Origin of the sequence: Stenotrophomonas sp. G4 (genome assembly GCF_003428825.1) — a bacterium.
Classification (GTDB): Bacteria; Pseudomonadota; Gammaproteobacteria; order Xanthomonadales; family Xanthomonadaceae; genus Stenotrophomonas; species Stenotrophomonas indicatrix.
In genome coordinates, this window is sequence record NZ_CP031741.1 from 704,160 (window position 1) to 761,830 (window position 57,671).

Annotated in this window: 45 protein-coding genes, 1 other RNA gene, 1 pseudogene and 1 riboswitch (2 of these 48 cut by a window edge); of the genes and pseudogenes, 32 read left to right on the forward strand and 15 right to left on the reverse strand. The window is 67.2% G+C overall.

The features are described from left to right. The 4 genes in view from bcsA to bcsZ are tightly spaced (at most 3 nt apart) and all read left to right on the forward strand, a layout consistent with a single transcriptional unit that may run on beyond the window. Positions 1–1,970 carry the 3' portion of a UDP-forming cellulose synthase catalytic subunit gene (gene bcsA, locus D0Y85_RS03115; RefSeq protein WP_117309511.1) on the forward strand. Its footprint begins 655 nt before the window's first position, so 1,970 of the gene's 2,625 nt are visible here — the last part of the coding sequence; the start codon falls outside the window, past its left edge; it ends in the stop codon at positions 1,968–1,970. Further along, positions 1,967–4,339: a cellulose biosynthesis cyclic di-GMP-binding regulatory protein BcsB gene (gene bcsB, locus D0Y85_RS03120; RefSeq protein ID WP_117309512.1), complete on the forward strand. Its 2,373-nt coding sequence runs from the start codon at positions 1,967–1,969 to the stop codon at positions 4,337–4,339. The genes bcsA and bcsB overlap by 4 nt, the downstream gene beginning before the upstream one ends. A gap of 3 nt (positions 4,340–4,342) precedes the next feature. After that, positions 4,343–7,918 carry a cellulose synthase complex outer membrane protein BcsC gene (gene bcsC / locus D0Y85_RS03125; RefSeq protein WP_117311836.1) on the forward strand — a complete coding sequence of 1,192 codons (3,576 nt, stop codon included), beginning with the start codon at positions 4,343–4,345 and terminating at the stop codon, positions 7,916–7,918. After that, positions 7,902–9,035, forward strand: coding sequence for a cellulose synthase complex periplasmic endoglucanase BcsZ (gene bcsZ / locus D0Y85_RS03130; RefSeq protein WP_117309513.1), 1,134 nt, complete (start codon positions 7,902–7,904; stop codon positions 9,033–9,035). The genes bcsC and bcsZ overlap by 17 nt, the downstream gene beginning before the upstream one ends. 42 nt (positions 9,036–9,077) lie before the next feature. On the opposite strand, the gene D0Y85_RS03135 is transcribed toward bcsZ, so the two are convergent. From D0Y85_RS03135 to ettA, 3 genes are all read right to left on the reverse strand, one after another. Beyond that, positions 9,078–10,394, reverse strand: a complete 1,317-nt coding sequence (locus tag D0Y85_RS03135; RefSeq protein ID WP_025876668.1) for an NCS2 family permease — start codon at positions 10,392–10,394, stop codon at positions 9,078–9,080. 63 nt (positions 10,395–10,457) lie between these two features. Further along, a complete protein-coding gene (locus D0Y85_RS03140; protein ID WP_117309514.1) occupies positions 10,458–11,147 on the reverse strand; it encodes an outer membrane beta-barrel protein in 690 nt (229 codons plus the stop codon). A 245-nt stretch (positions 11,148–11,392) separates the two neighbouring features. After that, complete coding sequence (ettA, locus tag D0Y85_RS03145) at positions 11,393–13,057, reverse strand: energy-dependent translational throttle protein EttA (protein ID WP_117309515.1); 1,665 nt, start codon at positions 13,055–13,057, stop codon at positions 11,393–11,395. A gap of 253 nt (positions 13,058–13,310) precedes the next feature. Here ettA and D0Y85_RS03150 point away from each other — a divergent pair, with 253 nt between their 5' ends. The 6 genes from D0Y85_RS03150 to ribD all read left to right on the forward strand — a co-directional run bounded on the left by D0Y85_RS03150 (position 13,311) and on the right by ribD (position 18,001). Further along, positions 13,311–13,787, forward strand: coding sequence for an RcnB family protein (locus D0Y85_RS03150; RefSeq protein WP_049469467.1), 477 nt, complete (start codon positions 13,311–13,313; stop codon positions 13,785–13,787). A gap of 183 nt (positions 13,788–13,970) precedes the next feature. Beyond that, positions 13,971–15,224 carry a serine hydroxymethyltransferase gene (gene glyA, locus D0Y85_RS03155; RefSeq protein ID WP_025876660.1) on the forward strand — a complete coding sequence of 418 codons (1,254 nt, stop codon included), beginning with the start codon at positions 13,971–13,973 and terminating at the stop codon, positions 15,222–15,224. Positions 15,225–15,291: 67 nt separating this feature from the next. Beyond that, positions 15,292–15,711: a hypothetical protein gene (locus tag D0Y85_RS03160; protein WP_117309516.1), complete on the forward strand. Its 420-nt coding sequence runs from the start codon at positions 15,292–15,294 to the stop codon at positions 15,709–15,711. A 30-nt stretch (positions 15,712–15,741) separates the two neighbouring features. Then, positions 15,742–16,185, forward strand: a complete 444-nt coding sequence (locus tag D0Y85_RS03165; RefSeq protein ID WP_117309517.1) for a hypothetical protein — start codon at positions 15,742–15,744, stop codon at positions 16,183–16,185. A gap of 94 nt (positions 16,186–16,279) precedes the next feature. Then, positions 16,280–16,801, forward strand: a complete 522-nt coding sequence (nrdR, locus tag D0Y85_RS03170) for a transcriptional regulator NrdR (protein ID WP_025876654.1) — start codon at positions 16,280–16,282, stop codon at positions 16,799–16,801. Positions 16,802–16,915: 114 nt separating this feature from the next. Beyond that, the gene (gene ribD, locus D0Y85_RS03175; RefSeq protein WP_117309518.1) at positions 16,916–18,001 is read left to right on the forward strand and encodes a bifunctional diaminohydroxyphosphoribosylaminopyrimidine deaminase/5-amino-6-(5-phosphoribosylamino)uracil reductase RibD; all 1,086 of its coding nucleotides are present in this window, start codon (positions 16,916–16,918) and stop codon (positions 17,999–18,001) included. A 64-nt stretch (positions 18,002–18,065) separates the two neighbouring features. Here ribD and D0Y85_RS03180 read toward each other — a convergent pair whose 3' ends face one another. The 3 genes from D0Y85_RS03180 to D0Y85_RS03190 all read right to left on the reverse strand — a co-directional run bounded on the left by D0Y85_RS03180 (position 18,066) and on the right by D0Y85_RS03190 (position 20,339). Beyond that, positions 18,066–18,698, reverse strand: coding sequence for a hypothetical protein (locus D0Y85_RS03180; protein ID WP_117309519.1), 633 nt, complete (start codon positions 18,696–18,698; stop codon positions 18,066–18,068). Then, positions 18,685–19,566, reverse strand: a complete 882-nt coding sequence (locus D0Y85_RS03185) for a hypothetical protein (RefSeq protein WP_117309520.1) — start codon at positions 19,564–19,566, stop codon at positions 18,685–18,687. Before D0Y85_RS03185 ends, D0Y85_RS03180 begins: the two co-directional genes overlap by 14 nt. 149 nt (positions 19,567–19,715) lie before the next feature. Then, a complete protein-coding gene (locus tag D0Y85_RS03190) occupies positions 19,716–20,339 on the reverse strand; it encodes a hypothetical protein (protein WP_117309521.1) in 624 nt (207 codons plus the stop codon). A 236-nt stretch (positions 20,340–20,575) separates the two neighbouring features. After that, a riboswitch (FMN riboswitch) is annotated at positions 20,576–20,722 on the forward strand. A 77-nt stretch (positions 20,723–20,799) separates the two neighbouring features. On the opposite strand from D0Y85_RS03190, the gene D0Y85_RS03195 reads away from it, so the two are divergent. The 5 genes from D0Y85_RS03195 to thiL all read left to right on the forward strand — a co-directional run bounded on the left by D0Y85_RS03195 (position 20,800) and on the right by thiL (position 24,766). Beyond that, positions 20,800–21,402 (forward strand): riboflavin synthase, encoded by a 603-nt coding sequence (locus tag D0Y85_RS03195; RefSeq protein WP_117309522.1) that lies wholly within the window; start codon positions 20,800–20,802, stop codon positions 21,400–21,402. Next, positions 21,399–22,499: a 3,4-dihydroxy-2-butanone-4-phosphate synthase gene (gene ribB / locus D0Y85_RS03200; protein ID WP_025876641.1), complete on the forward strand. Its 1,101-nt coding sequence runs from the start codon at positions 21,399–21,401 to the stop codon at positions 22,497–22,499. The genes D0Y85_RS03195 and ribB overlap by 4 nt, the downstream gene beginning before the upstream one ends. A gap of 240 nt (positions 22,500–22,739) precedes the next feature. Next, positions 22,740–23,207, forward strand: a complete 468-nt coding sequence (gene ribH, locus D0Y85_RS03205) for a 6,7-dimethyl-8-ribityllumazine synthase (protein WP_025876639.1) — start codon at positions 22,740–22,742, stop codon at positions 23,205–23,207. Next, positions 23,204–23,683 carry a transcription antitermination factor NusB gene (nusB, locus tag D0Y85_RS03210; protein WP_093818893.1) on the forward strand — a complete coding sequence of 160 codons (480 nt, stop codon included), beginning with the start codon at positions 23,204–23,206 and terminating at the stop codon, positions 23,681–23,683. The genes ribH and nusB overlap by 4 nt, the downstream gene beginning before the upstream one ends. 120 nt (positions 23,684–23,803) lie before the next feature. Next, positions 23,804–24,766 (forward strand): thiamine-phosphate kinase, encoded by a 963-nt coding sequence (gene thiL, locus D0Y85_RS03215; protein ID WP_051562411.1) that lies wholly within the window; start codon positions 23,804–23,806, stop codon positions 24,764–24,766. Positions 24,767–24,923: 157 nt separating this feature from the next. On the opposite strand, the gene D0Y85_RS03220 is transcribed toward thiL, so the two are convergent. The 4 genes from D0Y85_RS03220 to D0Y85_RS03230 form a co-directional block, all read right to left on the reverse strand. Then, on the reverse strand, positions 24,924–25,334 hold the full coding sequence (locus tag D0Y85_RS03220; protein ID WP_032978965.1) for a hypothetical protein: 411 nt from the start codon (positions 25,332–25,334) through the stop codon (positions 24,924–24,926). A gap of 458 nt (positions 25,335–25,792) precedes the next feature. After that, the gene (locus D0Y85_RS03225) at positions 25,793–27,601 is read right to left on the reverse strand and encodes an autotransporter outer membrane beta-barrel domain-containing protein (RefSeq protein ID WP_240329328.1); all 1,809 of its coding nucleotides are present in this window, start codon (positions 27,599–27,601) and stop codon (positions 25,793–25,795) included. A gap of 901 nt (positions 27,602–28,502) precedes the next feature. Next, on the reverse strand, positions 28,503–29,195 hold the full coding sequence (locus D0Y85_RS20835; protein ID WP_240329331.1) for an autotransporter outer membrane beta-barrel domain-containing protein: 693 nt from the start codon (positions 29,193–29,195) through the stop codon (positions 28,503–28,505). Further along, on the reverse strand, positions 29,162–30,832 hold the full coding sequence (locus D0Y85_RS03230) for an autotransporter outer membrane beta-barrel domain-containing protein (RefSeq protein ID WP_240329334.1): 1,671 nt from the start codon (positions 30,830–30,832) through the stop codon (positions 29,162–29,164). Before D0Y85_RS03230 ends, D0Y85_RS20835 begins: the two co-directional genes overlap by 34 nt. A gap of 418 nt (positions 30,833–31,250) precedes the next feature. Here D0Y85_RS03230 and D0Y85_RS03235 point away from each other — a divergent pair, with 418 nt between their 5' ends. Further along, positions 31,251–34,475: an autotransporter outer membrane beta-barrel domain-containing protein gene (locus D0Y85_RS03235; RefSeq protein ID WP_117309524.1), complete on the forward strand. Its 3,225-nt coding sequence runs from the start codon at positions 31,251–31,253 to the stop codon at positions 34,473–34,475. A 154-nt stretch (positions 34,476–34,629) separates the two neighbouring features. Next, positions 34,630–36,669, forward strand: coding sequence for an acyltransferase family protein (locus D0Y85_RS03240; protein WP_117309525.1), 2,040 nt, complete (start codon positions 34,630–34,632; stop codon positions 36,667–36,669). 4 nt (positions 36,670–36,673) lie between these two features. Here the strand turns inward: D0Y85_RS03240 and D0Y85_RS03245 are convergent, their stop codons facing one another. From D0Y85_RS03245 to D0Y85_RS03260, 4 genes are all read right to left on the reverse strand, one after another. Continuing rightward, positions 36,674–38,059 carry an FAD-linked oxidase C-terminal domain-containing protein gene (locus tag D0Y85_RS03245; protein ID WP_117309526.1) on the reverse strand — a complete coding sequence of 462 codons (1,386 nt, stop codon included), beginning with the start codon at positions 38,057–38,059 and terminating at the stop codon, positions 36,674–36,676. Further along, a complete protein-coding gene (locus D0Y85_RS03250) occupies positions 38,056–38,736 on the reverse strand; it encodes a metal-dependent hydrolase (protein WP_117309527.1) in 681 nt (226 codons plus the stop codon). The genes D0Y85_RS03245 and D0Y85_RS03250 overlap by 4 nt, the downstream gene beginning before the upstream one ends. Positions 38,737–38,846: 110 nt before the next feature. Further along, entirely contained in the window at positions 38,847–39,215 is a 369-nt protein-coding gene (locus D0Y85_RS03255; RefSeq protein ID WP_205420727.1) for a YraN family protein, read from the reverse strand. After that, a complete protein-coding gene (locus D0Y85_RS03260; RefSeq protein ID WP_117309529.1) occupies positions 39,205–40,926 on the reverse strand; it encodes a penicillin-binding protein activator in 1,722 nt (573 codons plus the stop codon). Before D0Y85_RS03260 ends, D0Y85_RS03255 begins: the two co-directional genes overlap by 11 nt. Positions 40,927–41,007: 81 nt before the next feature. Between D0Y85_RS03260 and rsmI the strand changes: the two genes are divergently transcribed. Then, entirely contained in the window at positions 41,008–41,826 is an 819-nt protein-coding gene (gene rsmI / locus D0Y85_RS03265) for a 16S rRNA (cytidine(1402)-2'-O)-methyltransferase (protein ID WP_117309530.1), read from the forward strand. Between the two features lie 189 nt (positions 41,827–42,015). Next, positions 42,016–42,367: RNase P RNA component class A (rnpB, locus tag D0Y85_RS03270), an RNA gene on the forward strand. 158 nt (positions 42,368–42,525) lie between these two features. Here the strand turns inward: rnpB and D0Y85_RS03280 are convergent. Next, positions 42,526–43,278, reverse strand: a complete 753-nt coding sequence (locus D0Y85_RS03280) for an NRDE family protein (RefSeq protein WP_117309532.1) — start codon at positions 43,276–43,278, stop codon at positions 42,526–42,528. A 369-nt stretch (positions 43,279–43,647) separates the two neighbouring features. Between D0Y85_RS03280 and D0Y85_RS03285 the strand changes: the two genes are divergently transcribed. The 13 genes and pseudogenes from D0Y85_RS03285 to ftsA all read left to right on the forward strand — a co-directional run. Further along, positions 43,648–44,049 carry a division/cell wall cluster transcriptional repressor MraZ gene (locus tag D0Y85_RS03285; protein ID WP_189914854.1) on the forward strand — a complete coding sequence of 134 codons (402 nt, stop codon included), beginning with the start codon at positions 43,648–43,650 and terminating at the stop codon, positions 44,047–44,049. A gap of 14 nt (positions 44,050–44,063) precedes the next feature. Beyond that, positions 44,064–45,032, forward strand: a complete 969-nt coding sequence (gene rsmH, locus D0Y85_RS03290; RefSeq protein WP_117309533.1) for a 16S rRNA (cytosine(1402)-N(4))-methyltransferase RsmH — start codon at positions 44,064–44,066, stop codon at positions 45,030–45,032. After that, complete coding sequence (gene ftsL, locus D0Y85_RS03295) at positions 45,029–45,292, forward strand: cell division protein FtsL (RefSeq protein WP_025876599.1); 264 nt, start codon at positions 45,029–45,031, stop codon at positions 45,290–45,292. Before rsmH ends, ftsL begins: the two co-directional genes overlap by 4 nt. Next, positions 45,289–47,133, forward strand: a complete 1,845-nt coding sequence (locus tag D0Y85_RS03300) for a penicillin-binding protein 2 (RefSeq protein ID WP_117309534.1) — start codon at positions 45,289–45,291, stop codon at positions 47,131–47,133. The genes ftsL and D0Y85_RS03300 overlap by 4 nt, the downstream gene beginning before the upstream one ends. Next, entirely contained in the window at positions 47,130–48,686 is a 1,557-nt protein-coding gene (locus tag D0Y85_RS03305) for a UDP-N-acetylmuramoyl-L-alanyl-D-glutamate--2,6-diaminopimelate ligase (protein WP_240329336.1), read from the forward strand. The genes D0Y85_RS03300 and D0Y85_RS03305 overlap by 4 nt, the downstream gene beginning before the upstream one ends. Beyond that, on the forward strand, positions 48,683–50,077 hold the full coding sequence (gene murF / locus D0Y85_RS03310) for a UDP-N-acetylmuramoyl-tripeptide--D-alanyl-D-alanine ligase (RefSeq protein ID WP_117309535.1): 1,395 nt from the start codon (positions 48,683–48,685) through the stop codon (positions 50,075–50,077). Before D0Y85_RS03305 ends, murF begins: the two co-directional genes overlap by 4 nt. Further along, positions 50,067–51,152 carry a phospho-N-acetylmuramoyl-pentapeptide-transferase gene (gene mraY / locus D0Y85_RS03315; RefSeq protein ID WP_025876592.1) on the forward strand — a complete coding sequence of 362 codons (1,086 nt, stop codon included), beginning with the start codon at positions 50,067–50,069 and terminating at the stop codon, positions 51,150–51,152. The genes murF and mraY overlap by 11 nt, the downstream gene beginning before the upstream one ends. After that, positions 51,152–52,471, forward strand: coding sequence for a putative lipid II flippase FtsW (gene ftsW, locus D0Y85_RS03320; RefSeq protein ID WP_117309536.1), 1,320 nt, complete (start codon positions 51,152–51,154; stop codon positions 52,469–52,471). The genes mraY and ftsW overlap by 1 nt, the downstream gene beginning before the upstream one ends. Beyond that, positions 52,468–53,556: an undecaprenyldiphospho-muramoylpentapeptide beta-N-acetylglucosaminyltransferase gene (murG, locus tag D0Y85_RS03325; protein WP_117309537.1), complete on the forward strand. Its 1,089-nt coding sequence runs from the start codon at positions 52,468–52,470 to the stop codon at positions 53,554–53,556. The genes ftsW and murG overlap by 4 nt, the downstream gene beginning before the upstream one ends. A 40-nt stretch (positions 53,557–53,596) precedes the next feature. Continuing rightward, entirely contained in the window at positions 53,597–55,033 is a 1,437-nt protein-coding gene (gene murC / locus D0Y85_RS03330; RefSeq protein ID WP_093818913.1) for a UDP-N-acetylmuramate--L-alanine ligase, read from the forward strand. Continuing rightward, positions 55,030–56,034, forward strand: coding sequence for a D-alanine--D-alanine ligase (locus D0Y85_RS03335; protein WP_117309538.1), 1,005 nt, complete (start codon positions 55,030–55,032; stop codon positions 56,032–56,034). Before murC ends, D0Y85_RS03335 begins: the two co-directional genes overlap by 4 nt. Next, positions 56,031–56,708: pseudogene (locus D0Y85_RS03340) on the forward strand (cell division protein FtsQ/DivIB); the annotation flags it as partial. The gene D0Y85_RS03335 and the pseudogene D0Y85_RS03340, both read left to right, overlap by 4 nt. A 68-nt stretch (positions 56,709–56,776) precedes the next feature. Next, on the forward strand, positions 56,777–57,671 hold the 5' portion of the coding sequence (ftsA, locus tag D0Y85_RS03345) for a cell division protein FtsA (protein ID WP_025876580.1). The gene runs 341 nt beyond the window's last position; 895 of the gene's 1,236 nt are visible here — the first part of the coding sequence; its start codon is at positions 56,777–56,779; the stop codon falls past the right edge of the window.

Genomic DNA, 57,671 nt, shown 5'->3' on the forward strand with positions numbered 1-57,671 from the left:
GCTATACGGCCACGTTGAACTGGAACAGCACCTTCGACCTGGTCTGCGGGCTGGTGCTGCTGGCTGCGGAAACCTACTCGTGGCTGGTGCTGATGCTGGGGTATGTGCAGGTGGCCTGGCCGCTGCGCCGTCGCCCGGCGCCGCTGCCCGCCGATGTCCAGCAGTGGCCGACGGTGGATGTGCTCATTCCCACCTACAACGAAGACCTGGCCCTGGTGCGGCACACCGTGTACGCGGCAATGGGCCTGGACTGGCCGGCCGACAAGCTGCGCATCCACATTCTCGACGACGGCAGGCGCGAAGAGTTCCGCGCCTTCGCCGAACGTACCGGAGTGAACTACATCACCCGCACCGACAACCGCCACGCCAAGGCCGGCAATCTCAACCACGCCCTGACCCTGATCGATGGCGAACTGGTGGCGATCTTCGACAGTGATCATCTGCCGGTGCGTTCGTTCCTGCAGGTCTCGTGCGGCTGGTTCCTGCGCGACCCGAAGCTGGCGCTGGTACAGACGCCGCACCACTTCTTCTCGGCCGATCCGTTCGAACGCAACCTACAGGTATTCCGCAGCGACCCCAACGAGGGCGAGTTGTTCTACGGTCTTGTGCAGGATGGCAACGACCTGTGGAACGCGGCCTTCTTCTGTGGTTCCTGCGCGGTGCTGCGCCGCGAGGCGATCGATGCCATTGGCGGCTTTGCCACCGAGACCGTCACCGAAGATGCGCATACTGCGCTGCGCCTGCACCGCAACGGCTGGAACTCGGCGTACCTGCGTATCCCGCAGGCGGCTGGCCTGGCCACCGACAGCCTGGGAGCGCATGTCAACCAGCGCATCCGCTGGGCGCGCGGCATGGTGCAGATCTTCCGCATCGACAATCCGCTGATCGGCAAGGGCCTGAGCCTGTTCCAGCGCTTCTGCTACGCCAATGCGATGCTGCACTTCCTCGCCGGCATTCCACGTCTGGTGTTCCTCACCGCGCCGCTGGCGTTCCTGCTGCTGCACGTCTACATCATCTATGCGCCAGCGCTGGCCATCCTGTTGTTCGTGGTGCCGCACATGGCCCACGCCAGCCTTACCAACGCACGCATCCAGGGCAAGTATCGGCGGCCCTTCTGGGGCGAGGTCTACGAGACCGTGCTGGCCTGGTACATCGCACGGCCGACCACCATCGCGTTGTTCAGCCCGGGGCGCGGCAAGTTCAACGTCACCGACAAGGGCGGCACCCAGGCCGGTGACCGTTTCGACTGGCGTGTGGCACGGCCATACCTGGTGCTGGCACTGCTGAACGTGCTGGGCCTGTGCTTTGCTGTCTGGCGTTTCATGCACGGCCCGGCTGACGAACGCGGCACCGTGGTCGTCAGCTCGCTGTGGGTGCTGTACAACCTGCTGATCATCGGTGGCGCGCTGGCTGTTGCCGCCGAGGTGCAGCAGGTGCGCCGCACCCATCGCGTGACGACGCGCTTGCCGATGGCCCTGCAGGTCCCGGATGGTCGCCGCCTGCGCGGCGTCATGCAGGATTACTCCAACGACGGTGTCGGCATCGAGCTGGGCGACGACCCGCAGCTGCTTGAGGGGCAACCGGTGCAGGTGCTGCTGGGCCGGGGCCGCCGCGAGTTTGCGTTCCCTGCACGGGTGCAGCGCAGCGTCGGCCATCGCCTCGGCCTGCTGTTGACGTTCGACAACGAACGCCAGCGCGTGGAATTTGCCCAGTGCACCTTCGCCCGTGCCGATGCGTGGCTCGACTGGCACGCCGGCTACCAGCCCAAGAGCCTGCCACGCAGCCTGTGGAGCGTGCTGGTGCTGGGTTGGCGCGGTTACCGGCGGATGGGCGACTTCACTCCGTTCGACCTTGACCGTCCCGCGCACTGGAACCGTCGCCTGCTGCGCTGGCTGGCCAGTTTCGCCCCGCAACGTCCGCTTCCATCCCACCCGGCTGACCCAGCCGCTGATCCAGGGCTTCGTCCATGAGCATTCCGTCCTCTCTGCGCTGGCTGCTGCTGCCTCTGCTGGCCTTGCCTGTGGCCTCGGGCAACAGTGCGCCGGCGCCGGCACGCACGCCGACCACCGGTTCCACCCCGGACGCACCGGCTGCCCAGGTCGCCGTACCGACCCCGGTGGCGGCTGCAGCGGTTCCTGCGCAGCGCAGTGAAGCTGCACTGCCGCAGACCTGGACAGGCAGTGCCTGGCCTTGGCAACGCGAAAGTACCTTCGCCCAGTTGGGTCGTCGCCAGGACACGCTGTTGTCGGGCGTGCGCAACGCGACCACCTTCGAATTCCAGGTGCGCCGCGACCGGCTCGCGCGCGAGGCCGAACTGGACCTGAGCTTCACACCGTCGCCGTCGCTGCTGCCGACCCTGTCGCACCTGCGGGTCTATCTCAACGATGCGTTGATGGGCGTGGTGCCGATCAGCAACGACCAGCTTGGCCGCCCGGTGCAGGCCAAGCTGCCGCTGGATGCGCGCCTGATCGCAGACTTCAACCAGGTGCGGCTGGAATTTGTCGGCCATTACACCGACATCTGCGAAGAACCCACCCACAGTTCGCTGTGGGTGAACCTGTCCAGCAACAGCACGCTGCGCCTGGGCGGACAGCTGCTGGCGATGCAGGATGACCTGGCCAACTTCCCGCTGCCGTTCTTCGATCCACGCGACACCGCGCGCCTGGAGCTGCCGGTGGTGTTCGGTGCCGCACCGACGTTGGCCCAGCAACGCGCCGGTGCGGTGATGGCCTCTTACTTCGGCAGCCTGGCCGGCTGGTGGCGGCAGGCGCGCTTCCCGGTCAGCTTCGGCCAACTGCCGGCGCAGGGCCATGCCGTGGTGCTGGCAGTCAATGGCAAGTTCCCGCCGGTGATCGCCAACCATGCACCGGTGAAGGGCCCGGTGGTCGAGCTGATGGCGCTGCCGGAGGATCCGCAGCGCAAGCTGCTGCTGGTGCTGGGCCGCAACGATGACGATCTGCAGAAGGCGGTGGCGGCGATGGCGGCGGGCAACGCGTTGTTCCGTGGCCGCCAGGTCAGCATCGACGAGGTCAAGCCGTTGGCCCCGCGCAAGCCGTACGATGCACCCAACTGGGTGCGCACCGACCGCGCCGTGCGCTTGGCCGAACTGCTCGACTACCCGCAGCAGCTGCATGCAAACGGCGTGTCGCCGCAGCCGATCACGGTCAACCTCAACCTGCCGCCGGATCTTTTCATCTGGCGCAACCAGGGCATTCCGCTGAACCTGCGTTACCGCTACACGCCGCCGTTCGGCAGCGATGAATCACGATTGGGCGTAGCGATCAACGACCAGTTCATTTCCAGCTTCCCGCTGGTACGCCGCAACGGCAAGCAGGGTCTGGAGGAAATCCGCCTGCCGGTGCTGGCCGGCGACGCCGGTGCCGACGACGGCCGCCTGCTGATTCCCTCGCTCAAGCTGGGCGACCGCAACCAGCTGCGCTTTGATTTCAACTTTGCCAGCGTGATGGGCAGTGCCCAGCGCGACCACTGCCAGACCGTGCTGCCGCCGAACCTGCAGGCGGCGATCGAAGAAGATTCGACCATCGACTTCTCCGGTTTCCACCACTACATGGGCCTGCCGGACCTGTCTGCATTCGCGCTCAGCGGTTTCCCCTTCAGCCGCATGGCCGATCTGTCCGAGACGGTGGTGCTGGTGCCGGCAACGGCGAGCGAGTCGCAGGTCAGCCTGCTGTTGAACCTGGTGGGCGGCCTGGGCGTACAGACGGGGTACCCGGCCTATGGCCTGCGCCTGTCCGACGACTGGAAGCAGGCCAGCGCACTGGATGCCGACCTGCTGATGCTCGGTGCAATGCCGGCAGAGCTGCGTGGCAGCGATCAGTTGTCGCTGCTGATCGATGACCAGCGTACGCGCCTGCTCAATGGCCAGTCACCGTCGCCGCAGCTGGCGATGGAGCAGGCCCGTCGCGGCAGCCGTGCCGGTGATCCGGCAGTTACCCAAGTGGCGGTCACCGCCGAAGCGCCCTTCGCGGCGATCATCGGCCTGCAGTCGCCGCATCACGCGCAGCGCAGCATCGTCTCGCTGGCGGCCAGCAATGCCGCCGACTACGGCCTGCTCGACGAAGCCCTCAGCGATACCGGCAAGCGCCAGGCGATCGCCGGTTCGGTGGCGATCCTGCGCAGTTCGGGCATCCACAGCCAGTTCGTCGGCGACCATTACTACGTTGGCGCGCTGCCGTGGTGGCTGCTGCTCTGGTACCACCTGGCCGACCACCCGGCACTGCTGGCGGTGCTGGCCACGGTGGTGGTGCTGATGGTGGCATTCCTGTTCTGGCGTGTGCTGCGCTGGGTGGCAGCCAAGCGGCTGGATCCGGGGCACTGATTGATGGTGCGTATGCCGCCGTCGCTGGTCGCCGCCTCCGGCCTGGTCCTGATCGGGCTGGCGGGCCCGTGCGCGGCGCAGGCGCTGCCAGCCACGCCCGGCGGCACTGTCGCCGAGCAGCGGCAATGGCTGCTGCAGCAGGTGCGCATCGGCGAGGCCAGCGGCCGTCAGGGGCTGATCGAAGATGCCCTGGCCCGGCTGCGCATGCTGGCACCGGACGACCGCAGCACCCTGGTGGCGATCCTGGAGGTGCAGCTGTCGCAGCAGAAGATGGAAGATGCCGATGCGACCCTGCAACGGTTGCGCCAGCTCGGCGCCGGCAGCCGCGAACTGGCCGCCGGTGAGCGCCTGTGGCGCGCCTATCGCGGCGACCTGCAGCAGGAACTGCAGCAGGCACGGCTGTTCGCCGCCGGTGGTCGCAGCGACGAAGCGTTGCTGATCTACCGCCGTCTGTTCAACGACGATCCACCGGGGCTGCAGCTGGGCCTGGAGTACTGGCGCCTGCGCGGCACGCAGGCCAGCGGGCGCGACGCCGCAATCCGCGAACTGACCGCGCTGGACCGCAGTTATCCCGGCAACACCACCCTGTTGCAGACACTGTCGCAGCTGTTGTTCGCAGCCGGGCGTGATGCCGATGCCCTGGCCGCGCTGCAGCGCATGGGGCGCAATCCGGAAGCGCGCGCGCTGGCGGCCGATGCCGAATGGGGCTACCTGCAGGACCAGCCTGCCGACGAGCGCAACGTGCGTCGCCTGCAGGAATTCATCACCCGCAACCCCACCTTCAGCGACATCGCGCTGGTGCGCGAACGCTATGCCGAACAGCGCAAGCGGGTAAGCGATCCCTCCTGGCGCGCCGGCCTGCGTGGCCAGCAGCTGCTCGACGCCGGTCGCAATGCAGAGGCCGAGCGCGCTTTCCTGCAATCGCTGCGCGGCTATCCGCGCGAAGCGGAGTTCCTCGGTGGGCTGGGCATGGCCCTGATGCGGCAGGGGCACCGCGAGCAGGCCATCGCCTATTTCCAGCGTGCCGTGCAGGCCACTCCCGCAGGCGATACCAGCGACAGATGGCGCGACCTGATCACCAGCACCCGCTATTGGCTGCTGCTGGACCAGGCTGATGCCGCGCTGGCCGCTGCCAGGCTCGATGACGCTCAGGCGCTGTATTCGCAGGCGCGCCGGCAGCAGCCGCGCGAGATCAATGCCATCCTCGGCCTGGTCGATGTCGCGGTGGCACGCGGCGACGATGAGGCCGCCGAGCGGCAGCTGCAGACGGCGCAGCGGATCGCCCCGCGCGACGCCAATGTGATCCGCAAACTTGTGCAGCTGTATGGCCGTACCGATCCGCAGCGTCTGGAAACCTTCATCAATACCTTGCCTGCAGCGCAGCGCAGCCTGTACGCCGAAGACCTGCGCCAGCTGCAGATCAACCGCCTGCGCGAGCGTCGCGAGCAGGCGTTGGCTGCTGGCGATTCCGATGTGGCCATCACCCTGGGCCGCGAGCTTCGAGGTGAACTTCCCGGCGATGCCTGGCTGGCCTATGCGCTGGGCAATGAACTGCGGGCGGCCGGCAAGCTGGACGAAGCAGATGCGGTGGTTGCCGATATGGCCGCGCGCAATGCCGGCATCGAAGCGCGTTACGCGCAGGCGCTGTACCTGTCCGGCTCCGATCGCCTGCCACAGGCGCTGGCCGTGCTGGAAGGCGTGCCGCGCGCGCAGTGGGACGATGACATGCGCGCCTTGTCAGAACGCCTGCAGCGCCAGCAGCTGATCGATCATCTGTGGGAACTGCGCGCGCAAGGCCGGGAAGCAGAAGCCATTGCCCTGCTGCAGCAACAGCCGCCCAGCGCGGACAACCAGCTGATCCTGGCCGAGTGGGCGCGCCTGCGCGATGATCATGCACAGGCGCTGCACTACTACCAGCAGGTGCTGGCGGTGCAGCCGGACAATCTCGATGCGCAGCTGGGGCGGCTGCAGGCCTGGATCGGCACCGGCGACCTGGCCAGTGCCCGTCGGCAGATGCACGACGCGCCCCCGGTGGTGGCCGATGATGCGATCGGCCAGCAACGCCAGTTGGCAGCCATCTGGACCGACCTGCATGAAGACGCCAAGGCACTGCAGATCCTGCGCGCGCTGCTTGCCCGCAAGAGCGCACCGGACGCGCAGTCCTGGCGCGATGCGGCGCGCCTTGTGCGGCGCGACGATCCGCAGCAGGCGTTGGACATGTACGCACGGGCGATGGCCGACAATGGCCTGATCGCACCGTCGCAGGCGCAGCCGCGCGACAACCGCGCGTTGACCCTGGCCAGTCGCGAAACCGCCGGCGACGACTGGTTGCGGCGCAGCCTGCGCAGCGACGTGGAAACCCTGTACCAGCAGGAAAACCCGACGCTGACCGTGATGCAGGATTCCGGCCGTCGCAGCGACGGCACACCTGGCATCTCGAAACTGACACGCGATACCCGCATTGCCCATCTCGATGCACCGTTTGCCGGTGGCCTGGGCTGGGCGCGCATCGAGCAGGTGCATTTCGATGCAGGCCGTTTCCAGACCGATGCCGATGGCACCTACAGCGACGATTTCGGCAGCTGCGACCTGGGCCTGCTGCAGGCCGACGGCACGCAGCTGCAGGCGCCGGGCTGCACCCGCTACGTACACCAGCGGCGCAGTTCGGGTGCCGGCTTTGCCGTCGGCTGGCGCACCCTGGATGATCGCTGGAATTTCGATATCGGCCATTCGCCGTCCAACTACGTGGTGGGCAACTGGCTGGGCGGCGTCACTCTCAATGGCGACCTCGGCCGGCTGGGCTGGGGAGCGACCGTATCGCGGCGGCCGATGACCAATTCGCTGCTGTCGCAGGCTGGCGCGATCGATCCACGCAGCGGCATTGCCTGGGGCGGTGTCACCGCCAATGGCGTGACCTTCAGCCTCGGCTACGACGAAGGCGGGCGCAACGGCGTGTGGTCGAACTGGAGCTGGCACCAGCTCATCGGTCACAACGTGGTGGACAACACCCGCGCGCGGGCGATGGTTGGCTGGTACCACAAGCTGATCCAACGCCCGGACATGCGCCTGGATGTGGGAACCACCGCGATGTACTGGCGCTACCAGAAGGACCTGGGCGGCTATTCGCTGGGGCATGGCGGCTACTACAGCCCGCAGCGCTATGCGTCGCTGAGCCTTCCGGTGGGCTTCGCCTGGCGCAACGACGACTGGTCGGTGCGCGTTGATGGTTCGGTCAGCGTCTCCAACGCACGCACCCGCTCGATCAGCCGCTTCCCCGACGAGGCCCTCATCCAGCGCGTGATCGCACAGCTGGAACCGCAGTACGGTCCGCTGCAACTGGACCCGGATGGCCTGTACACCACCGATGGCAGCAGTACTGGTACGGGCTATCGCCTGTACGCGGCGGTAGAGCGGCGCCTGGGTGATCACGTCGTGCTGGGTGCGGCCGGTACCCTGCAGCGCAGCCGCGATTTTTCGCCGAACACGTTCCAGTTGTACCTGCGCTATTCCTTCAAACCGTGGCAGGGCAACCTGCCGTTGCCCGTCTCTCCGCTGGTGCCGTATGGCGAATTCCGCTGACCTGCAACGCCGCCGTCTGCTGCAGGCGACAGTCCTGCTGCCGCTGCTGGGCAGCGCCGGCGTTGGCGCGGGCACCACAGCATCGCGTTGGCCGGCCTGGCAGGTGCTGCAGGACAGCAGCCTGAGCCACGATGGGCGCATGATCGACCGCAGCCAGGAGGATCAGCGCAGCACATCGGAGGGCCAGTCCTATGCACTGTTCTTCGCGCTGGTCGACAACGATCCTGCATTGTTCGACCGCATCCTGGCCTGGACGCAGGACAATCTCGCAGGCGGTGACATGGCCGCGCGCCTGCCAGGCTGGTTGTGGGGGCAGGGCAAGGAAGGCTGGCGCCTGCTGGACGACAATCCTGCATCCGATTCGGACCTGTGGCTCGCCTACGCACTGCTGGAAGCTGCACGCCTGTGGCGCCGCCCCGCGCTGCAGGCCATCGCCGAAGGCATGCTGGCACAGGTGCGCGCGCGCGAAATCGTGCAGATACCCACGCTGGGGCCGATGCTGCTGCCGGGGCCGCAGGGATTCATCGAAGACGGTGCCACCCGGGTCAATCCGAGCTACCTGCCGCTGCCGTTGCTGCGGCGGTTCGCAGCGGTTGATCGAAGCGGCCCCTGGCAGGCGCTGGCCGACAACACCGTGGCCCTGCTGCAGCAGACCAGTCCGCATGGGTTCGCGCCGGACTGGGCCGCGTGGAAGGACGGCAGCTTCATCGTCGATCCGGTGAAAGGGGCTGTGGGTGGCTACGACGCCATCCGCTGTTACACCTGGGCCGGCATGACCGCGCCGCGCGATCCCTTGTTCCGTCGCCAGCTCAGTGCGCTGTCCGGCCCGTTGCAGCGCCTGCGCAGCGGTGCGCCGATGTGGGAAAAAATAGACACGCGCACCGGCAAAGGGCAGGGCGAGGGCAATTATGGGTTCCGTGCCGCACTGCTGCCCTACCTGCTGGCACAGGGGGAAAAATCCCGTGCTGCGGCGTTGCTGGAAAGCCTGCCCAGCGCCGAGCAGCAGCGCGCCGACGAGCCCGCGTACTACTCGCAGATGCTCACCCTGTTTGGTCGCGGCTGGGCCGAAGGCCGCTGGCGTTTCGCTGCCGACGGACGCCTGCAGCCGCGCTGGTGATGCAACGGCCGGGCGATGCCCGGCGGGCCCTTCAACAGGCGATCACTCCAGCGCGTAACGCAGCACGAACAGCACCGCCACCAGCCACACCGCCGGGTGCACCTCGCGCCAGCGGCCGGTGCCGGCCTTCAGCGCGGCATAGGCAATGAAGCCGAACGCCAGGCCGTTGGCGATGGAATAGGTGAACGGCATCGCCAGCGCGCACAGCGCGGCGGGTACGGATTCGGTCAGGTCGCTCCAGTCCACTTCCACCAGTTCGCGCAGCATCAGTCCGGCCACGAACAGCAGCGCCGGCGCGGTGGCATAGCCGGGCACCATCGCCGCCAGCGGCGAGAACAACAGCGCGGCCAGGAACAACGCAGCGACCACCAGTGCGGTCAAACCGGTACGGCCACCCACCTGTACGCCCGAGGCGCTTTCGGCGAAGGCGGTGGTACTGCTGGTGCCCAGCAGCGAGCCGGCCACAATCGCCGTGCTGTCGGCCAGCAGCGCGCGCCCGAACCGCTTCTGCGCACCCGGCAGTTTCAGCAGGCCGGCACGGCCGACCACGCCATACAACGTGCCGGTGGCATCGAACACTTCCACCAGCACGAACACCAGCACCACCTGCAGCAGCACGGCGATCGGCGCGCCGCCGTTGTGGTGCAGCAGGCCAGGCAGGTCCAGCTGCAGGAAGGTCGGCGCCAGGCTCGGCGGCAACGACACCAGCCCGTGGTACTGCAGATCGCCCAACGCCCAGCCGGCTGCGGTCACCGCCAAGATGCCGATCAGGATCGCACCGCGCACACGCCGCGCTTCCAGGATCGCAATCAGCAGGAAGCCGCCCAGTGCCAGCAGCGGCGGCGCAGTATTGAGCGGGCCCAGCGCGACCAGCGTGTCCTCGTTGCCGATGATCACCCCGGATTTCTGCAGCGCGATGATGGCCAGGAACAGGCCGATGCCGGCCACGATCGCCGACCGCAACGACGCCGGGATGCCCGACACCAGCCACGCGCGCACGCCGGTCAGCGACAGCACCAGGAACACCAGGCCGGAAATGAACACCGCCGCCAGCGCCTGCTGCCAGGGCAGGCCGGCCGCGCCGACCACGGTGAAGGCGAAGAACGCATTCAAGCCCATGCCCGGGGCCATGCCCACCGGGAAGTTGGCCGCCAGCGCCATCACCACCGAGCCCAGCGCCGCGGCCAGGCAGGTGGCCACGAACACCGCACCGGCGTCCATGCCGGTGGTGCCCAGGATCTCGGGATTGACGAAGACGATGTAGGACATCGTCAGGAAGGTGGTGACACCGGCCAGCAGTTCGGTGCGCACGGTGGTGCCGTGCTGCTGCAGCTGGAACAGGCGTTCGAACAGGGACATCGCAGATCTCTCGTACCTGCGCGCCCTGCCGCCCGAAGGACCGGCGGGTGCGTCGCCAGGCGGTTAGAAGTGGTAGTTCAACTTCAGCGTAACGCTGCTGTAGTTGGTATGGAAGCTGCGTCGCGCCGCAGCCGGGTAGTTGGGATCTTCCAGGTAAACCGGGCTGGAGCCCAGATGGGTGTAACGGTACTCCGCACCCGCCGAAAGCTGGTCGCTGAAGCGGTACAGCACGCCCGCGCCGACGTTCGCGCCGGTGGATACATGGGACGCGCGGGTTTCGAATTCGGCCACGCGGCAGCCATTGGTGGCCTCCACCAGCGACTTGTCGCAGCCCAGCGAAAACTCCTGGCGGGCCACGCTCACGCCGGCGCTGACGTACGGCAGCCACTGGCCCGCCGCGTAACCCAGCGTCAGGTTGACTGCGCCCGAACGGGTCACCGCATCCTTGCCGTAGTAAGGGCTGTACTGGTGGTTGTCGCGGTCCTTCCACTCCTGGGTGATGTTGCCGAAGGAAAGGGTGCCTTCGATCCCGGCAACTACATTGTTGTCGAACTGCCAGTTGCGGCCGACCTGCAGCCCGCCAGCGAAGCCACGGATGCTTTTTTCAGAGGCATTGGCGTTGCTGCGGTCCTGGCTGTGGCCTTCGCCATGGCTGGCATGGGCACCCAGGTAGATGCCTTCCCAGTTCGCCGGCGCGGCCGCGGCAGTGCCCGACAGCAGCAGCGCTGCCGTGGTGGAGATCAGTGCTTTCATGGTGTTTTCCTACGAGGGGGATGAATCGGGTGCGTAGGAAAACCGAAGCGTTGGGCCGGGAACATACAACGAGTTGCAAAGTACGGAGGATGCCGTGTGCGACAAGGAATCAACACTGCTTTACACGGGCAGCCTTCAGCCGGGTGGCGTTGAAGCGCGTCGCGAAGAGGCCAAAAGCGTCAATAAAAATCGATTGCGGCCCATGAAAGGCGAAAGGCCGCGCGAGCGCGGCCTTTCGTTCTTGCTTACTTCAGCGCCTTGAAGCGCAGGCGCTTCGGCGCAGCGTCGTCGCCCATGCGGCGGCGCTTGTCTTCCTCGTACTCGCGGTAGTTGCCCTGGAAGAACTCCACGTGCGAATCGCCTTCGAACGCCAGGATATGGGTCGCGATGCGATCCAGGAACCAGCGGTCATGCGAAATGACGAAGGTGTTGCCCGGGAACTCCAGCAGCGCATCTTCCAGCGCACGCAGGGTTTCGATGTCCAGGTCGTTGGACGGTTCGTCGAGCAGCAGCACGTTGCCACCCTGCAGCAGGGTCTTGGCCATGTGCAGGCGGCCACGCTCACCACCGGACAGCGAACCGACCATCTTCTGCTGGTCCTGGCCCTTGAAGTTGAAGCGGCCGATGTAGGCGCGCGACTGGATCTCGATGCCGTTGATGTTGAGGATGTCCAGGCCGCCCGCGATTTCCTGGAACACGCTGTGGTTGCCTTCCAGCGCGTCGCGGCTCTGGTCCACATAGGACAGCTGCACGGTCGGGCCGACCACGATCTCGCCGGTGTCCGGCTTTTCCTGGCCGGTGATCATCTTGAACAGGGTCGACTTACCGGCGCCGTTCGGGCCGATGATGCCGACGATGGCGCCCGAGGGCACCAGGAAGTTCAGGTTGTCGAACAGCAGGCGGTCGCCGAACTTCTTGGAGACGTTCTTGAATTCCATCACCGCCTGGCCCAGGCGCTCGCCCGGCGGGATGAAGATTTCATTGGTCTCGTTGCGCTTCTGGTAATCGACCGACTGCAGCTCTTCCAGGCGGGCCAGACGGGCCTTGCCCTTGGTGCGGCCGCCCTTGGCGTTCTGGCGCGACCACTCCAGTTCCTTCTGGATCGCCTTCTGGCGGGCCTTTTCCTGGTTGTCTTCCTGCTTCAGGCGCTCATCCTTCTGGGTCAGCCAGTCGGTGTAGTTGCCCTTCCACGGAATGCCGCGGCCACGGTCCAGTTCCAGGATCCATTCGGCGGCGTTGTCCAGGAAGTAGCGATCATGGGTGACCGCCACGACGGTGCCGGTGTAGCGCGCCAGGAACTGTTCCAGCCATTCCACCGACTCGGCGTCGAGGTGGTTGGTCGGTTCGTCGAGCAGCAGCATGTCCGGCTTCTGCAGCAGCAGGCGGCACAGCGCCACGCGGCGCTTTTCACCACCGGACAGCTTGCCGACGATGGCATCCCACGGCGGCAGGCGCAGCGCATCGGCAGCTACGTCCAGCTGGTTTTCCAGCGTGTGCGCATCACCGGCGGCGAGGATCGCCTCCAGGCGCTCCTGTTCCTTGGCCAGCGCGTCGAAATCGGCGCCTTCTTCGGCATAAGCGGCGTAGACCGCGTCCAGCGCAGCCTGTGCCTGCAACACCTCGCCCACGCCTTCCTCCACCGCTTCACGCACGGTCTTGGTCGGGTCCAGTTCCGGTTCCTGTGCCAGGTAGCCGACCTTGATGCCCGGCTGCGGGCGGGCTTCGCCCTCGAAATCGGTGTCCACGCCGGCCATGATCTTCAGCACGGTGGACTTGCCGGCACCGTTCAGGCCCAGCAGGCCGATCTTCGCGCCCGGGAAGAAGGACAGCGAGATGTCCTTGATGATCTGCCGCTTGGGCGGGACCACCTTGGACACGCGGTTCATGGTGTAGATGTATTGCGAGGACATGAGGTCTCCGTAGGCGCGACCCTGCGCCCGGTCCGTCACGGGGAACTTCCCGTTGCGGCAGCGGGCACAGACTGAATGGAATACCCCCAATTATAGCCGGAACCGGTTCCGCCCCGTGCTGGGCGCAGCGCCCGGGGCTGGCCGAGGACTGAATGGGCCGTCACAGTCCCGCAACGGGAAGCGTTTCCAGCCGGAAACCGTTCAGATCGAATGCGCAATATGGGCTCACCACCCACCCCAGCAGAGGTCTCCCATGCACATCCATCGACTCATGGCCGGCGCCGTGGCCTCTGTACTGGCGCTGGGCGCCATCGCCCCGGCCTTTGCCGACAACGACCACCGTGGTCGCGACCACGACCGCCGTGAATGGCGCGAAGATCGCCGCGAGTGGCGCCACGACCGTCGCGACTGGGAACGCGACCGCCGCGAAGCGCGCCGCGACTACCGCCACGACCGCCGCTACGACCATGGCTACTACCGCCCGGCACCGCCGCCGCCGCGCGTGGTCTACAGCCCGGGCTACCGGCCCGGCTATGGCTATGGCTGGCAGCGCGGCCACCGCTACCGTGATTACTACCGCGGCCCGATCTACGTGGTGAACGACTACCCGCGCTACCACCTGCGCCGCCCGCCGTACGGCCACCACTGGATCCGCGATGACCGCGGCAACATGCTGCTGGTGGCCGTGGCAACCGGCATCATCGCCGACTACATCATCAACAACCGTTGATGCAGCGCCGGGGTCGGAAACCTTTCCGCAGGAAAGGGCTCTGACCCCACAGCGCCATTCGAAACCATACGGGGCCGGATTCGTTCGTCGAATCCGGCCCCGGTCGTTTCGGCCCCAGCAGGCCGGGCGGGGCTACAATTGAGGGCTGAGCCGCACCCCTTTCCCCGCCTGCTGGAGTACCCGATGTTCCCGCGTGACGTCCGCATCGAAACCTACGATCCCGAACTGGCCAAGGCCATCGCCGCTGAGACCCAGCGCCAGGAAGACCACGTCGAGCTGATCGCCAGCGAGAACTACACCAGCCCGGCGGTGATGGAAGCCCAGGGCAGCCAGCTGACCAACAAGTACGCCGAAGGCTACCCGGGCAAGCGCTACTACGGCGGCTGCGAATACGTGGACATCGCCGAACAGCTGGCGATCGACCGCCTCAAGCAGCTGTTCGATGCGGACTACGCCAACGTGCAGCCGCACAGCGGCTCGCAGGCCAACCAGGCCGTGTACTTCGCGCTGCTGCAGCCGGGCGACACCATCCTCGGCATGAGCCTGGCCCACGGCGGCCACCTCACCCACGGTGCCAAGGTCAACGCCTCGGGCAAGCTGTTCAACGCCGTGCAGTACGGCGTCAACGACCAGGGCCTGATCGATTACGACGAAGTCGAGCGCCTGGCCCTGGAGCACAAGCCGAAGATGGTCGTGGCCGGTTTCTCGGCCTACTCGCAGGTGATCGACTGGGCGCGCTTCCGCGCCATCGCCGACAAGGTCGGTGCCTACCTGTTCGTCGACATGGCGCACGTCGCCGGCCTGGTTGCTGCTGGCGTCTACCCGAGCCCGCTGGAACATGCGCACGTGGTCACCTCGACCACCCACAAGACCCTGCGCGGCCCGCGCGGCGGCATCATCGTCGCCAAGGGCGCCGACGAAGACCTGGTCAAGAAGCTGCAGTCGATCGTGTTCCCGGGCATCCAGGGTGGCCCGCTGATGCACGTCATCGCCGGCAAGGCCGTAGCCTTCAAGGAAGCGCTGGAGCCGGGCTTCAAGACCTACCAGCAGCAGGTGGTGAAGAACGCGCAGGCGATGGCCAACACGCTCATCGCACGCGGCTACAAGATCGTCTCCGGCGGCACCCAGAACCACCTGATGCTGGTCGACATGATCGGCAAGGACGTGTCCGGCAAGGACGCGGAAGCCGCACTGGGCAAGGCCCATATCACCGTCAACAAGAACTCGGTGCCGAACGACCCGCGTTCGCCGTTCGTGACCTCTGGCCTGCGCCTGGGCACCCCGGCGGTGACCACCCGCGGTTACCTGGAACAGGACTGCGTGGATCTGGCCAACTGGATCGCCGACGTGCTCGACGCCCCGGCCGATGAGGCCGTGATCGCCCGCGTGCGTGATGCGGTCAGCGCGCAGTGCCGCAAGTACCCGGTCTACGGTTGACCGGGCACTGGGGTCGGAGCCCTTCCCTGCGGGAAAGGCTCTGACCCCGGCACCGGAGTACCCGCGCATGGATGAGCGCCGCCTCAGGTATCTCTATGCAGCCTTGGCTGTGCTCTTCGGCCTGCCCAGCCTGGTAGGCGGCGGGGCCGCAGCGATGCTGCTGCTGTTGATGGGCCTGGGCCAGTTTGGTCACGGCACCCTGGCATCGGTGACGCTGATGCCGCTGTGGGGCCTGGCCGGCATGGCCGGCTGCCTGGCCTGGCTGTGGCTCAGTGCGGGTTACCTGATGCACGGACGTGCCGGCCTTCGGGTGCGGCCGGTCTGGTGGTGGATGTTGCTGGCCGGAGGTCTGGCCGCCTTGCCGCCGCTGGGGCTGGCGGCGTGGTGGAGCGTCACGGTTCACGCCGAAGGCTTCGGACTGCTGCTGCTGGGGCCGTCGATGCTGGTGCCGGCCGCCATGCTGCTGTGGCTGCGACCACGCACGTGAAGCAAGCAGCCAGCAAGGAGATTCGAACGCATGGATGAGCGCCTGCACAAACGCCTCTACATCGCCCAATGCCTGCTGCTGGGGTTGCCCGCGCTGGTGGCCGGTGGCGGCGTCGCCGGCTTCGGCATCTACACCTTCCTGACCCGCCACGGCCTGATGCACGGCGACGAAGGTGCGGTGCTGTTGCTGTGGGCGCTGGCGGGTGTGATCGGCTTGCTGGCCTGGTTGTGGCTCAGCATCTGCTACCTGCGGCTAGGGCGCGATGGCCTGCGGCACACCGCCCGTATTCTCTGGATCGGCTTGGCGCTTGGCGCGATGGCCGCGCTGGCGGTGATCGGCGTGGTGCTTTTCAGCTTGTTTGCCGGCAGCCCCTGGCAGGTACTGGGCTATCTGGTACTGGGCGTGCCGCTGCTGGTGCCGGCTGCGCATCTGGTGTGGTTGCGTCGCGCTCCGGGCCTTGCCGGACAAGGCTGATTGCCGCCTGCATTTGCTGCAAAACCCCTTCTCAGGTACCTTTGCGACGCTACCACGACCGTGGCAGCAGGTATTTCCCTGAGCCAGGCGTTCAATGCATTGCCCTTTCTGCCAGCATGCCGATACACGGGTCATCGACTCGCGCGTCTCCGAAGACGGCGCGACGATTCGCCGTCGGCGTGAGTGCGAGGCGTGCAACGAACGCTTCAGCACGCTGGAAACCGTTGAACTGAAGCTGCCGGCCATCGTCAAGAGCGATGGCACCCGCGAAGCCTTCGATGCCCGCAAGGTCCGCGCCGGCTTTGACCGCGCGCTGCAGAAGCGTGCGGTGCCGGAAGAGAAGATCGAGGCGGCGGTGCGCGCAGTGGTGCACCAGCTGCGCATCAGCGGCGAACGCGAAGTGCCGTCGATCAAAGTGGGCGAGTTCGTGATGAACGAACTGCGCAAGCTTGACCATGTCGGTTATGTGCGTTTCGCCTCGGTCTATCGCAGCTTTGAGGATGTCGCCGATTTCCGCGAGGAAATCGAGAAGCTCGAACGCGACCTGCCTTCCAGCACCGAGCAACTGCAACTGCTGGGCGATGTGATCGCCCTGACCAAGAAAAAGAAGGGCTGACGGCCTTTGCATCGGTAGCTGCCAACCTTGGTTGGCGCCGTACTGCCCATCAACGCATGACGTGGATCTACTGGGCCTTGGCTGGCATCGTGCTGACGGCGGTACCATGGCGGCATGAGCACATCGTTCACCGTCCTTGACCACCTGCACATGGCTACCGCACTGCGGCTAGCCGAGCGCGGTGCCTACACCACCCGTCCCAATCCGATGGTTGGCTGTGTGATCGCCCATGGCGAGCGCGTGGTCGGGCAGGGTTGGCACCAGCGTGCTGGCGGCCCGCATGCCGAAGTGTTCGCCCTGCGCGAAGCCGGCAGCGACGCGCGTGGTGCCACCGCCTACGTCACCCTGGAACCGTGCGCGCATTACGGACGCACGCCACCCTGCGCATTGGCACTGATCGATGCCGGTGTGTCGCGCGTTGTTGCCGCGATGCGCGACCCGTTCCCGAAAGTCGATGGCGGTGGTTTCGACCTGCTGCGCGACGCCGGCATCGAGGTCGCCGAGGGCTTGATGGCCGCGCAGGCGCGCGAACTCAACAAAGGCTTCCTGTCGCGCGTGGAGCGCGGTCGTCCGTGGTTGCGGGTGAAACTGGCCGCCAGCCTCGATGGCCGTACCGCGATGGCCGACGGCAGCTCGAAGTGGATCACCGGCCCCGCCGCTCGCGAGGATGTGCAGCACTGGCGCGCGCGCGCTGGCGCGATCCTCACCGGCGCCGACACCGTCATCGCCGACGACCCGATGCTGACCGTGCGCCTGGCTGACACTGAAGTCATGCCGCCACTGCGCGTCGTCCTCGATTCCCGCCTGCGCTCGCTGGAATGCAGCCGTGTGCGCGAGGGTGGGGCGCCCACGCTGTACCTGCACGATGCAATGGTCAGTCCGCCCGACGCCGCCGACGCGGCCTTTGCCAGCGTAGCCGTCCGCCACGGTCGCCTTGATCTGGGCGCGGTGTTGGCACTGCTGGCCGAGCGCGGCATCAACGAGGTGCACACCGAAGCCGGTGCAACGCTGGCCGGCGCGCTGGTGCGTGGTGGCTGGGTGGACGAACTGCTGATGTACCAGGCGCCAACACTGCTGGGCGACAGCGGCCGCCCGTTGCTGGCCGACCTCGGCATCGAGGTGATGGACCAACAGCGCCGCCTGCGCGTGGTCGACCAGCGCCAGGTGGGTGAGGATCTGCGGTTGCTGCTGCGGCCATGAAAAAAGGGTCGGAGGGGATCAAGTCGTTTGTGGCAAGAACGACTTGATCCCCTCCGTCCCCTTTTCAGTTCGGCGGGTGCTCGTTCCACTCGAAGAACGGCAGGAACGCATCGGCCAGTTCGCCCATCAGCGGCGACGGGTTCTGTACGCGCCAAGCGCCGCCGTCATGATCGCGCTCGAAGGACACGGTGATGATCCTTTCCCGGTCCGGTGCCGTCGCGATCATCTGCGTATACGCCGTAGCCAGTTCGCTCGCCATCTGCGGTGGATGTGGTCCGTTGAATGGCACCGGGTGCTGCCGATAGACGGGCAGGAGGGCCGTCAGGTCCGGCAGGTGGCAACGGTAGTCAACATCGGCAATGTCTGCCTGCGGATGATGCACGCTGCCGACACTGCAACGCACCGATGTCTGGCGCCTGCGCAGGGCCGCGGCGGCCTGCGGCCAATCGGCCATTTCAGGCGCCTGGTCCAGATGGCTTACGCTCGCCAGCGCCGCCGCGATCGCCGGGCCCTTGGCTGTACCCAGATAGCGGCCCAGCTCGGCCTGGGCGGCGGTATCGCCGTGCACGATCACCTGTGCGTACAGCTCGAACACGTGTCCGGGCGTGGGCACAGGCGGCGCCGCCTGTGCCGCAGCAGGGGCCAGCAATGCAGCCAGCCCCAGTCGCTTCAGCGCAGTGAACTCACGCGCACGCATCGGTCCACATCATCTCGGCCATCGGACGCAGTGCCTTGCACTCCTGCGTCATTTCCTCGGCCGACATCACCTGCGTCTTGGCCTTCAACTCTTCGGTCATCGCCTCCACACCGCTGATCTGGTCCGGTGCGATCTTCGCCACGCAGCTGCGGTGCTGCTGCAGCAGCAGATCGCAGGCCGGCACGCCGGTCACCTTCGGTGCCTTGGCTGCTTCAACGTCCTGCATCCAGCCATCGAACGGCGCCAGCGCATCCAGCACCGGGCCCACCAGATCATCGAAGTTGCTGCTGTACCAGTAGGCCTTGTCCTTGGCGGTGTACAAGGTGAGGGTGCCGGTCACGGCCTTGCGCGGGCCACTCTGCAGGGCCTGGGTATAGGCCTCGGTGAAGCGCGCGCGCGGAGCCTTGTCCTCACCCGTCAGGCTGGCCAGGAACAACGGCTGCACGCTGCCCAGGTCGGCCAGCTGGCAGCTGAAATCGACCTTGGCGATCTTCTGGTCGTCCACGAATTCGTTGTCTTCCACCGTGCTGCGCGTGGCACGGCACTGCGAGGCCTTCAGCGCCTTGGCGTACATCGCTTCCGCCGCTGCCGGATCGCCCTTCACTCCGGCCACGTCCAGCACGATCTGCCACGGCTCGGCCAACGCCTGGGCCATCATGCCCGGCACCGGCGTTACCGAGTCCTGGCCGTCGAAGGCCGGCTTCAATGCATCGTTGAGCGTGCGCGTGGCGGCGGCATCGTCTTCCAGCAATGCGCGTGCGTACAGATCGAAGGTCTGTTCGGGGCTCAGCTGCGCCGGGGCGGCTGCGGCGAACAACGGGGCGCACAGCAGTGCGGTGGCCAGCAGGCGGCGGATCGGGGTCTTCATGACGGTGTTCCTGTTCCAGAGGGCGGCAAGCCTAGCGCAATTGCCATTGCATTCGATGGCGTGCCGCAGCCAAGCGTATTGCGCGCGACGGCCAACAAAAAACGGGCCCCTCGCGGAGCCCGTTCGATCGCACGACGAGGATCGGGCAATCAGAAGCTGGCGCGCACGCCGGCCGAGTACTGGGTGACGTCGCGGTAGCCGGAGATTTCGCCCACCAGGCCCCAGGTCTCGGTGAAGTTGATCTGGCCACCAACGGTGCCGACCCAGGTGCCCTTGAATTCATTGCCACCGTCCATGTAACCGGCCTTGATCCAGGCTTCGGTCATGCGCGAGGGCTTGCCACGCACGCCCATGGTGGCGCGCACCAGATTGGTGTGGTCCTTGAAGCGATCGGTGCCCAGACCGTCGTAGCGATCGGTCACTTCGGCGCTCTGGCGCACCCAGGCGATGTCGGCGGTATAGTCGACGCGGTCGCTCCACGGCATGTGGTAGCCGATGCCCAGTTCCGGCTGGTCCAGTTCAAGCTTGAGCGAGCCGTCGGTATAGCGATAGGTCTTGCTGGTGCGCGACCAGCCGCCGAAGACATGTACCTGTTCGGCCAGTGCGAACGAGCCACGCACGTAGCCGCCATCGACCTTCGGATCATCCAGGTTGTTGTCGTCAACCTTGACCTGGGTCCAGCCGCCTTCAACGTAGGTGTAGCTCAGGGCATCGGCGGAGGCCGAGAACGGAGCAGCGGCCAGCAGGGTGGCCACGATCAGGATCTTGCGCATGGGAATTCCTGTGAATATCAGTCCATTGGCGGTCCACCTGTGCGGCAGCCCGTGGCGACCTCATGTCGTCCGACGGCCGAGTTTAATGAAAGTTTTACGAAAGGCCAGACGCTGGCGACTTGCCTCTGCCATAGCGCGAAGTCGGTCACAACTGACAACTGAACGGTGGCCCGCCCAGACGGTCCCGGCCCCGCGAGCGGGGCTGCTACAATGCCCGCGCCGGTTCGCCGGTATACAAACGTCTTCAGGGCGGGGTGCAATTCCCCACCGGCGGTAGGTGCGAAAGCACGAGCCCGCGAGCGCCCCGGCCTACCCGCCGGGGGTCAGCAGATCCGGTCCAATGCCGGAGCCGACGGTCATAGTCCGGATGAAAGAAGACGGTGCCACAGGGCCTTTGCAGCCCTGCGCCCGCCTGTTTGCCTTGCGGCGTTTTTCGCTCACTTTTCGCGGAGAACGTTACTTGTTTACTGGAATCATCGAAGGCGTCGGCCGTCTGGCCGCACGCGAATCCATCGGCGGCGATGTCCGCTTCACCTTCAATGTCGGCAACCTGCCGTTCGACAACGTGCAGATGGGCGAGAGCATCGCCATCAACGGCGTCTGCCTCACCGTCATCGCGTTCGACGCCGGCAGCTTCCAGGCCGATGCGTCCACCGAGACCCTGGGCCTGACCACGCTGGGCCAGCTGTCCGAAGGTGCGGTCATCAACCTCGAGCGTGCCATGCGCCCGACCGACCGCCTTGGCGGCCATCTGGTCAGCGGCCACGTCGACGGCCTCGGCCAGGTCCTGTCCATCCATGAAGATGCGCGTGCCCAGCGCTGGCGTTTCGCCGCGCCGGCCGCCCTGCGCCGTTACATCGCCAAGAAGGGCTCGATCTGCGTGGACGGTGTCAGCCTCACCGTCAACGAAGTGGACGACGAAGGCTTTGAAGTGGCGCTGATCCCGCACACCGTGGCCAATACCGCGTTCTCCGCCACCGGCGTGGGCAGCGCGGTGAACCTGGAAATCGACCTGGTGGCTCGTTATGTCGAGCGGTTGTTGGGTGAAGGAGCCCGCGCATGAACTTCGCCCCGATTCCCGACATCCTGGAAGACATCCGCCTCGGCCGCATGGTGGTCATCGTCGATGACGAAGACCGCGAGAACGAAGGCGACCTGATCATGGCCGCCGAGCTGGTCAAGGCCAGCGACATCAACTTCATGGTCACCCATGGCCGCGGCCTGGTGTGCCTGCCGCTTACCCGCACACGCGCCGCCGACCTCGGCCTGGCGCCGATGGTGCAGGCCAATACCGCGCAGTTCCAGACCAACTTCACTGTCAGCATCGAAGCGGCCGAGGGCGTGACCACCGGCATCTCGGCACACGACCGCGCGCATACCATCCGCACCGCGGTGAAGCCCAATGCCAAGCCGTCGGACCTGCACCAGCCGGGCCACATCTTCCCGCTGATCGCCCAGCCCGGTGGCGTGCTGACCCGCGCCGGCCATACCGAAGCCGGCGTCGACCTGGCCATGCTGGCCGGGCTGGAACCGGCCGGCGTGCTGGTGGAGATCCTCAACCCGGACGGCAGCATGGCGCGCCGCCCGGAGCTGGAAGTGTTCGCCCGCGAGCACGGCCTGAAGATGGGCTCCATTGCCGACCTGATCGCCTATCGCCTGGCCACCGAAAAGACTGTCGAGCGCGTGGACGAGCGTGATATCGACACCGAGTTCGGTCCGTTCAAGCTGGTCACCTACCGCGACCGCATCGCCCACGACCTGCATTTCGCCCTGGTCCGCGGCACTCCGGATGCGGACACGCCCACCCTGGTGCGCGTGCAGGTGGAAAACCCGCTGGCCGACCTGCTGCACTGGCGCCGTGATGACTTCGGCGTGGCGGCCACCGATGCCCTGCGCGCGATCGCCGCGGAAGGCAGCGGCGTGATGGTGGTGCTGTCGGCCCCGCGCGACGGCGAAGCGCTGTTGGCCCGCCTGCGCCAGCAGCCGGCGCCGGTGGTGCCGGGCAAGGACAAGGACGTGGGCCAGTGGCGCCGCAACGGTGCTGGTGCGCAGATCCTGTCCGACCTGGGCCTGGGCAAGCTGCGCGTGCTGGGCACGCCCCGCCGCCAGGTCGGCTTGGCCGGCTATGGCCTGGAAGTGGTGGAGACGGTTACCCCGTGACCGCTTCGCCGGCCGCCCCATGACCGGTAGTGCCGGCCGCTGGCCGGCAACCGCGGTAATGCTGGCCACCCGATAACCGGTAGTGCCGGCCGCTGGCCGGCAACCTCAGGGAACTGCAGTTGCCGGCCAGCGGCCGACACTACCCGGGGTGTAGAGCCAGCGGTTGGCACACGGGGGCAGCAGCCACGGCCGGGGCCCATCCACGGTAGAATTACCCCTTAATCGAATCCCAAGCCGCATATGAGCCACTACGAAGGCGATCTTCGCACTCCCGAATCGGCGCGCTTCGCCATCCTGGCCAGCCGCTGGAACGCCCGCATCACCGATGTGCTGGTCGCTGGCGCCCGCCAGAGCCTGGCCGGCAACGGCATTGCCGAAGCCAACATCGACGTGATCCGCGTGCCGGGTGCCTGGGAGCTGCCGCTGGTCGCCGCGCGCCTGGCCGCCGCCCACGAACACGCCGCCATCCTCACCCTGGGCTGCGTGATCCGTGGCGACACCCGCCACTACGAACACGTGGCCGACCGCTGTGCCGAAGGCCTGATGCGCGTCCAGCTGGACTTCGGCGTGCCGGTGCTGAACGGCGTGCTGGCCGTGGAGCGCGTGGAAGATGCCGAGGCCCGCGCAGGCGGCAGCCACGGCAACAAGGGCGAGGAAGTCGCACTCGCCGCATTGGAAATGGTCAACCTTCTGGAGCAGCTGCCATGAACAAGAACACCCAGGGCAAGCCCTCCGGTAAACCCGTCCGCCGCGATGGCATCGATCCGGTGCTGCGCTCGCGCGCGCGCCGTCGTGCCGTGCAGGCCATCTATGCCTGGCAGATCTCCGGCGGCAACGCACAGTCGCTGATCGCCCAGTTCGCCCACGAACAGGCCCGCGAAATCGCCGACCTGGCGTACTTCGAAGCGCTGGTGCATGGCGTGCTCGACAACCGTCGCGACATCGACGAAGCCTTCGGCCCGTACCTGGACCGTGGCATCGACGAAGTGGACGCGATCGAACGCGCGGTGCTGCGCCTGGCCGGTTACGAACTGCGTTACCGCCTGGACGTGCCGTACCGCGTGGTGATCAACGAAGCCATCGAATCGGCCAAGCGCTTCGGTTCCGAACATGGCCACACCTACGTCAACGGCGTGCTGGATCGTGCCGCCGTGGAATGGCGCAAGGTCGAATCGGGTCACTGACCCACCTGTGGGAATGCCGGCCGCTGGCCGGCAACTGCAGGGATTCTGAGGTTGCCGGCCAGCGGCCGGCACTACCGCCCACCGCGCACGGCGCGGCACGTACAAACGCGGGAGCGCCCCATGTCCCTGGCCGAATTCGCCCTCATCGACCGTATCCGCGCCCGCACCGTCGAGCGCGACGACATCGTGCTCGGCATCGGCGATGACGCCGCGCTGCTGCAGCCGCGCCCGAACGAGCAACTGGTGGTCACCGCCGACACGCTCAACAGCGGCGTGCATTTCCCGGCCGAGACCCCGGCGTTCGACATCGGCTGGAAGACGCTGGCCGTCAACCTGTCCGACCTGGCGGCGATGGGCGCGCGCCCGGCCTGGTGCACGCTGGCGCTGTCGCTGCCCGAGGCCAGCGAAGACTGGATCGATGCCTTCGCCGATGGCTTTTTCGCCCTGGCCGACCAGCACGACATCGCCCTGATCGGCGGTGACACCACGCGTGGCCCGCTGTCGCTGTCGGTGACCGCGATGGGCCAGGTATCCCGCGGCCAGGCCCTGCGTCGTGATCGCGCACAGATTGGCGATGACATCTGGGTCAGCGGCACCCTCGGCGATGCTGCCGGTGCCCTGCGCCTGTGGCAGCAGGGCGCATTGAACGTCACCGCCGCCACCCTGCTGGCCGACTACGAAACCCTGCGCCTGCGTCTGCTGCGTCCCACCCCGCGCGTCACCCTGGGCCTGCGCCTGCGTGCATTCGCGCATGCCGCCGTGGACATCTCCGATGGCCTGCTGGCCGACCTGGGCCACATCGCCGCACGCAGCGGTGTGCGCGCCGAAGTCGACGCCGATGCATTGCCGATGTCGTCGGCACTGCGCGAACTGCTCGGCCGTGATGGCGCCCGTGACTGCGCGCTGCACGGCGGCGACGACTACGAACTGTGCTTCACCGCCGCCGCCGACCAGCGCGACGCGCTGCACTACGTGGCCGAATCGCTGGACGTGCCGATCACCCGCATCGGCCGCATCATGGAAGGGCAGGGCGTGCACACCGAAGGCCACGACGGCCCGAGCGGATACGAGCATTTCGCCTGACACACGAGAACGCCGGGCATGGCCCGGCGCTACCGCGTTGTCCTGGTGGGTGCCAACCTTGGTTGGCACGCCGTCTCGTCCTGCATATGGCCTTGCGGCCATGCCAACCAAGGTTGGCAGCTACCAAGGGCAGGGCCGGCGCGTGCGGCAGCCCTGCTTACGCCACCCGCAACTGCACATCCACATACTCGGCCAGCCCACGGCAGGCCAGCAGCAAGCCTTCGCGCACGTCATCGCCCACCTGCTGGTCGGCATCGCCGTCCACGCGTACGCGCTCGATGGCGTGCAGCAGTTCCAGCAGCAAGGTCAGCCCGGCATTGGCGCGGTCGATGCGTGCCATCGCGAAGCCAAAGCACTGCTTGCGTCCTTTGTCCGGCCACGGCTGGCCATCGGCGGCGTCCACGTGGCGGATGCGCTGCAGGCAGCCGAGCAGGGTGATGCCTTCGTCGGCGTGGGCGCGCATCGTGCTGCCCAGTGTGGTTTCCAGTGCTTTTGCCAAATCATCTGGCAGGCGCTCGACGGCGTCGCCGAGTGTGGCGAACAGATAGGGATAGAGCGAAGAAGTCATGGCGGCGTCCTTGAGTGTGATGCAAGGGGCCGCCCTCGCATTGGGCGAGGGCGGCGGACGATGCGTGGTTGCAATACCGGGGACAAGTGTGAAACGCCGGCGGGCACGAGGCCCCCACGCACCGCCCGCCATAGGGCACGGACGGATTGCCTGCCGACGCCGCTCAACAAGGAAAGAGCGACGCCGACAGGCAAGCGTAAACAACACACTCATCCAACGGGATTGCAAGCCCGTGCCACCCGTTGTCGGTGGCGCGCCATGATGTGCATGCAGGTGCTGCTATACCAATCAGAAAAGTTTCAATTTCGAAAACATTGCAGACGCATATCGAACGCGCTGCGCGAAGCCGAGCACGCCTGCGCGTGCCAGTTGCGACATTTGTTGTGGAGCCGAGCGCATGCTCGGCGCTACAGAAAGCAGAACGGCGCCGGATCTCTCCGGCGCCGTTCGTGTTTACATCACCACTTGTAAGCAACGCTCAGGTTCGCCGTCGCTTCGCGATAGCCGCTGTCACCGCGCATCACCCCAAACCCGCCCCACGCACTGAACCCGGAACGGAAGTCCACGCGCGCACCCGCGCTCAGTTCATAGCGGTTGCGCGGGATGCCGGCCTTCAACACTTCGTCGTCGAAGGCGATGCCATTACCGGCACCATCGCGGTACCAGTTGGCCGCCAGATACGGGCTGACCGAGGCACCGGCGGCGCTGCGGCCTTCACCCTGCAGGCGCAGGCCTGCACGACCGGACAGGCCGCTGTTGCCCGCTGCACGCACCACGGTGCCGTTGGTTTCGGTATGCACGTCGGTCTTTGCATCGGTGTACACCAGCTGCAGTTCCGGCTGCAGGCTCAGCGCCGTGCTGCCGATCTGTCCGATGTTGAAGCGGTAACCGGCTTCCAGTGACGACTGCCAGATATCCGAGTCGTAACGCTCCTCGGCCAGGCCTTCACCCTGCACGCGATTGCGGAACTGGCCGCGCTGCACGCTGGCGTCCACATACAGCGCATCGGTGCTCCAGTTGCCGTACACGCCCAGTGCGCCGCCTTCCACCTTGCCGCGCGCGCTGAAACCAGTCACGTCCGAACGCGAGGTGGCGCTGGACTGCGCAACGGTGCCCATCACACCCACGCGACCACGACCGTCATCGAACACGCCCACGTCCGCCCCCAGCTGCAGGCGCGAGCGGTCCACGCGCAGGTCGAGCTGGTCATCCACCGCACCGAGCTTGCTCTGCGTAGCGTCCACCCGGGCCCAGCCGCGAATACCATCCGCCGCTGCGGCGCCGCCCTGGCGGTCGCGCCAGCCGTGGCGCAGCAGCTGGTCCAGCGCGAACTGGTTGGCCAGGTACGCGCCGGCTTCCGGGCGCAGTACCGGCGGCGGCGGATCCACCGGGTCCACCGGATCGATCGGCGTGCACTCGGGCAGGGTGGGATCGACCACGCACGGGTCCGGGCCGGCGCCGGTCTGCGAGCGCAGGTACCAATTGCCGTTGGCGTCCTTTACCAGGAAGTACTCGTACTGCCCGCCCACGGCGCGGCCGACCAGGTCGAACTGCGCGTTGGACGCACCACCGATATCGATCAGCTCGATGCCGCGGTCGGTCTTCGCACCGGCACCGCCGGCATTGAGCACACGCACGTTGGCCTGGCCGTTGGCGTCGCCGGCGATCACCAGCTTGTCGGTCAGCGAGCTGTCATCGCCCAGGTGCGTGTTGAACAGCAGGGTGCCGCCCGTGCCGTCGAAGCTGTCGACGGTAAGGGTATTGAAGGTGCTGGCATTGCCCAGTGCCACGGTGCCGGTGCTGCCCAACGCGAGGTGGCCGAGGTTGCTGTCGCCGGTCATCAGCCAGGTGCTGTCGCTGTCGATGCTGGCACTGGTGACGTTGATGAAGCGGCCGTCGATCTGCGCGCTGTTGCGCAGGGTGACGTCCAGCGTGGCATTGGTTGCCGTGGTCGGATCGAGGTGCACATTGCCGGCCAGGCGCGAGTCGTCAACGGTGAACTGGACATCGGTGCGGCTGGAAATAGGCCCGGCGAGACTGGATACGAGCAACAGATTGCCGTCGCCGCCAAGCAGCGTGGAGTTGTTGGCCACAAGGATGTTGTAGTCACTGGCAGTCAGCGGCATGACATGGATGGCGGCACCCTTGCCCGATTGGACGGTCGAGTTGTCGATACCCAGATCGGCGCTGCCGCCGACCGGATCGTAGGCCCATAGAAAGGCGCCTGCGTTCTCGCCGAAAATCCGCGAGCCGTTGACGAGGTCCATGCTGCCATACTGGACACGAACGCCATTGCCGGTATTGTAGGCGGGAACGGTAGGATCATTCGATGCCTCGACGTGTACCTGCATGGCATCCAGCAAAGCATATCCAGCGCGATCGCCAACACGCGCGATGATATCGACGCCTGCGGTTGGCGTGGGACCACCTGCAGTCCCAGCCGGCACCGTGATCTTTCCGCCGGTTAAGTGGGCTTGGCTGTTGCCTCCTTGCAGCGAGACGCTGCCGCCGTAGAAGTCAGTGCCGTTGCTGATGAGGCGCGCACCACCCGACAACGAGACCGTGTTTGCCCCTGTGCCTGTGCTGCTAACGCGACCGCCCTCCAAGGTCACCGTCGAGTCGCTGCCGGCGATGATCTGGTTCATCTGTGCGTTCTGCCCGATCAGGTTCGACCCATTGACCAGTGTCCATGCTTCTGCCGGGTCACCGGCAACGACGGTGGCGTTCTGATTGTCCAGGTCGCCCGCCTCGACAGAACCTGCTGCGAATGCGGTGATGGCCAGCAGTACGGCCTGGGCGAGGGGAAGGCGCGGATTGTCGCGGGAGTTATTGGCGTAGCACATGCGGCTGTCCTGTCAGATGGAAAAGGCTGGTGCAACTGCGCGCTTCCGGGTCTGCTTCTCGACATCGACGTTGGGTATAGGTCGAGAGCATGTGAATGAAAGATGAAATTGGTGGAATTGCGCTAGCGGATGTCTCTTATGGCCACATTTTCCTCATGCGCTTAGGCCAGCCCCATGCAATTTGTTGCAAAGCCACGGTCGGTGTGGTGCAGGTTCAGCCCCTGGACAGCAGCACGGCACGGGGCGGCACAAGGCGCTGTGCCGGTGGGTGATGGGCGTTGGACCGAAGAGCGGCCGAGCATGGCGCGGCGCTACAGAAAGCAGATCACCACATGTAAGCCACGCTCAGGTTCGCCGCCGCTTCGCGGTAGCCACTGTCACCGCGCATCACGCCAAACCCGCCCCACGCACTGAAACCGGAACGGAAGTCCACGCGCGCACCCGCGCTCAGTTCATAGCGGTTGCGCGGGATGCCTGCCTTCAGAACTTCATCGTCGAAGGCGATGCCATTACCGGCACCATCGCGGTACCAGTTGGCCGCCAGATACGGGCTGACCGAGGCACCCGCCGCCGAGTGGCCTTCACCCTGCAGGCGCAGGCCCGCGCGTCCGGACAGGCCACTGCCACCCAGTGCACGCACCACGGTGCCGTTGGTTTCGGTATGCACGTCGGTCTTTGCATCGGTGTACACCAGCTGCAGTTCCGGCTGCAGGCTCAGCGCGGTAGTGCCGATCTGGCCGATGTTGAAGCGATAGCCGGCTTCCAGCGACGACTGCCAGATGTCCGAGTCGTAACGCTCCTCGGCCAGGCCTTCACCCTGCACGCGGTTGCGGAACTGGCCGCGCTGCACGCTGGCATCCACGTACATGGCGTCGTTGGCCCAGTTGCCATACACGCCCAGTGCGCCACCTTCCACCTTGCCGCGCGCGCTGAAACCAGTCACGTCCGAACGCGAGGTGGCGCTGGACTGCGCAACGGTGCCCATCACACCCACGCGACCACGACCGTCATCGAACACGCCCACGTCCGCCCCAGCTGCAGGCGCGAACGATCCACGCGCAGGTCGAGCTGGTCATCCACCGCGCCGAGCTTGCTCTGCGTAGCGTCAACACGGGCCCAGCCGCGCACGCCGTCGGTGGCGGCGGTGCTGCCGCCCTGGCGGTCGCGGTAGGTGTGGCGCAGCATCTGGTCCAGCGCGAACTGGGTGGCCAGGTACGCGCCTGCTTCCGGACGCAGCACCGGCGGCGGCGGATCAATCGGATCCACCGGGTCCACCGGATCGATCGGCGTGCACTCGGGCAGGGTGGGGTCGACCACGCACGGGTCCGGGCCGGCACCGGTCTGCGAGCGCAGGTACCAGTTGCCGTTGGCATCCTTCACCAGAAAGTACTCGTACTGCCCGCCCACTGCACGGCCGACAAGGTCGAACTGCGCGTTGGACGCACCGCCGATATCGATCAGCTCGATGCCGCGGTCGGTCTTCGCACCGGCACCGCCGGCATTGAGCACGCGCACGTTGGCCTGGCCATTGGCATCGCCGTTGATGACCAGCTTGTCGGTGGCCGAGCTGTCATCGCCCAGGTGGGTGTTGAACAGCAGAGTGCCGCCCGAGCCATCGAAGCTGTCGACAGTAAGGGTATTGAACGTACTGGCATTGCCCAGTGCCACGGTGCCGGTGCTGCCCAGCGCGAGGTGGCCGACGTTGCTGTCGCCGGTCATCAGCCAGGTGCTGTCGCTGTCGATGCTGGCACTGGTGACGTTGATGAAGCGACCGTCGATCTGCGCCTTGTTGCGCAGGGTGACGTCCAGCGAGCCATTGGTGACGTTGACGGGATCAAACGTGAGATTGCCGATCAGGCGTGCATTGTCCACGTTGAAATACACGTGGCTGGCGCCCGGGGTGGCGCTACCGAAGCGAGAGTCCACCTGCAGCAGATTGCCATTGCCCGCAATCAGCTGCGCACCGTTTGCCACGGTGATGTCAAAGTCGGCCGCTTCGGCGGCGGCCACACGGATCGCGGCGCCGCGCCCTGATCGAATGGTCGAACCGTCAATGCCCAAGCGCACCGTGTCGGTTGTATAGGTTCTGCCATTCATCAACACGCCGACATTGTCGGCATCGATTTCCGAGCCGTTGACGACGTCGACCCGACCACTCTGCATGCGCACTCCCACGCCACTGGAAAAGTCGTCGCCGGCGGCCGTGTCTTCCACGCGTACGTAGGTGGAGTCCAGAATAGACCACGCGCCCGGCAGGGGGACGCCAGAGGGAGTGCCACCTATTGTCAGGCCGATGCTGAGCTGCTCGTCTGGCGGGTGACCATCGGCGGCGGTGACCAGAATGCGGCTACCGATCAGATGGGCTGACGCCTCGCCCTGTATGAGGATGCCAGCCCCGCGGAACGTGCTGTTTTCCGACTGCAGGATTGCAGTGCCATCCAGCTGGACAGCACGCTGCTGCGAACCACTGCGGTTGATGGTGGCGTTCTCCAGATGCACGAGCGAATCAGTGGAGCTGATGGCATCGGTCTGCCCGCCGATCACGTTCAATACCGATCCGTTACGCAGCTGCCATTCCTCCACGGGATCGCCGTCACGCACCACGGCGTACTCAAAATCCAGATCGCCGGCCCAGGTACTGGGCAGGGGCAACATGCAGAGCGCGAGGACTACGCAGTGTGCCAACGGATGCCGGCGGAAAGACGCGTTGCGGGTAGGCTCAGGGTTCATGGTCTTGCCCTCTGCAGAGATAATGGGACGGACACTGCATGACAACCGGAAACCCCTGTTCAGCGGGGTGACATATATTCCTGCGACTGGTGAAAAGTCTGTGAAGCAGGGGTCGTTTGCGAGTGCTTGTGTCTGAAATGGCCTCCAGTGTCGGTTCACGGCGAACGTGTTCCCATACAATTTGTTGCAAAGTCGCCTTGACAGTCGTGGCGGAAAGGGCATGCGTTCAGCTGAGCTCAGCGTGTACGGACTGCTGTCACAGCGAGCTGATCTTGCAACGCATTCGATGGTGTCGCGTGCAGCGTGCACCGAGCATGGCAGCCTGTTTTCCAGGAGATATGCCATGTTCGTTCTGCTTCCCCGTCGCCATGCCTTGGCATCGGCGCTCGGTCTGGCGCTTGCGTCCGCCGCGCCCGCACTTGCGCAGCAGGTCATTGCCGATGGAGATGAAAAGACGCCAGCGGCAGGTGACTACGCCACGACAGAACCGGTGGTGCCGGGTGATCCCGCGGGTTACGTGTTCCTTGCCCTCAACGGGGGAAGCATCGTTCCAACCGGACCGGTCAACCTGACTACCGAGGGGCAGCGTGCCGCCGCCGCACGCGCCGAAGGCACGGCCAGTCGCATCGAACTTCAGCAGGGCAGCGTGACCACCACCGGCTACGGTGCAGCAGGTCTGTCTGCTGCCAGCGGCGGACAGGTGCATGCCATCGGAACCCGTATCCAGACCCAGGGCACGGCGGCCAACGGTGCTGAAGCACTCGACGGCCACGTGGTTCTGGATCGCGCTCATATCACCACGACCGGTGGCCTGTCGCATGGTGTGTTCGTGCAGGATGGAAGCGCGCGCGTGGTCGACAGCGTGATCGAGGTCAATGCCGGCCAGTCCAATGGTCTGGAAGTGCGCGGCGGCAGCCTCAGCGCAGAGCGGACCCGGATCGAGGTGGGCGGCGGCGCGCATGGGCTCTGGGTGCAGGATGGTGGCGACGTTCACCTGCAATCGGTGCAGATCAACGGCGTGGGCGCCGGCGCCAGCGGGGTGCTGGCGGGCGTGGGAAACGTCGTACTGGAGGATGTGGACATCGATCTCACTCACGAGCGCTCGGGGGAAGGACTGTCCATCGGCGGCACGGTTGAAATGCGTGGGGGCAGTGTCCATGCACGTGGCAGCAATGCCAGCGCGGTCAGTTTCGCAACCAGCGGCGGCGGCAAGCTGTCGCTCGATGGCGTTGCGCTGTCTGGTCATTTCGGTATCAACATGACCGAGGGGTCTGAACTGACGATGCGCAACAGCCAGTTGCTCAGTGAGAGCACGGGCATCGACATCAACCAGCGCGACGGCGTGGCCAAGGTGGCGGGTTCGTCCATTACCACTCGCAATGGCGTGGGCATTCGGCTGATGAGCGACGGGGAGCTGGACGTGGAGGGTTCGGAGATCACCGCCGACGGTACTTACTGGCAGGCGATTTCGGTACTGGGTGGCACTGCACGGATCGCCAGCAGCCGATTGCGCACCCTCGGCCAGAACGGCCATGGCCTGTATGCCGAGGGCGGCGCCAGCGCTCGCCCGGTAGCGTCTGCAAGCGCAACCGACATCCTGACCGAAGGCCCCGGCGCCATCGGCGCCATCGCGCGCTTGGGCGGTACCGTGCACCTGGCCGACAGCGTGGTGCGCACCACTGGCGTCAACTCGCACGGCGTGTTGTCCGGTGGGGTCGGCGAAATGACGCTGACCAACACCCACGTTCGTACCGAAGGCGAAGGCGCGTGGGCGGCGGTGATCAATGACAACGGCCGCATGCGCATCGATGGTGGCTCGTTGGTCAGCGCGCAGCACGGTGGCGTGTGGCTGCGCAGCAGCCGTGAGCCGGGCCTGACCCTGTCCAACGGCGCGCTGGTATCCGCTGGCAACGGCATCGGCCTGGCACTGGATGCGGCGGTGGCAGGACGTTTCGACGTAGTGCTGGAGGAGCATTCGCAGTTGGTGGGCGACATCGTCATCACACCCGAGGATGAGGACGCCGGGCTGGTGCCGCAGTCCGATGTGCACATGCGCTTGGCTGGCGGCTCGTTGTGGCGGGGAGCGTCGGATCTGGTGCAGACCATGACGATCGAGGGCGCCAGCCAATGGACACTGGGCGCTGATGCCACCGTGGGCGAACTGCGCGTGCTCGACAGCGGGCTGGCATTGTCCGACGGCAGCGGCCGCTTCAACACGCTTACCGTGGGTGGCGACCTGCACAGCGAAGGTGCCACGTTCCTGTTCCAGGGCGCGCTGGCCGGCGATGACAGCGCGATCGATCGCCTGCATGTGCGAGGGGATACCTCGGGTGATGCAAGCATCGTGGTCAGGAACATCGGTGGTGTGGGTGCACCTACGGTGGATGGCATCCGGTTGATCGAAGTGGACGGTGCATCACTGGCGCGCTACGCGCTGGCCGGCCGTGCGGTGGGCGGCTCGTACGAGTACTTCCTGTTCCAGGGCGGCCTGGCCGATCCGTCGGATGGCAACTGGTACCTGCGTTCGCAGTGGTTCGATGTGTGCCAGGACGATCCGACGGCGCCGGGTTGTGCGGTTGATCCAGGCCCGGGCCCGGGTGAGGGCGGGGACGGTGGCGAGGGCGTGGGGCCGGTGGACCCGATCCGGCCGCCGCCGGTGCTGCGCCCGGAGGCCGGCGCCTACCTGGCCAATCAGTCGGCCACCATCAGCATGTTCGCCCACCGCATGCATGATCGCACCGGCGCCCTCGGCAGCGAGCGCACTGCGTGGGCGCGCACAGGTCGCAGCAACGCAGATTTCACCGCCGTCGGTGGCCAGCTGTCGGTGGACGGCAATACGTCGGTACTGCAGATCGGCAGTGATCTGCTGCGTCGGGGCAACGCGGCCTTTGGGGTGATGCTGGGCAGCGGCCGCGCCGACAACCGCGTCGTTTCGGATCTGACCGGCTACACCGCTACCGGCCGCGTGCGTGGCACTGCTCTGGGTGTTTATGGCACCTGGTTGCAGGATGGCGAGGGCACTCACGGCGCCTATGTGGATGCGAACGTGCAGTACGGCCGTTTCGACAATCGGGTGCAGGGCATCGGCCTGGAGCCGGAGCAGTACGATTCGCGCACGACCAGCGCGTCGCTGGAGGCCGGTTACACCTTCAATGTGTGGCAGGGGGAATCGAGCCAGCTGTACCTGCAGCCGCAGCTGCAGTTGTCGTACGTGGATTTCCGCGCCGACCGTCATGTGGAGCACAACGGCACGGTGATCGATCGTGCCGATGCCGGCGGACTGAACGGACGCGTGGGCGTGCGCGTGTTCGGTGGCGGCACTGCGGCGGGCAGCGTGGTGCAGCCCTACCTGGGCGTGAACTGGCTGCGTGGCAGCGGCACCAGCGCGTTGCAGTTCAACGGTGACACGCTGGGTGCGGATGTTCCGCGCAACCGCTACGAAGTACAGGCCGGTGCCGAGCTGAAGCTGGGCCAGCGCTGGAACGCATGGGGCGGCCTGAGCGTGCAGCGCGGTGACCATGCTTACCGCAACGTGGGCGGCCAGCTGGGCCTGCGCATGGCCTGGTAAGCCACGACGCCGGAGTCAGAGCCCATTGCATGGCAATGGGCTCTGGCCCCAGGCGATCTGGCTGCAGAGCCGCCGAGCATGGCTCGGCTCCACCATCGCGCTGAGCTGGGATCGGACATGAACGATGTCCACGTCTGTCGCGATTGTCCATTGAATGACTGCGCCAGCGCTGGCCATGCTGCCCGATCGCTCGCTGACGGTCGCCCGCATGCTTCACCCCGAACGCTCCCACAACGCTGCCATCGATGGCCTGCGTGCACTGGCCGTGCTGGCCGTCATCGTCTTCCATGCGAACGCGGCGTGGCTGCCCGGTGGTTTCACCGGGGTGGACCTGTTCTTCGTGGTCTCCGGCTTCGTGATCAGCCAGTCGCTGGCATCGCGTGCAGGCATGCCATTGGGTGCGCTGCTGCTCGATTTCTACCGGCGTCGCGTGCTGCGCCTGTTGCCGGCGCTGCTGGTGATGCTGATGGCCACCTTCGTGCTGTCGGCGCTGTTCATTCCCCGCGCCTGGCGCAACGAGCAGTTCGACCAGACCGGCTGGGCGGCGCTGGTGGGTTTCAGCAACGTGGTACTGGCCGGCCAGCAGGATGACTACTTCTCGCCCGGCGCGGAACTCAATCCGTTCCTGCACACCTGGACACTGGGCGTGGAGGAGCAGTTCTACCTGGTGTTCCCGCTGCTGTTCTTCGTCTGGTTGCGCGGCCGCGACCGCTGGCCGTGGTCGCGTGTGCTGTTGCCGGCGCTCACGGTGCTGTCGCTGGCGTGGGCGGCCTGGCAGGCGCAGGCCGCCCCGGCGGCGGCGTTCTATCTGCTGCCGTCGCGGTTCTGGGAACTGGCGGCCGGTGCACTGTTGTACCAGTGGATGAGCACGCGCAGTCCCGGCAAGCGCGGGGATGTGCTTGCACTGCCCGGCCTGGCCCTGCTGCTGGCGGGCGTGCTTGTCGCGCCGCAACTGGCGATGCCGGTGCCGGGTGTGCTGGCCACGGTGGTCGGCACCCTGCTGCTGTTGGCGGCGGTAGCCGGGCATGGCCAATCGCGGGTCGGCGGCGCCCTCGGCTGGGCACCGCTGTCATACCTGGGGCGCCTGTCGTATTCGCTGTACCTGTGGCATTGGCCACTGCTGGTGCTGCTGCGCTGGACCTACGGGCTGCAGGGCGCTGCGCTGTGGCTGTATCCGGTGCTGCTGCTGGCCGTGTCGGCCGCGTCCTACCATTACGTTGAACGTCCGCCGCGCAGCGCGCTGCCGCTGTTGCGGCTGGCGCCGGCGAAGGTGCTGGCGATGGCGCTGCCGGTGGTGGCGCTGTGCGGCGCCGGTGCCTGGGCGACGGTGGAGTACCACGAGCAGATCTCGCTCAGCGTCACCCGTGATGGCTACGCATGGCAGGCGCGTCGCTACCCGGCGTGGCGACCGCTGGAGCCGGTGGGCGCACCGGCGCTTGAAGGGCGACGCCTGTTTGTTGTGGGCGACTCGCATGCGGCGGCCTACCGCACGATGACCAGCATGGTCGCGCGACAGACCGGGATGGAGATCCGCCAGGAGGATCGCGGCGGCTGCAGCTTCGTCAATCTGCTGCGGGCCAGCCCGGCCGACTGCCAGGACTTCATCGAGGACAGCCTGTCGGCCATCGAACGCGACGCGCGCCCGGGTGACATCGTGTTGCTGGCGGCGCTGCGCATGCCGGAGCTGCGTGGGTTCGACTGGCAGCACAAGGATGAGCAGCAGGTGTACCGGCAATTGCTGGCCGAGCGCACGCCCACGCATGCGCAGGCGGCACGCGATGAAGCCGATCGTGTGTTGGGCCGCCTGCAGCGGTTGGGCGTGCACGTGGTCATCGATGCACCGCTGCCGCTGTTCAAGGCCGGGGCCTATCGCTGCTCGGACTGGTTCAACCGTAGCAATCCGGCGTGCGCCGGTGGCCTGAGCATGTCGCGCGCGGATCTGCAGCGGCTGCGTGCGCCGCAGATGGCACTGCTGGCCGAACTGGCCGCGCGCTACCCGTCATTGACCGTGTGGGATCCGCTGCCGCTGCTGTGCGGGCCGGATACCTGCTCGGCGGTGCAGGACGGTGAACCGCTGTTCTTCGACAACGATCACCTGAGCGGGCATGGCAACCGCGTGCTGTTGCCCAGCTTCCGCCAGCTGCTGATTGATCTTGCCGACGATGGCGCTACAGGCGCACCTCCACCAGCGTAATTCCCTATGCCGGCGGCAGCACCTTGCCCGGGTTGAGGATGCCATCCGGATCCAGCGCGGCCTTGATCGCGCGCATCGCCGCCAGCGTTTCCGCGGTGAACGCCTTCGCCATGAAATCACGCTTGGCCAGGCCGATGCCGTGTTCGCCCGACAGCGTGCCACCCAGCGCCAGCGTCAGTTCGAAGATCTTCGGCAGCGCGGCATGCGCGCGTGCGTTCTCGTCGGCATCGTCCGGGTGGTACAGGATGTTGACGTGCAGGTTGCCGTTGCCGGCATGGCCGAAGGTGACGATGGTCAGCGAATAGTCGCGGGCCAGTACCTGTACGCCAGCCACCAGATCGGGGATGCGCGATACCGGTACCACCACGTCCTCGTTGATCTTGCCCGGGGCGACGCTGCGCAGCGCGGGTGACAAGGCCTTGCGTGCGGCCCACAGCTGGTCGCGCGCGCGGCCTTCCATCGCCACGTCCAGTGCGATCATGCCGTCACCTTCGGCGGCGGTCGCCAATGCCTGCAGCAGGTAGGGCAGGGTGTCGTGGTCGCCATCGGCTTCCACCAGCAACATCGCGCCAGCCTCGGGTACGTCGGCACCGTTGAGGCGCAGCAGCTCCAGGCTGCGTGCGTCCATGAATTCCAAGCGCGTGGGAACGACCGGCTGCGACATCAGCCGCGAGACGGCAGAGGCGGCCGCGTCGGCATCGCGGTACAGCACACGCAGCCCGGCCTGGCTGACCGGCAGCGGGGTCAGCTTCAGCGTGGCTTCCACGATCAGCGCCAGCGTGCCTTCGCTGCCGACCAGAAGATGGGTCAGGTCGTAGCCGGTGGCGTCCTTGGTGTAGGCGCCGCCACAGCGGATCACTTCGCCGGTACCGGTCACCGCCACCAGGCCCAGCACGTTGTCGCGGCTGGTGCCGTACTTCACCGCGCGCGGGCCACCGGCATTGCACGCCAGGTTGCCGCCGATGCTGCAGATCTCGGCGCTGGAGGGATCCGGTGCCCAGAACAGGCCGTGCGGTGCCAGTGCCTGCTGCAGCGTTCCGTTGAGCACGCCCGGCTGCACCACCGCGCAGCGGTCACCGGCGCGGATCTCGAGGATGCGGTCCATGCGGGTGAACGACAGCACGATGCTGCCGGGCAACGGCACCGCAGCGCCGGTGGTGCCGGTGCCCGCACCGCGCGCGACCAGGGCCACGCCATGCGCGCGGCAGGCACGCACCAGCGCCTGCACCTGTTCGATGTCTGCCGGCAATGCCACCGCAGCCGGGCGCTGGTGGCGCCACGAATTGTCCTGAGCGTTCGCCTCCAGTGCGCCGTCATCCATGCGCCAGCCGTCGCTGCCCAGCAGGGCGGACAGTTCGGCAACCAATGCGGAGGGCAGGGCAGTACTCATGACAGATCTCGTGGGGCAGCGGGGGCGGGGTGAATCAGTTTCCAGGCGATGACAGCGCCGGCCAGCGGCAGCCACACCCAGCGCAGTTCCGACAGCAGGGTGGCCAGGCCGCGCGCGCTGAAGAACTGCGGCGCGAACGGCGATACGCGGATCGGCCGCCAGGGCGCGAAGAAGCGGTGGTCGCTCCAGGGCCAGGCCAAGGCAACGCCAAGGCCGCCGGCGGTCAACGCATCCAGCAGCGGATGGCTGGCGGCGCAGACGAACACGAACGCCGCCGCTTGTAGGATCGATGTCACCGTTGGCCCTGCCTTGGTAGGTGCCAACCTTGGTTGGCACGAAACCGCCGACCAAGGTCGGCGACTACGGGAGCTGTCTGGCGCCGACCAAGGTCGGCGACTACCGGAGCTGAGCGGCGCCGACCAAGATTGGCGGCTACCAAAGAACGCCAACATCGCCGCCAGCACGGCCAGCACCAGGGCAAACAGCAGCGAGTGGCTGGCCCCGCGATGGCCGAACGCATCGGCGTAGGGAATGTGCAGGGCAAACGCGAGTACATCGGCGTCGGGCAGCACCGCCGCGATCACGCCGGCGCCCAGCAGGCGTGGCGGAATGCGGCCGCGATCAGCAGCGCACCACAACGCCAGTGGCACCGCCGCGTGGGTGATGATCGAAGGCATCAGTCACGCACCGTGGTAGTGCCGGCCAGGCTGCGCTCTGGTAGGTGCCAACCTCGGTTGGCACAGAAGCGCCGACCAAGGTCGGCCTCTACCAGAGCGGACGGTAGCCATCAGCAATCATCCAACCGGAACGCGTCGCGCAGCCAATGCAGCTGCGGTGGCTTGCCCGTGGCTTCAACCACGTCGAAGCGGCAGGGCGCGTTGGCCACGGCGGGATGGTCCTGCAGGTACAGCTGTGCAGCATGCACCAGCCGTCGGCATTTGCGCGGATCGACCGAGGCCGCGCCGCCACCGAAGTCCTGTCGCGCGCGGTAGCGCACTTCCACGAACACCACGGTGCCAGCGTCATCCATCACCAGGTCCAGCTCACCGCCGCGATAACGCACGTTGCGTGCGCGCGGCCGCAACCCGGCCTGCTGCAGATGCTGCTCGGCGGCGGCTTCCACCGCCGAGCCACGTTGCAGGTGCTCAGCGACCACCGGCGATCGGCATCGGCCGGCCACCGCTGAAGGTCGACCATGCCGGCTGGCGCAGGATGTTGCCGTTGCTGTCCAGGTACAGCGTGCCGGTGGCGCCGTCCAGGCCGCCTTCGGTGGCCAGCTTGTCCAGGTAGGCGCTGATCTTCCACGCATCGGCGCCGAAGGCGAACAGGCGGCTGGCGGCGCCGCGCGCGCTGGGCAGGGTCTGCGCGACCTGGGCAGCGGACGGCACGCCGGACACGCTGCGCACGTTCCAGGCTTCGTTCGGGTAGATGATGCCATCCAGCGCCACGTCTTCTTCGACCTTGCCGCTGCCGGTGGTCAGCTGCGAGGTACCCACGCGGGTGGCACCACCGGCACCGGCCAGCGCCAGTTGCGGGGCCAGCAGGCGGGCCTGCGGCGCACGTACGGCCAGGAACACCGCATCGACCGCGCCGGCGTTGCGCACCTGCGCGCTGACATCCCCCACCGTTTCGCTGACCGCGATGGTGGCGGCGACGCTGCCGCCACGCTGGGCAAAGCGCTGGGTGAAGGCGGCTGCGGCACGGCGGCCGGTGTCGTCGCTGCTGTTGATCACCAGCGCCTTGCTGCGCTCGCGGCCACGCATGTATTCGGCGGCGACGATGCCGTCGTCCTCCGGTGCCAGCGAGAAACCGGCGCTGCCGGCGGGCGGTGCATCCTTGCCGCGGTTCAGGCCGAGCACCGGCACCGGCAGCTGCTGGCGGCCGTACACGGCATCCACCTCGTCGCGGCCGAGCGGGCCGACCACGAAGTCGGCGCCGGAAGCCACGGCCTTGTCATACGCGGCCAGCGCACCGGCCGGGGTACCGGCGGTGTCGAAGAAGTTGACCTCCGGACGACGGCGGGTTTCGCCGTAGTAGGCGCTGAGCAGGCCATCGCGCACCGGCTGTGCGGCGGTGGCCAGGCGGCCGCTGAGCGGCAGCAGCACGGCCAGCTTGGCCGGCGGGCGGTAGCCATCGCTCATCGCCGGCGGGCGCTTGCTGGTGTCGAACTGGGCGGCGCCATCGCGATCGAACGGGCGCGGCAGCGGCAGGCCGCGGGCAATCAGCGCACGGCCTGCAAAGTTGTAGAGCGGGTCATTGGCCGGCAAGGCGGCGGCGCGGCTGCGCAGGGTGGCGTCGTCGAGCGTTCCGAGCAGGCCGGAGATGGCAGCCTGGTTCTCGCTGCGCGCGGTGCCGGCCAGGCCGGCATGCGCACGGGCGCGCTCGCCAGCGGCGCCGAAGGCATCGCCGGTGGCCTGCAGGGCATTGGCACGGGCCAGGTACCAGCGCGTGCGCAGGCTCGGGTGCACGTTGTCGCCATGATCCTTCAGCAGGGCCAGTGCCTGTGCCGGCTGCTTGTCGGCCAGCGCCAGCTCGGCGCTGGCCAGCTGGTAACGCTGCAGGCTGGCGCCGGTCAGCTGGCGGGCGGTCACCTGGCCCAGCAGGCTGCGCGCGCGTGCGCTGTCGCCGGCCAGGTGCCAGGCCCAGGCCGCATCGGCCTGCGCGTTGCTGCGGGCACCGCCACGCAGGGTTGCGGCCAGCGCTTCCAGTTGCAGGGCGGCGTCGCGCGGCTTGCCTTGTTCAATCAGCGCCAGCGCCTGGCTCTGGGCCGGCGATTCGGGCGTGCTGACGAGGCTGGTGGTGGCACAACCGGCCAGCAGCATCAACGACAGCGACAGGGCAGAGATGCGTGCGGCGGGCTTGTTCATGATCGGGTCCATGCGATGAGGGCAGCGGCCTTGGCCAGGTACACGCTAGGATTCTACCCTTGCCCCGTGAGTACCGCTGAAATGAGTGTCCCAACCCTGTATGTCGTCGCCACGCCGATCGGCAACCTGGCCGATCTGAGCCCGCGCGCGCAGGACGTATTGCGTTCGGTGGCGGCCATCTGCGCCGAGGACACCCGCCGCAGCGGCCAGTTGCTGTCGCATTTCGGCATCCAGCAGCCGCTGGTGGCCCTGCACGAACACAACGAAGAGGCCCTGGCCCAGCGCCTGGTGGCGCGGCTGCAGGCGGGCGAGTCGCTGGCGCTGGTCAGTGATGCCGGCACCCCGCTGGTCAGCGATCCGGGCTTCCGGCTGGTGCGTGCGGCGCGTGCTGCCGGCATCAAGGTCAGCCCGGTTCCCGGTGCCTGCGCGGCCATCGCTGCGCTGAGCGTGGCCGGCCTGCCCAGCGACCGCTTCAGTTTCGAGGGTTTCCTGCCGGCCAAGGCCAGCGGCCGCCGCGACCGCCTGCAGGGGCTGGCCGGCGAAGTGCGCACGATGGTGTTCTACGAATCCTCGCACCGCATCACCGAGTCATTGGCCGACATGGCGGCGATCTTTGGTGGCGAGCGCCCGGCCGTGCTGGCGCGCGAACTGACCAAGCTGTTCGAGACCGTGCTCGATGGCGACCTGGCCGGGCTGCTGGCGCAGGTGGAAGCCGATGACAACCAGCGCAAGGGCGAGTTCGTGGTGATGGTGCAGGGCGCTGGCGACGATGCCGAGGCGCAGCTGGCACATGGCCGGCACGTCTACGCAAAGCTGAGCGAGCACCTGCCGCCGTCGACCGCGGCCAAGCTGGCGGCCGAGTTGACCGGCGCACCGCGCAAGGCGTTGTACGGCCGGTAGCGCCGGGCCATGCCCGGCGAGCGCGTAGCGCGGCATCCAACGGCCGCCGGGCATGGCCCGGCGCTACCGAAGCGATCCAACCATGCCCGGCGAGCGCGTAGCGCGGCATCCAACGGCCGCCGGGCATGGCCCGGCGCTACCGGAGCGCGGCGGGCAGGAACCGCTCATGTACGCTAGAATGCGCGCGGCGGAGTCGGCCAGACAGTCGCGTCATCCCTTCGGGGGTGCCGAGGAAAGTCCGGGCTCCATAGGGCAAGGTGCCAGGTAACGCCTGGGCGGCGCAAGCCGACGGAAAGTGCAACAGAAAGATACCGCCTACGTCTTCTTCGGAAGGCCGGTAAGGGTGAAATGGTGCGGTAAGAGCGCACCGCGAGTCTGGCAACAGACCGGTACGGCAAACCCCACCTGGAGCAAGACCAAATAGGGATCCATTGGCGCGGCCCGCGTTGGATCCGGGTAGGTTGCTTGAGCGTTGCGGCGACGCAACGCCTAGAGGAATGACTGTCCACGACAGAACCCGGCTTATCGGCCGGCTCCGCCCCTTCATTCCATCCACGCCCATCCACGCATGGCGTGGATGTACCAATCGCGATCCACGCACGGTGTTTGGATCCGGTAGTGCCGGCCGCTGGCCGGCAACCGCGTGACCTGCCCGAAGATGCAGAGGTTGCCGGCCAGCGGCCGGCACTACCGTTCCAGTCAGAAGATGACGTGACCCTGTCCGCTGGGTACACCCTGCGGACCAAAGCGGCGCTCATGGATTTCGCCGTGGCCGTTGGCATCAATCAGTAGCACCGTGCTGGCGCGGGTGCCGTAGTCGTCGCCGCGGATGAAGGCGGGGCTGAGCCAGCGTTCGCGTTCCAGGCCGATGCCGGTATCGGGCAGGTCGCTGTCGACCGGGCGATGTTCATCGGCCAGGGCCTGCCACAGCGGGTCAAGCGAGTCGGTATCGGCCGCCAGCCAGGACGACAGCGCATCCATCAGCCGCCGGGTCTTCGGCCAGGGCGCATCAAGCGCGCCGTTGGACATGCCGTGCACGCCCGGGCCAAGCGTCTGCCGTTCGGCCGGGTGGTTGCCCAGGTACTCCAGGCTGTGGCCATCGGCCAGCAGCAGGTTGAACGGGGCATAGGCAGCGGAGATCCCGGCCAGGCGTTCTATATGCCTATCTGCCGGATCGCGGCCACGCAGGTAATCGGCCACCAGGGCGCCACGCGATGGCCCAGTCTGGGACGCCTGTGGATCGCGGACATTGGTCACCACCGCCATCCGGCCGCCGGCCCCCACCCCGGCCCAGCCGCCGCCGGAGCGCAGGTCGCGTCCGCCGATGACCGATGTCCCGTCCTGCCAGGGGGCCAGGGCCGCGGTCGGTCGGGCGTGGAACTCGTCACGGTTGCCGGCCATCACCAGCCGCCAGCGCGGGTGGTGCAACCAGCCAATAGCAAGCAGGCACATGGCGCCATTGTGCCCGGTTTGCGCAGTGGGACGTCGCTTTCGGGCCGTTGTGGATGAATGCGCAGCCCATGTTTCACGCGCCCTCCACACCCCTGAACTTCCGTTCAATCTCAAAAATTGAGACGGATCAGCAACTTGTGGATAAACCTTGAACAACTCTCTAAACATCGGCGCAAACCATTGATGCGGCTGGCGATTTCCCTGCTGAAAAGTTGTTGACAACCCTTGGGCCGCTGCTAAGGTGGGCATCAGAGGGAAATCCGGGTGTTTTGTGGATTTTCGTGGTTCAATGTTTCACCGGGCGAAGGATAAGGTGCAGGCGTCGTGTTCCAGGGCGAGACGGCCATCACAGTTGACGACAAAGGACGCATGGCGGTTCCCACCGCTCACCGCGACCTGGTTGCGCGCGTCAGCAACAACCGTCTCGTGTTGACCTACAACCCCTTCGAGTCAGGCTGCCTGTGGCTGTATGCCGAGTCGGAGTGGGAGCGGGTGCGCGACGACGTCATGTCCAAACCCAACACACAGCGCGTCGTCCGTCTGCTGCAGCAGAAGCTGGTCGGTTCAGCCGCCCACCTGGAGCTGGACGGCAACGGTCGCATCAGCATTCCCGCCAGCCACCGCGGTGCGGTGGGCATTGAGAAGAAGGCGGTATTGCTCGGTATGGGCGACAAATTCGAATTGTGGAGCGAGCAGGCGCATCGGGCCCTGATCCAGCAGACGTTGTCTGACGAGGATCTGGGTGATGGGTTGCTCGACCTGAAGTTGTGAGCCGGGGTGCCCGGATGCGCCCAGAAGCGCAGACCGGTCACCTTCCGGTGTCGCAGTCGCCGGCGGTGCATCTGCCGGTCCTGTACACCCAGGTCCTGGAAGGCCTGAGGGTGATCGAAAACGGACGTTATCTGGATGGCACGTTCGGTCGTGGCGGTCATGCACGTGGCGTGCTCACCCAGCTCGGTCCCGAGGGACGCCTGCTGGTCATGGACAAGGATCCGGAAGCCATTGCCGTTGCCGAGCGCGATTTCGCGCCGGACCCGCGCGTGTCGATCTTCCGTGGCAGCTTCGCCCAGCTGCTGCAGTGGAACGAGACCGCCGAAGGCCTGGATGGCGTGCTGTTCGACCTTGGCGTGTCCTCGCCGCAGCTGGATGTGGCCGAGCGTGGTTTCAGCTTCGGCAAGGACGGCCCGCTGGACATGCGCATGGACCCGGACAGTGGCGAAAGCGCTGCGCAGTGGATCAACCGCGTGGAAGATCGCGAGATCGCCGACGTGCTGTGGACCTACGGCGAAGAGCGGCAGAGCCGGCGCATCGCCCGCGCCATCGTGGCCCGCCGCGACAAGCAGCCGTTCACCCGCACCGCCGAGCTGGCCGAACTGATCGCCTCGGTGATGCCGCGCGGCAAGGACAAGATCCATCCGGCCACGCGCAGCTTCCAGGCCATCCGCATCCACATCAACCGTGAACTGGCCGACCTCGAAGCCGGCCTGGACGCGGCGGTGGAGCGCCTGAAGCCCGGTGGCCGGCTGGCGGTGATCAGCTTCCACTCGCTGGAAGACCGCATCGTCAAGCAGTACATGAACCGCCTGGCCAAGGCACCGCCGGCCAACCGCCGGCTGCCCGAGGCGCAGGCCTTCGTGCCGACCCTGGACCTGATCGGCGGCGCCATCAAGGCCACCGACGAAGAGCTGGCGATGAACCCGCGCGCCCGCAGCGCCGTGCTGCGTGTAGCCCAGAAGCGGGAGGCCGATGCATGAGCCGGCTGCTGCTGATCATCCTGTTGGCCTGCACCGTGGCCTCGGCGATCGGCGTCGTGTTCGTGCGTCACCGTCACCGGCAGACGTTCATCGAGCTGTCGCGCGCCGAGCGTGCACGCGATGACCTGAACATCGAATTCGGCCGCCTGCAGCTGGAGCAGGCGACCCTGGCCGAAGCCAACCGCGTGGACAGCATCGCCCGCGAAAAGCTCGGCATGAAGTTCCCCGAAGCCGCCGACGTGGTGGTGGTGCGCCCATGAGCAAGACCGGCCGCAACCGTCCCCGCAACGCCTTCAACCTGCGCCAGCGCCTGCGCTGGGTGGCCCTGGCACTCGGCCTGTGCTCGGTGTCGCTGGTGGGTCGTGCCGCCTACGTGCAGATCATCAACAGCGACTTCTACCAGCGCCAGGGCGAAGCCCGTTACCTGCGCGAGCTGCCGATCAAGACTTCGCGCGGCATGATCACCGACCGCAACGGCGAACCGTTGGCGGTGTCCACCCCGGTCGCCTCGATCTGGGTGAATCCGCAGGACCTGCTGCGTTCGCCCGACCGCATCCCCGAACTGGCCCAGGCGGTGGGCATGTCGGTGGATGAGCTGAGCAGCCGCCTGTCGCAGAAGTCGGACAAGGAATTCATGTACCTGCGTCGCCGGATCAATCCGGACGAGGCCGAGCGCGTGGTCGCGCTGAAGATTCCGGGCGTGGCCGCACAGCGCGAGTTCCGCCGCTTCTACCCGCAGGGTGAAGCGATGGCGCATGTGCTGGGCTTCACCAACATCGACGACCGTGGCCAGGAAGGCCTGGAGCTGGCCTTCGACGAATGGCTGCGCGGCAAGCCCGGCAGCAAGCGGGTGATCCGCAACCGCAAGGGCGAGACGGTCGAAAGCGATCTGCTGCGTGCGGCCGAGCCGGGCAAGGACCTGACCCTGAGCATCGACCGCCGCATCCAGTACCTGGCCTTCAAGGAACTGCGCAACGCGCTGGTGGCCAACAAGGCGGCCGGCGGCTCGATGGTGATCATGGACGTGACCACCGGCGAGATCCTGGCCATGGTCAACCTGCCGACCTACAACCCCAATTCGCTGACCAGCGCGCAGCCGGACACACGCCGCAACCGCGCGGTGACCGATCTGGTCGAGCCGGGTTCGACGATGAAGCCGCTGACCATCGCCACCGCGCTGCAGGCCGGTGCGGTGACCAAGGACACCGTCATCGACACCAACCCGGGTTACATGACCCTGGGGCGCTTCACCATCCGCGATGTGCCGCGCAACAATGGCGTGCTGAACGTGACCGGCGTGATCACCCGCAGCTCGAACGTGGGTGCGGCCAAGGTCGCCGCGAAGATGCCCGACCAGGTGTTCTACGACGGTGTGCGCCGTTTCGGCTACGGCTCGGTCCCGCACAGCGGTTTCCCGGGTGAGTCCGGTGGCGTGGTGCTGCGTCCGGCCCGCTGGTCGGGCACCACCAAGACGACCATGTCCTACGGCTATGGCCTGAATGTCACGCCGCTGCAGATCGCCACCGCGTACTCGGCGCTGGCCAACGGCGGCAAGCTGATCGCGCCGACCTTCGTCAAGGGCCAGCGCAACGAAGGCCAGCAGATCATCGACGAGAACGTGGCCAAGCAGGTGGTGGCGATGATGGAAACGGTGGTCACCCAGGGCGGCGCCAAGCAGGCGGCGGTGCTGGGCTACCGCGTGGCCGGCAAGACCGGTACCGCGCGCAAGACCGGCCCCGGTGGCTACGAGCGCGGCCACTACAACGCGCTGTTCGCCGGCGTGGTGCCGGCCACCAATCCGCGTTTTGCCACCGTCATCGTCATCAACGATCCGCAGGGCGGCAAGTTCTACGGCGGCCTGGTGTCGGCGCCGGTCTATCACAACGTGATGGAAGGCACCCTGCGCCTGATGGACGTGCCGCTGGATGATCTGCAGTCGTGGCTGGCTGCCCAGCAGTCCGGAAAGATCGGGCATTCGGCCTCGGTGCTGCCGGTGCCGCCGGCCGAAGCCGCACTGCCGGTGGATGCCGCCGCTGAATTCGATGCCGCGCTGCCCAGCGCGCACCCCCATGTGCCGCCCGCCACGGGAGGCACGCAATGAGCCCTTCGATGTTGCTTTCGCAGTTGCTTCCGGACGTGGCCCTGGCGGGCCATGATCCCGTTCTGACCGGCCTGGTGCTGGACAGCCGTGCCGTGCGCCCCGGCAATGCCTTCGTTGCCATCGCCGGTTTCGGCGCGCATGGCCTGGGTTTTGTCGAGCAGGCGCGTGCTGCCGGTGCCGGCGCGATCCTGTTCGAAGCGCCCGCGCCTGCCGAGCTGCCTGCACCGGCCGATGCCATCGCCGTGCCGGACCTGCGCGCGCGTCTGGGGGCAATGGCCGACCAGTTCCATGGCGCGCCTTCGCGGGCGATGACCATGGTCGGCGTGACCGGCACCAACGGCAAGACCTCCACCGTGCAGCTGCTGGCCCAGGCCTGGCATCTGCTCGGTACGCCCAGTGGCAGTATCGGCACGTTGGGCGCCGGACTTTATGGTGCGGTCGAGCCGACCGGTTTCACCACCCCGCTGGTGCTGCAGATGCATGCGCTGCTGGCGCAGCTGCGCGACGATGGCGCGCGCGCGGTGGCGATGGAAGTCAGCTCGCATGCGCTGGACCAGGGCCGCGTGGATGCGGTGCACTACGACGTGGCGGTGTTCACCAATCTCACCCGCGACCACCTTGACTACCACGGCGACATGGCCAGCTACGGCGCGGCCAAGGCGCGGCTGTTCCATCGCCCGGGCCTGAAGGCGGCGGTGATCAATCTCGACGATGCGTTCGGTCGCCAGCTGTTCGCCGGCCTGCCGGCGGGCGTGCAGGCCATCGGCCTGAGCTCGCGTGGTGCCGACGGTGCCAGCGTGCGCGCCGAAGCGCTGCAGCTGGATGGCCGCGGCATCGGTTTCGAACTGGTCATCGACGGCCAGCGCGCTGCAGTGCAGTCGCCGCTGCTGGGCCGCTTCAACGTGGACAACCTGTTGGCCGTGGCCGGCAGCCTGCATGCGCTGGGGCATCCGCTGCCGCGCATCGCCGAGGTGCTGTCGGCACTGCAGCCGATCCGTGGCCGCATGAACCGCCTGGGCGGCGAAGATGGCCTGCCGACCGTGGTGGTTGATTACGCACACACCCCCGACGCGCTGGAACAGGCGCTGGACAGCCTGCACGGCCACCTGCAGGGCACGCTGTTCTGCGTGTTCGGCTGCGGTGGCGAGCGCGATACCGGCAAGCGCCCGCAGATGGCTGCCATTGCCGAGCGCCTGGCCAACCAGGTCATCGTCACCGACGACAACCCGCGTGGCGAAGACGGCGACGTGATCGTGGCCGACATCCTGGCTGGTTTCACCGATGCCTCGGCCGTGACCGTGCAGCGCAACCGCGCGCGTGCGATCGGCCTGGCGGTGAAGCGCGCCGGTGCCGGTGACATCATCCTGATCGCCGGCAAGGGCCACGAGCCCTACCAGGAAGTGAATGGCGTGCGGCATGACTTCGACGACACCGAAGTGTCGGCCGCCGCGCTGGCCGCGAAGGCCGGTGTGTTGGCGACGCGCATGGACGCGCTAGTGGCCCGGCCGCAGGACGCGGAAGAGGGCCCGCAGGCCGGGGAGGGCGCCGCATGAAGCGCACCCTGCTTTCGCTGATCGCGCACTGGGCCGGTGGCGAGATCCATGGCGACGACGTGGCCATCGACGCGGTCAGCAACGATACCCGCAGCCTTGGCCCGGGCAGCCTGTACGTGGCGCTGCGTGGCGAACGCTTCGACGGCCACGATTTTGCTGCCGACGCACAGGCACGTGGCGCCAGCGCGTTGCTGGTCGAGCGCCTGCTGCCGCTGGACCTGCCGCAGGTGCTGGTGGCCGACAGCGAGCGCGCGCTGGCGAAGATCGCCGCCGGCATGCAGCGCGACCGCGCGACCGAACTGTTCGCCATCACCGGCAGCAACGGCAAGACCAGCGTCAAGAGCCTGCTGCTGGCGATCCTGCAGCAGGTGGCCCAGCACGCGCACAAGGTGGTCTACGCCAACCCGGGCAACCGCAACAACGAGATCGGCCTGCCGCTGGCGGTGATCGACGCACCGGAAGATGCCGACTACGCCGTCTACGAGATGGGCGCCGGCAAGCCGGGCGACATCGCCTACCTGACCGACATCGCGCGCCCGCGCTATGCCCTGGTCAACAACATCGCCCCGGCCCACCTGGAGCGGATGGGCAGCCTGCTCGGCGTGGCGGTGACCAAGGGCGCGATCTACGCCGCGCTGCCTGCCGATGGCGTGGCCGTGATCAACGCCGACGATGCCTACGGGCGCTGGTTCGAACAGCATTTCATCGCTACCCCGGCACGTTGCCGGGTGCTGCGCTATGGCCTGGAACACAGCGCCGACGTCACCGCGCGCGACATCCGCGCCGGTGCGCAGGGCAGCCGCTTCACCCTGGTCACGCCGATGGGCGAGGCGGGCGTGGTGCTGGGCCTGCCGGGCCGCCACAACATCAGCAATGCGCTGGCCGCCGCCAGCCTGGCGCTGGCCGCCGGCATCGAGCTGTCACTGGTGGCCATCGGCCTGGCGGAAGCGCAGCCGGTGCCGGGCCGCCAGATCGCCCATCAGCTGCGCAATGGCGCAGTGCTGGTGGACGACAGCTACAACGCCAACCCCGGCTCGCTGGCTGCGGCCATCGATGCACTGGCCGCCGCCCCGGAAGAGGGCTGGCTGGTGCTGGGCGACATGCGTGAGCTGGGCGCCGACGCCGAGGCGCTGCATGCACAGGCCGGTATCCGCGCGCGTGCCGCCGGCCTCAAGCGCCTGTATGCGCTGGGCCCGCTCAGCGCCGCTGCCGCCGCTGCCTTTGGCGAGGGCGGACATCATTTCACCACCCATGACGCGCTGTCGCAGGCGCTGAAGGAAGCGCTGCACGCCGGCGTGCGCTGCCTGGTCAAGGGTTCCCGTGGCAGCGCCATGGACACGATCGTCAAAGCGCTGCTGGCGCAAGGAGAGGAATCCCCGCATGTTGTATGAACTGGCTCGATGGTTGCAGCAGTTGGAGAGCCTGTTCGGGCTGTTCAACTACCAGACGTTCCGCGCCATCCTTGCCGCGTTGACGGCGCTGTTCCTGTCGCTGTGGCTCGGCCCGGCGATGATCCGCAAGCTTGCCCAGTTCAAGGGCGGCCAGCCGATCCGGACCGATGGTCCGCAGACCCATTTCTCCAAGGCCGGCACGCCGACCATGGGTGGTTCGCTGATCCTGCTCACCGTCACCCTGTCGGTGCTGATGTGGGCCGACCTGCGCAACCGCTACGTGTGGCTGGTGCTGGCGGTGATGCTGTGCTTCGGCGCCATCGGCTGGTACGACGACTGGATCAAGATCGTCCGTCGCGACCCGAACGGCCTGAAGTCGCGCTGGAAGTACCTGCTGCAGTCGATCTTCGGCCTGGCTGCGGGCATCTTCCTGTTCCAGACCGCCGACGTACCGGCGGCGCTGACCTTCTACATCCCGATGTTCAAGTCGGTGGCGCTGCCGCTGGCCGGCATCGGCTTCGTGGCCATTGCCTATTTCTGGATCGTCGGCTTCTCCAACGCGGTCAACCTGACCGACGGCCTGGACGGGCTGGCGATCATGCCGACGGTGCTGGTGGCCTGCGCGCTGGGCGTGTTCGCCTATGCCTCGGGCAACGCGGTGTTCGCCAACTACCTGCAGATCCCGCAGATTCCGGGCGCCGGTGAGCTGGTCATCATCTGTGCGGCGATCGCCGGCGCGGGGCTGGGCTTCCTGTGGTTCAACACCTATCCGGCCATGGTGTTCATGGGCGATATCGGCGCGCTGTCGCTGGGCGCGGTGCTGGGCACCATCGCGGTGATCACCCGCCAGGAACTGGTGCTGGTGATCATGGGCGGCGTGTTCGTCATCGAAACGCTGTCGGTGATGATCCAGGTCGCCTCGTTCAAGCTGACCGGCAAGCGCGTGTTCCGCATGGCGCCGATCCACCACCACTTTGAACTGAAGGGCTGGCCGGAGCCGCGCGTGATCGTGCGCTTCTGGATCATCTCCGTCGTGCTGGTGCTGATCGGCCTGGCCACGTTGAAGGTACGCTGATGAATGACCTGTCGCACCAGGCAACACGCCTTGAGGCCATCGGTGGCAGCTACGACAAGTGGCTGCTCGGCGCGATGATCGCGCTCACCGGGCTGGGCGTGGTGATGGTGGCGTCCAGCTCGATCGCGTTGATGAGCAGCCCGTTCTATTACCTCAACCGCCACCTGATCTTCCTGGCGGTCGGCATCGTGTTGGCCATCTTCGCCGCGCGTACCGAGCTGAAGACCATCGAGCAGTACAACCAGATGCTGCTGCTGGGCTGCTTCGCGCTGCTGGTGGTGGTGTTCGTGCCCGGCCTGGGCAGCAGTGTCAACGGTGCCCGCCGCTGGATCAACCTGGGCATCTCCAAGTTCCAGACGGTCGAAGCGGTGAAGGTGCTCTACATCGTCTGGCTGTCCAGCTACCTGGTGCGCTTCCGCGACGAGGTCAACGCGACCTGGCCGGCGATGCTCAAGCCGCTGGGCGTAGCCGGTGCGCTGGTGGTGCTGTTGCTGCTGCAGCCCGACTTCGGTTCGTCCACCCTGCTGCTGGCGATCACCGCCGGCATGCTGGTGCTGGGCGGGGTGAACATGCCGCGCATGTCGATGCCGGTGGTGATCGGCCTGGTGGGCATGAGCGCGCTGGCGATCATCGAGCCGTACCGCATGCGCCGCATCACCTCCTTCCTCGACCCGTGGGCCGACCAGCAGGGCGACGGCTACCAGCTGTCCAACGCGCTGATGGCGGTCGGTCGCGGCGAGTGGACCGGCGTTGGCCTGGGCAATTCGGTGCAGAAGCTGTACTACCTGCCCGAGGCGCACACCGACTTCATCTTCTCGGTCACCGCCGAGGAATTCGGTTTCCTGGGCACCTGCGTGATCGTGGCCCTGTACGCACTGCTGGTCGGCCGCACCTTCTGGCTGGGCATGCGCTGCGTGGAAATGAAGCGCCACTTCTCCGGCTACATCGCCTTCGGCATCGGCCTGTGGATCAGCATGCAGACCTTCGTTTCGATCGGCGTGAACCTGGGCATCCTGCCGACCAAGGGCCTGACCCTGCCGCTGATCTCCTCGGGTGGTTCGTCGGTGCTGATGACCTGCGTAGCGATGGGCCTGCTGCTGCGCGTGTCCTATGAACTCAAGCGCGCCGAGCGCCGCCAGGCTGTGCGCATGGGCGCGGCCGACGATGTTGCTGGTCCTGCCGCCGCCGAGCCTTCCACTGCACCGGTGGCAAAGAACGTGCCGAAGGGCACCGAGCCGGCAGCGACCGAGCCGGCCGCCGTACGAGGCACCAGCCGCCTGCAGTCGCGCGTCGAACCGACCTTCGGGAGGCTCGGATGAGCGCGGTCCAGAACAACACGCGGCCGGTGATGATCCTGGCCGGTGGTACCGGCGGGCACATCTTCCCGGGCCTGGCCGTGGCCCGCGTGCTGCGCGCGCGCGGCGTGCCGGTCACCTGGATGGGTGCCGATGGGGCCATGGAAACCCGCCTGGTGCCGCAGCACGACATCGCCATCGATACGCTGGCCATCACTGGTCTGCGCGGCAAGGGCAAGCTGGCCCTGCTGGCCGCGCCGTGGCGGCTGATGCGCGCGCTGCGTGCGGCCGGCCTGATCATCCGTGATCGCCAGCCGCGCGCGGTGGTCGCCTTCGGTGGCTTTGCCTCCGGCCCCGGTGGCATGGCTGCGCGCCTGCATGGCCTGCCGCTGATCGTGCATGAACAGAACCGCGCCTCGGGCCTGACCAACCGCATCCTGTCGCGCTACGCGCGCCGCCTGCTGACCGGTTTCCCGGGCACCTTCGCTGCGCGCGAGGAGTTCGTCGGCAACCCGGTGCGGGCAGAAATCGCTGCCATTGCGCCGCCGGAACACCGCCTCGCCGACCGTCACGGCCCGCTGCGCGTGCTGGTGGTCGGTGGCAGCCAGGGCGCGCGCGCGCTCAACACCGGCGTGCCGCAGGCGATCTCCACGCTGGGTGCCGCAGTGCCGGTGCTGGTGCGCCACCAGAGTGGCGAGAAGCTGCACGCCGAAGCAGTCCAGGCCTATGCCAAGGCCGGTGTGCAGGCTGAGATCACGCCGTTCATCGCCGACATGGCCGAAGCTTTCGCCTGGGCCGACCTGGTGGTGTGCCGTGCCGGCGCTTCGACCCTGGCCGAACTGTGTGCGATTGGTGTCGGCAGCGTGCTGGTGCCATTCCCCGCCGCTGTCGACGATCACCAGACCCGCAACGCGGAGTTCCTGGTCGAGCGCGGCGCAGCCGTGTTGCTGAAGCAGGATGAAACGCTGGCAGACGGCATTGCCGCGCTGCTGCGTGATCTGTCCGAAAATCCCGCCCGCCGCATGCAGATGGCGCAAGCCGCGCGTGCCCTGGCCAAGGTCGATGCCGCCGAGCGCATCGCCGATATCATTCTCGAGGAAGCTGTATGAACAAGGCACGCTCCAGCGCCTGCCCTGCGCGAGGCCGCGCATGATCCGCCGCCTGCATGACACCAACGATCTGGTACGCGCATTCCCGCGCGTGCATTTCGTCGGCATCGGCGGCACCGGCATGAGCGGCATTGCCGAAGTGATGCTGACGCTGGGCTATGAAGTGTCCGGCTCGGACAACGCCGACAACGCTGCGACCCGCCGCCTGGCCGGGCTGGGTGCGCGCATCATGCGCGGCCATTCCGCCGCCAACGTGCTGGGCACCGACTGCGTAGTGGTCTCCAGCGCGATCCGCGAAGACAACCCGGAGCTGATGGAAGCGCGCAGCCAGCGCATTCCGATCATGCCGCGCGCGGCGATGCTGGCCGAACTGATGCGCTTCCGCCGCGGCATCGCCGTGGCCGGCACCCACGGCAAGACCACCACCACCAGCCTGACCGCTGCGGTGCTGAGCGAAGGCGGGCTGGACCCGACCTTCGTGATCGGAGGCCAGCTGCTGGCGGCCGGTGCCAACGCCAAGCTCGGTGGTGGCCAGTGGCTGGTGGCCGAGGCCGACGAGAGCGACGGCAGCTTCCTGCGCCTGAATCCGTTGATGTCGATCATCACCAACATCGATGCCGATCATCTGGAGAACTACGGCAACGATTTCGCCCGCGTGCAGGCGGCGTTCGCCGAGTTCCTGCAGCGCCTGCCGTTCTACGGCCTGGCGGTGCTGTGCATCGACGATCCGGAAGTGGCCGCACTGGCCGCCAGGACCCCGCGCCACGTGATGAGCTACGGCATGAGCCCGCAGGCCGACGTGCGCGCCGAGAACGTGGTGCAGGAAGGTTCGCGCATGCGCTTCACCCTGCGCCTGCCGCAGGGCACCAGCCAGGAAGTGGTGCTGGCGCTGCCGGGCAAGCACAACGTACTCAATGCGCTGGCCGCTGCGGCGGTGGGCTGGCAGCTGGGCGTGGCCCCGGATGCGATCGCGCGTGCGCTGGCCAGCTTCGCTGGCGTCGGTCGCCGCTTCAATGATCTGGGCGAAGTGACCACCGCCAGCGGTGCGAAGGTCCGCATCATCGACGACTACGGCCACCATCCGAGCGAGCTGGAAGCGGTGTTCGCCGCCGCGCGTGGTGGCTGGGCCGACAAGCGCCTGGTGGTGGCCTTCCAGCCGCACCGCTACAGCCGTACCCGCGATCAGTTCGACAAGTTCGCCGCGGTGTTGTCCAGTGTCGACGCACTGGTGCTGAGCGAGGTCTACCCGGCCGGTGAAGAGCCGATCGCCGGCGCCGATTCGCATGCGCTGGCCCGCGCCATCCGTGCGCGTGGCCGCAGCGAGCCGGTGGTGGTCGGCAAGGCATCCGAACTGGCCACCGTGCTGCCGGACGTGCTGCAGGACGGCGACCTGCTGCTGATGATGGGGGCCGGCGACATCGGCGCCGTCGCCAGCCACATTGCAGTGGAAGGCTTCAAGGCGGAGGGCGAGGCGTGAGCACGCTGAACTTCCCGCCGCTGCGCAGCACCGACCCGGCCGTGTTCGGCCGCGTCGCCGTGCTGCTCGGTGGCAGCTCCAGCGAACGCGAAGTGTCGCTGGATTCGGGCCGCAACGTGCTCGAAGCGCTGCAGTCGCGCGGCGTCGACGCCGTCGCCATCGACGGCATTCCGGCGCTGGCCAAGGCGCTGGCGGCCGGCGGCATCGATCGCGTGTTCAACATCCTGCACGGCCACAATGGTGGCGGTGAGGACGGCATCGTGCAGGGCCTGATGGAGGCCTTCGGCGTGCCGTACACCGGCTCCAACGTGCTGGGCTCGGCGTTGAGCATGGACAAGATCCGCACCAAGCAGGTGTGGCTGTCGCTGGGCCTGCCGACCCCGCAGTATCGCGAAGTACACGGAGGTACGAGTGCCGCGGGAGGCAGGATGCCGGGAGCGGCCGAAAAGAATGTCCACGCGCTGGCCGCCGAGCTCGGCCTGCCGGTGGTGGTCAAGCCGGCCAACGAAGGCTCCAGCGTGGGCATCAGCCGGGTCACCGACGACGCCGGCCTGGACGAAGCCGTGGCCCTGGCCGCGCGCTACGACGGCCAGCTGCTGATGGAACAGATGGTGGTGGGCGACGAACTGACCGTGGCCATCCTCGGCGATGTCGCGCTGCCGTCGATCCGCATCGTGCCCAAGGGCCAGTGGTACGACTACAACGCCAAGTACATCGCCGAAGACACCCAGTACCTGTGCCCGGGCCTGGACGGTGATGACGAAGACGAGATCCGCCGCATCGCGCTGGCTGCCTTCCGCGCGGCCGGCTGCCGTGGCTGGGGACGCGTGGACGTGATGCGTGACCGCAGCAGCGGCCGCTTCTTCCTGCTGGAAGTGAACACCGCGCCGGGCATGACCAGCCACTCGCTGGTGCCCAAGGCGGCCGGGCAGGCCGGCATCAGCTTCGAAGAGCTGGTGTGGCGCGTGCTGGAACAGACCCTGGAGGCATCGCACGCATGAACGCGGTGCTGCGCATCTTCGTCTGGCTGTTGGCACTGTCGGTGGTTGCACTGCCGGTGGTGGCGGTGGTCAATGGCTGGGTCGGCGCCGAGCGCTGGCCGCTGGCGAAGTTGCGCGTGCACGGTGAGTTCAAGCGGGTGCCGCCGGAACAGCTGCAGCAGGTGCTGCTGCCGTATGCGCATGCCGGCTTCTTCGCGGTCAAGCTGCAGGACGCGCAGGACGCACTGGAAAAACTGCCGTGGGTGGAAAGCGCGCAGGTGCGCAAGCAGTGGCCGGACGTGCTGGAAGTGACGCTGGTCGAGCACAAGCCGTTCGCGCGCTGGGGCGAAGATCGCCTGCTGTCCGAGCAGGGCAAGCTGTTCCCCACGCCGAAGAAGCTGGCCGACCTGCAGCTGCCCGAGCTGGATGGCCCGGACAGCCAGACCGAGGAAGTGGTCAAGCTGTACAACGATTCGCGCGCGCTGTTCGCGCCGGCAGGCGTCGACGTGCGCCGGCTGACGATGGACGCGCGCGGCAGCTGGTCGCTGCTGCTGAGCAACGGCACTGAAGTGGTGGTCGGCCGCGACGATGCCCGCTCGCGCCTGCAGCGCTTCGTGCGCGTGCTGCCGCAGCTGGCCAACCAGGCCGCGCCGATCGAGCGCGCCGACCTCCGATATACCAATGGTTTCACGCTGAGCTGGGGCACTCCGGCCGCCCCCGCCAATGCACCGGGCACCCCGGCAAGAAGGACGCAGGAAAGAACATGAATCGCAAGGGTGACAAATCGCTGATCGTCGGCCTGGATATCGGCACCTCCAAGGTGGTGGCCCTGGTGGGCGAGTATTCGCCGGGCAACCCGATCGAAGTGATCGGCATCGGCTCGCACGAATCGCGCGGGCTCAAGCGCGGCGTGGTGGTGGACATCGAATCGACCGTGCAGTCGATCCAGCGCGCGGTCGAAGAGGCCGAGCTGATGGCCGGCTGCGAGATCCGCTCGGTGTATGCCTCCATTTCCGGCAACCACGTGCAGTGCAAGAACTCGCCCGGCATCGTGCCGATCCGCGACGGTGAAGTGACCTGGGGCGACCTCGATCGCGTGCTCGATGCGGCCAAGGCAGTGGCGATCCCGGCCGACCAGAAGATCCTGCATGCGATCCCGCGCGAGTATGTGCTGGATGATTCGCAGGAAGGCATCCGCAACCCCGTCGGCATGACCGGCGTGCGCCTGGAGGTGCATGCGCACCTGGTGGTGTGCGCGCAGTCGGCCGCGGCCAACATCAGCAAGTGCGTGCAGCGCTGCGGCCTGCAGGTGGACGACCTGGTGCTGTCCTCGCTGGCGTCCAGCGTGGCGGTGCTGACCGCCGACGAGCGCGAGCTTGGCGTGGTGCTGGTCGACATGGGCGCCGGCACCACCGACATCGCAGTGTTCGTGCAGGGCGCGATCTGCCACACCGCCTCGCTGCCGATCGCCGGCGACCACGTGACCAACGACATCGCGCACATGCTGCGCACGCCGACCCCGGAAGCCGAGCAGATCAAGGTGCGCTATGCATGCGCCCTGGCCCAGCTGGCCACTGCCGAGGAAAGCATCCAGGTACCGTCGGTCGGTGATCGTCCGCCGCGCCGCATGCCGCGCCACGCGCTGGCGCAGGCCGTGC

Coding starts and splice junctions, on each gene's coding strand:
- bcsB (WP_117309512.1), top strand. CDS start 1,967: ATGAGCATTCCGTCCTCTCTGCGCTGGCTGCTGCTGCCTCTGCTGGCC.
- bcsC (WP_117311836.1), top strand. CDS start 4,343: ATGGTGCGTATGCCGCCGTCGCTGGTCGCCGCCTCCGGCCTGGTCCTG.
- bcsZ (WP_117309513.1), top strand. CDS start 7,902: ATGGCGAATTCCGCTGACCTGCAACGCCGCCGTCTGCTGCAGGCGACA.
- D0Y85_RS03135 (WP_025876668.1), bottom strand. CDS start 10,394: ATGTCCCTGTTCGAACGCCTGTTCCAGCTGCAGCAGCACGGCACCACC.
- D0Y85_RS03140 (WP_117309514.1), bottom strand. CDS start 11,147: ATGAAAGCACTGATCTCCACCACGGCAGCGCTGCTGCTGTCGGGCACT.
- ettA (WP_117309515.1), bottom strand. CDS start 13,057: ATGTCCTCGCAATACATCTACACCATGAACCGCGTGTCCAAGGTGGTC.
- D0Y85_RS03150 (WP_049469467.1), top strand. CDS start 13,311: ATGCACATCCATCGACTCATGGCCGGCGCCGTGGCCTCTGTACTGGCG.
- glyA (WP_025876660.1), top strand. CDS start 13,971: ATGTTCCCGCGTGACGTCCGCATCGAAACCTACGATCCCGAACTGGCC.
- D0Y85_RS03160 (WP_117309516.1), top strand. CDS start 15,292: ATGGATGAGCGCCGCCTCAGGTATCTCTATGCAGCCTTGGCTGTGCTC.
- D0Y85_RS03165 (WP_117309517.1), top strand. CDS start 15,742: ATGGATGAGCGCCTGCACAAACGCCTCTACATCGCCCAATGCCTGCTG.
- nrdR (WP_025876654.1), top strand. CDS start 16,280: ATGCATTGCCCTTTCTGCCAGCATGCCGATACACGGGTCATCGACTCG.
- ribD (WP_117309518.1), top strand. CDS start 16,916: ATGAGCACATCGTTCACCGTCCTTGACCACCTGCACATGGCTACCGCA.
- D0Y85_RS03180 (WP_117309519.1), bottom strand. CDS start 18,698: ATGCGTGCGCGTGAGTTCACTGCGCTGAAGCGACTGGGGCTGGCTGCA.
- D0Y85_RS03185 (WP_117309520.1), bottom strand. CDS start 19,566: ATGAAGACCCCGATCCGCCGCCTGCTGGCCACCGCACTGCTGTGCGCC.
- D0Y85_RS03190 (WP_117309521.1), bottom strand. CDS start 20,339: ATGCGCAAGATCCTGATCGTGGCCACCCTGCTGGCCGCTGCTCCGTTC.
- ribB (WP_025876641.1), top strand. CDS start 21,399: ATGAACTTCGCCCCGATTCCCGACATCCTGGAAGACATCCGCCTCGGC.
- ribH (WP_025876639.1), top strand. CDS start 22,740: ATGAGCCACTACGAAGGCGATCTTCGCACTCCCGAATCGGCGCGCTTC.
- nusB (WP_093818893.1), top strand. CDS start 23,204: ATGAACAAGAACACCCAGGGCAAGCCCTCCGGTAAACCCGTCCGCCGC.
- thiL (WP_051562411.1), top strand. CDS start 23,804: ATGTCCCTGGCCGAATTCGCCCTCATCGACCGTATCCGCGCCCGCACC.
- D0Y85_RS03220 (WP_032978965.1), bottom strand. CDS start 25,334: ATGACTTCTTCGCTCTATCCCTATCTGTTCGCCACACTCGGCGACGCC.
- D0Y85_RS03225 (WP_240329328.1), bottom strand. CDS start 27,601: ATGGACCTCGTCAACGGCTCGCGGATTTTCGGCGAGAACGCAGGCGCC.
- D0Y85_RS03230 (WP_240329334.1), bottom strand. CDS start 30,832: ATGTTGCCCCTGCCCAGTACCTGGGCCGGCGATCTGGATTTTGAGTAC.
- D0Y85_RS03235 (WP_117309524.1), top strand. CDS start 31,251: ATGTTCGTTCTGCTTCCCCGTCGCCATGCCTTGGCATCGGCGCTCGGT.
- D0Y85_RS03240 (WP_117309525.1), top strand. CDS start 34,630: ATGACTGCGCCAGCGCTGGCCATGCTGCCCGATCGCTCGCTGACGGTC.
- D0Y85_RS03245 (WP_117309526.1), bottom strand. CDS start 38,059: ATGAGTACTGCCCTGCCCTCCGCATTGGTTGCCGAACTGTCCGCCCTG.
- D0Y85_RS03250 (WP_117309527.1), bottom strand. CDS start 38,736: ATGCCTTCGATCATCACCCACGCGGCGGTGCCACTGGCGTTGTGGTGC.
- D0Y85_RS03260 (WP_117309529.1), bottom strand. CDS start 40,926: ATGAACAAGCCCGCCGCACGCATCTCTGCCCTGTCGCTGTCGTTGATG.
- rsmI (WP_117309530.1), top strand. CDS start 41,008: ATGAGTGTCCCAACCCTGTATGTCGTCGCCACGCCGATCGGCAACCTG.
- D0Y85_RS03280 (WP_117309532.1), bottom strand. CDS start 43,278: ATGTGCCTGCTTGCTATTGGCTGGTTGCACCACCCGCGCTGGCGGCTG.
- D0Y85_RS03285 (WP_189914854.1), top strand. CDS start 43,648: ATGGCGGTTCCCACCGCTCACCGCGACCTGGTTGCGCGCGTCAGCAAC.
- rsmH (WP_117309533.1), top strand. CDS start 44,064: ATGCGCCCAGAAGCGCAGACCGGTCACCTTCCGGTGTCGCAGTCGCCG.
- ftsL (WP_025876599.1), top strand. CDS start 45,029: ATGAGCCGGCTGCTGCTGATCATCCTGTTGGCCTGCACCGTGGCCTCG.
- D0Y85_RS03300 (WP_117309534.1), top strand. CDS start 45,289: ATGAGCAAGACCGGCCGCAACCGTCCCCGCAACGCCTTCAACCTGCGC.
- D0Y85_RS03305 (WP_240329336.1), top strand. CDS start 47,130: ATGAGCCCTTCGATGTTGCTTTCGCAGTTGCTTCCGGACGTGGCCCTG.
- murF (WP_117309535.1), top strand. CDS start 48,683: ATGAAGCGCACCCTGCTTTCGCTGATCGCGCACTGGGCCGGTGGCGAG.
- mraY (WP_025876592.1), top strand. CDS start 50,067: ATGTTGTATGAACTGGCTCGATGGTTGCAGCAGTTGGAGAGCCTGTTC.
- ftsW (WP_117309536.1), top strand. CDS start 51,152: ATGAATGACCTGTCGCACCAGGCAACACGCCTTGAGGCCATCGGTGGC.
- murG (WP_117309537.1), top strand. CDS start 52,468: ATGAGCGCGGTCCAGAACAACACGCGGCCGGTGATGATCCTGGCCGGT.
- murC (WP_093818913.1), top strand. CDS start 53,597: ATGATCCGCCGCCTGCATGACACCAACGATCTGGTACGCGCATTCCCG.